This is a genomic window from Acinetobacter sp. YH16038 (assembly GCF_013417275.1).
In the GTDB taxonomy this organism is placed as follows: Bacteria; Pseudomonadota; Gammaproteobacteria; order Pseudomonadales; family Moraxellaceae; genus Acinetobacter.
In genome coordinates this window covers 1-56432 of the sequence record NZ_VPEG01000020.1, presented here as the reverse complement: position 1 = coordinate 56432, position 56432 = coordinate 1, and the positions used below count along the sequence as shown (strand labels likewise).

General features: G+C 43.5%; 64 protein-coding genes, 4 tRNA genes and 2 pseudogenes (1 of these 70 running past the window's edge). 21 read left to right on the top strand and 49 right to left on the bottom strand.

The window, feature by feature from the left end:
• Positions 1-645, top strand: partial view of a DUF3108 domain-containing protein gene (locus tag FTV34_RS10440; protein WP_104425708.1) — the 3' portion only. The gene continues 69 nt to the left of window position 1, outside the view; only the last 645 of its 714 coding nucleotides appear in the window; its start codon lies beyond the left edge, outside the window; it ends in the stop codon at positions 643-645.
• A 90-nt stretch (positions 646-735) separates the two neighbouring features.
• Positions 736-1311, top strand: coding sequence for a xanthine phosphoribosyltransferase (locus FTV34_RS10435; RefSeq protein ID WP_004786836.1), 576 nt, complete (start codon positions 736-738; stop codon positions 1309-1311).
• A gap of 282 nt (positions 1312-1593) precedes the next feature.
• On the opposite strand, the gene FTV34_RS10430 is transcribed toward FTV34_RS10435, so the two are convergent.
• Entirely contained in the window at positions 1594-2268 is a 675-nt protein-coding gene (locus FTV34_RS10430; RefSeq protein ID WP_180012349.1) for a hypothetical protein, read from the bottom strand.
• A gap of 86 nt (positions 2269-2354) precedes the next feature.
• Positions 2355-3458 (bottom strand): annotated as a pseudogene (locus FTV34_RS10425) (CsgG/HfaB family protein); the annotation flags it as partial.
• Positions 3459-3654: 196 nt separating this feature from the next.
• On the opposite strand from FTV34_RS10425, the gene FTV34_RS10420 reads away from it, so the two are divergent.
• Positions 3655-4107 (top strand): hypothetical protein, encoded by a 453-nt coding sequence (locus tag FTV34_RS10420; protein ID WP_180004387.1) that lies wholly within the window; start codon positions 3655-3657, stop codon positions 4105-4107.
• A 51-nt stretch (positions 4108-4158) separates the two neighbouring features.
• Here the strand turns inward: FTV34_RS10420 and wrbA are convergent, their stop codons facing one another.
• Positions 4159-4755 carry an NAD(P)H:quinone oxidoreductase gene (gene wrbA / locus FTV34_RS10415; protein ID WP_166135591.1) on the bottom strand — a complete coding sequence of 199 codons (597 nt, stop codon included), beginning with the start codon at positions 4753-4755 and terminating at the stop codon, positions 4159-4161.
• Between the two features lie 113 nt (positions 4756-4868).
• Here wrbA and FTV34_RS10410 point away from each other — a divergent pair, with 113 nt between their 5' ends.
• Positions 4869-6116, top strand: a complete 1248-nt coding sequence (locus FTV34_RS10410) for a YihY family inner membrane protein (RefSeq protein WP_180070096.1) — start codon at positions 4869-4871, stop codon at positions 6114-6116.
• 128 nt (positions 6117-6244) lie between these two features.
• Here FTV34_RS10410 and FTV34_RS10405 read toward each other — a convergent pair whose 3' ends face one another.
• The 3 genes from FTV34_RS10405 to FTV34_RS10395 all read right to left on the bottom strand — a co-directional run bounded on the left by FTV34_RS10405 (position 6245) and on the right by FTV34_RS10395 (position 8608).
• A complete protein-coding gene (locus FTV34_RS10405; RefSeq protein WP_179992781.1) occupies positions 6245-7183 on the bottom strand; it encodes a DMT family transporter in 939 nt (312 codons plus the stop codon).
• Between the two features lie 259 nt (positions 7184-7442).
• The gene (locus FTV34_RS10400) at positions 7443-8084 is read right to left on the bottom strand and encodes a fumarylacetoacetate hydrolase family protein (protein WP_179992780.1); all 642 of its coding nucleotides are present in this window, start codon (positions 8082-8084) and stop codon (positions 7443-7445) included.
• Between the two features lie 26 nt (positions 8085-8110).
• The gene (locus tag FTV34_RS10395; RefSeq protein WP_125279712.1) at positions 8111-8608 is read right to left on the bottom strand and encodes a YcxB family protein; all 498 of its coding nucleotides are present in this window, start codon (positions 8606-8608) and stop codon (positions 8111-8113) included.
• Between the two features lie 160 nt (positions 8609-8768).
• Between FTV34_RS10395 and FTV34_RS10390 the strand changes: the two genes are divergently transcribed.
• Positions 8769-10070 carry an SRPBCC family protein gene (locus FTV34_RS10390; RefSeq protein ID WP_180070095.1) on the top strand — a complete coding sequence of 434 codons (1302 nt, stop codon included), beginning with the start codon at positions 8769-8771 and terminating at the stop codon, positions 10068-10070.
• A 101-nt stretch (positions 10071-10171) separates the two neighbouring features.
• On the opposite strand, the gene FTV34_RS10385 is transcribed toward FTV34_RS10390, so the two are convergent.
• From FTV34_RS10385 to FTV34_RS10365, 5 genes are all read right to left on the bottom strand, one after another.
• Positions 10172-10248 (bottom strand) — tRNA-Arg (locus FTV34_RS10385).
• 232 nt (positions 10249-10480) lie between these two features.
• Positions 10481-11086, bottom strand: a complete 606-nt coding sequence (locus FTV34_RS10380; protein ID WP_180070093.1) for a dihydrofolate reductase family protein — start codon at positions 11084-11086, stop codon at positions 10481-10483.
• A gap of 117 nt (positions 11087-11203) precedes the next feature.
• Positions 11204-11280, bottom strand: a tRNA-Arg gene (locus tag FTV34_RS10375).
• Positions 11281-11329: 49 nt separating this feature from the next.
• Positions 11330-11406 (bottom strand) — tRNA-Arg (locus FTV34_RS10370).
• Positions 11407-11419: 13 nt separating this feature from the next.
• A tRNA-Ser gene (locus FTV34_RS10365) sits at positions 11420-11509 on the bottom strand.
• Positions 11510-11770: 261 nt separating this feature from the next.
• Here FTV34_RS10365 and rnr point away from each other — a divergent pair.
• From rnr to FTV34_RS10335, 6 genes are all read left to right on the top strand, one after another.
• Complete coding sequence (gene rnr, locus FTV34_RS10360) at positions 11771-14218, top strand: ribonuclease R (protein WP_180070091.1); 2448 nt, start codon at positions 11771-11773, stop codon at positions 14216-14218.
• Positions 14219-14296: 78 nt separating this feature from the next.
• Positions 14297-14878 (top strand): hypothetical protein, encoded by a 582-nt coding sequence (locus tag FTV34_RS10355; RefSeq protein ID WP_179992776.1) that lies wholly within the window; start codon positions 14297-14299, stop codon positions 14876-14878.
• An 83-nt stretch (positions 14879-14961) separates the two neighbouring features.
• Positions 14962-17001, top strand: a complete 2040-nt coding sequence (locus FTV34_RS10350; protein WP_180070089.1) for a M3 family metallopeptidase — start codon at positions 14962-14964, stop codon at positions 16999-17001.
• A 40-nt stretch (positions 17002-17041) separates the two neighbouring features.
• Entirely contained in the window at positions 17042-17254 is a 213-nt protein-coding gene (locus FTV34_RS10345) for a YheV family putative zinc ribbon protein (RefSeq protein ID WP_171064841.1), read from the top strand.
• Between the two features lie 14 nt (positions 17255-17268).
• Entirely contained in the window at positions 17269-17688 is a 420-nt protein-coding gene (locus FTV34_RS10340; protein ID WP_180070087.1) for a hypothetical protein, read from the top strand.
• A 60-nt stretch (positions 17689-17748) separates the two neighbouring features.
• On the top strand, positions 17749-18624 hold the full coding sequence (locus FTV34_RS10335; protein WP_104425693.1) for a DMT family transporter: 876 nt from the start codon (positions 17749-17751) through the stop codon (positions 18622-18624).
• A gap of 48 nt (positions 18625-18672) precedes the next feature.
• Here FTV34_RS10335 and FTV34_RS10330 read toward each other — a convergent pair whose 3' ends face one another.
• From FTV34_RS10330 to FTV34_RS10310, 5 genes are all read right to left on the bottom strand, one after another.
• Positions 18673-20955: a TRAP transporter large permease subunit gene (locus FTV34_RS10330; protein WP_180070085.1), complete on the bottom strand. Its 2283-nt coding sequence runs from the start codon at positions 20953-20955 to the stop codon at positions 18673-18675.
• Between the two features lie 177 nt (positions 20956-21132).
• Complete coding sequence (gene rrtA / locus FTV34_RS10325; RefSeq protein WP_180011205.1) at positions 21133-21705, bottom strand: rhombosortase; 573 nt, start codon at positions 21703-21705, stop codon at positions 21133-21135.
• Positions 21706-21777: 72 nt separating this feature from the next.
• Positions 21778-22818: a hypothetical protein gene (locus FTV34_RS10320; protein WP_004786877.1), complete on the bottom strand. Its 1041-nt coding sequence runs from the start codon at positions 22816-22818 to the stop codon at positions 21778-21780.
• 545 nt (positions 22819-23363) lie between these two features.
• Positions 23364-23750: a hypothetical protein gene (locus FTV34_RS10315; RefSeq protein ID WP_104425690.1), complete on the bottom strand. Its 387-nt coding sequence runs from the start codon at positions 23748-23750 to the stop codon at positions 23364-23366.
• Positions 23743-24000: a succinate dehydrogenase assembly factor 2 gene (locus FTV34_RS10310; protein ID WP_034590267.1), complete on the bottom strand. Its 258-nt coding sequence runs from the start codon at positions 23998-24000 to the stop codon at positions 23743-23745. The genes FTV34_RS10315 and FTV34_RS10310 overlap by 8 nt, the downstream gene beginning before the upstream one ends.
• Before the next feature lie 182 nt (positions 24001-24182).
• On the opposite strand from FTV34_RS10310, the gene FTV34_RS10305 reads away from it, so the two are divergent.
• The gene (locus FTV34_RS10305) at positions 24183-25355 is read left to right on the top strand and encodes an acyl-CoA dehydrogenase family protein (protein ID WP_180070083.1); all 1173 of its coding nucleotides are present in this window, start codon (positions 24183-24185) and stop codon (positions 25353-25355) included.
• Positions 25356-25408: 53 nt separating this feature from the next.
• Here the strand turns inward: FTV34_RS10305 and FTV34_RS10300 are convergent, their stop codons facing one another.
• From FTV34_RS10300 to FTV34_RS10155, 30 genes and pseudogenes are all read right to left on the bottom strand, one after another.
• Positions 25409-26899: an NAD(P)/FAD-dependent oxidoreductase gene (locus tag FTV34_RS10300; protein ID WP_180070081.1), complete on the bottom strand. Its 1491-nt coding sequence runs from the start codon at positions 26897-26899 to the stop codon at positions 25409-25411.
• Positions 26900-27106: 207 nt separating this feature from the next.
• Positions 27107-27472, bottom strand: coding sequence for a 50S ribosomal protein L17 (gene rplQ / locus FTV34_RS10295; protein ID WP_004786886.1), 366 nt, complete (start codon positions 27470-27472; stop codon positions 27107-27109).
• 18 nt (positions 27473-27490) lie between these two features.
• Positions 27491-28498, bottom strand: a complete 1008-nt coding sequence (gene rpoA / locus FTV34_RS10290; protein WP_004786889.1) for a DNA-directed RNA polymerase subunit alpha — start codon at positions 28496-28498, stop codon at positions 27491-27493.
• A gap of 16 nt (positions 28499-28514) precedes the next feature.
• Positions 28515-29141 (bottom strand): 30S ribosomal protein S4, encoded by a 627-nt coding sequence (gene rpsD / locus FTV34_RS10285; RefSeq protein ID WP_004786890.1) that lies wholly within the window; start codon positions 29139-29141, stop codon positions 28515-28517.
• A 12-nt stretch (positions 29142-29153) separates the two neighbouring features.
• Positions 29154-29540, bottom strand: coding sequence for a 30S ribosomal protein S11 (rpsK, locus tag FTV34_RS10280; protein ID WP_001040166.1), 387 nt, complete (start codon positions 29538-29540; stop codon positions 29154-29156).
• Positions 29541-29559: 19 nt separating this feature from the next.
• Positions 29560-29916, bottom strand: a complete 357-nt coding sequence (rpsM, locus tag FTV34_RS10275; protein WP_004786893.1) for a 30S ribosomal protein S13 — start codon at positions 29914-29916, stop codon at positions 29560-29562.
• 107 nt (positions 29917-30023) lie between these two features.
• Positions 30024-30140, bottom strand: a complete 117-nt coding sequence (rpmJ, locus tag FTV34_RS10270) for a 50S ribosomal protein L36 (RefSeq protein ID WP_000867907.1) — start codon at positions 30138-30140, stop codon at positions 30024-30026.
• Positions 30141-30160: 20 nt separating this feature from the next.
• Positions 30161-31480 carry a preprotein translocase subunit SecY gene (gene secY, locus FTV34_RS10265; RefSeq protein ID WP_171505548.1) on the bottom strand — a complete coding sequence of 440 codons (1320 nt, stop codon included), beginning with the start codon at positions 31478-31480 and terminating at the stop codon, positions 30161-30163.
• Positions 31481-31525: 45 nt separating this feature from the next.
• Positions 31526-31966, bottom strand: a complete 441-nt coding sequence (gene rplO, locus FTV34_RS10260) for a 50S ribosomal protein L15 (protein ID WP_004786897.1) — start codon at positions 31964-31966, stop codon at positions 31526-31528.
• A gap of 3 nt (positions 31967-31969) precedes the next feature.
• Positions 31970-32146: a 50S ribosomal protein L30 gene (gene rpmD / locus FTV34_RS10255; RefSeq protein ID WP_004786899.1), complete on the bottom strand. Its 177-nt coding sequence runs from the start codon at positions 32144-32146 to the stop codon at positions 31970-31972.
• 6 nt (positions 32147-32152) lie between these two features.
• Positions 32153-32650 (bottom strand): 30S ribosomal protein S5, encoded by a 498-nt coding sequence (gene rpsE, locus FTV34_RS10250; RefSeq protein WP_004786901.1) that lies wholly within the window; start codon positions 32648-32650, stop codon positions 32153-32155.
• A 2-nt stretch (positions 32651-32652) separates the two neighbouring features.
• On the bottom strand, positions 32653-33003 hold the full coding sequence (rplR, locus tag FTV34_RS10245; RefSeq protein ID WP_004281497.1) for a 50S ribosomal protein L18: 351 nt from the start codon (positions 33001-33003) through the stop codon (positions 32653-32655).
• 14 nt (positions 33004-33017) lie between these two features.
• Complete coding sequence (rplF, locus tag FTV34_RS10240; RefSeq protein WP_004786903.1) at positions 33018-33551, bottom strand: 50S ribosomal protein L6; 534 nt, start codon at positions 33549-33551, stop codon at positions 33018-33020.
• Positions 33552-33564: 13 nt separating this feature from the next.
• The gene (gene rpsH / locus FTV34_RS10235) at positions 33565-33960 is read right to left on the bottom strand and encodes a 30S ribosomal protein S8 (RefSeq protein ID WP_004786905.1); all 396 of its coding nucleotides are present in this window, start codon (positions 33958-33960) and stop codon (positions 33565-33567) included.
• Between the two features lie 12 nt (positions 33961-33972).
• Positions 33973-34278, bottom strand: a complete 306-nt coding sequence (rpsN, locus tag FTV34_RS10230) for a 30S ribosomal protein S14 (protein WP_004786907.1) — start codon at positions 34276-34278, stop codon at positions 33973-33975.
• A gap of 9 nt (positions 34279-34287) precedes the next feature.
• Entirely contained in the window at positions 34288-34824 is a 537-nt protein-coding gene (rplE, locus tag FTV34_RS10225) for a 50S ribosomal protein L5 (protein ID WP_004786908.1), read from the bottom strand.
• Between the two features lie 16 nt (positions 34825-34840).
• The gene (gene rplX / locus FTV34_RS10220) at positions 34841-35158 is read right to left on the bottom strand and encodes a 50S ribosomal protein L24 (protein WP_004786911.1); all 318 of its coding nucleotides are present in this window, start codon (positions 35156-35158) and stop codon (positions 34841-34843) included.
• Between the two features lie 9 nt (positions 35159-35167).
• Positions 35168-35536 (bottom strand): 50S ribosomal protein L14, encoded by a 369-nt coding sequence (gene rplN / locus FTV34_RS10215; RefSeq protein WP_001982634.1) that lies wholly within the window; start codon positions 35534-35536, stop codon positions 35168-35170.
• A gap of 91 nt (positions 35537-35627) precedes the next feature.
• A complete protein-coding gene (gene rpsQ / locus FTV34_RS10210) occupies positions 35628-35885 on the bottom strand; it encodes a 30S ribosomal protein S17 (protein WP_004786913.1) in 258 nt (85 codons plus the stop codon).
• Positions 35882-36079 (bottom strand): 50S ribosomal protein L29, encoded by a 198-nt coding sequence (gene rpmC, locus FTV34_RS10205; protein WP_004786915.1) that lies wholly within the window; start codon positions 36077-36079, stop codon positions 35882-35884. The genes rpsQ and rpmC overlap by 4 nt, the downstream gene beginning before the upstream one ends.
• Positions 36079-36492 (bottom strand): 50S ribosomal protein L16, encoded by a 414-nt coding sequence (gene rplP / locus FTV34_RS10200; RefSeq protein ID WP_004786917.1) that lies wholly within the window; start codon positions 36490-36492, stop codon positions 36079-36081. Before rplP ends, rpmC begins: the two co-directional genes overlap by 1 nt.
• Positions 36432-37248: pseudogene (gene rpsC / locus FTV34_RS10195) on the bottom strand (30S ribosomal protein S3). The gene rplP and the pseudogene rpsC overlap by 61 nt, the downstream one beginning before the upstream one ends.
• Position 37249: 1 nt before the next feature.
• Positions 37250-37579, bottom strand: a complete 330-nt coding sequence (gene rplV / locus FTV34_RS10190; RefSeq protein ID WP_001982638.1) for a 50S ribosomal protein L22 — start codon at positions 37577-37579, stop codon at positions 37250-37252.
• Between the two features lie 11 nt (positions 37580-37590).
• On the bottom strand, positions 37591-37866 hold the full coding sequence (gene rpsS / locus FTV34_RS10185; RefSeq protein WP_004673001.1) for a 30S ribosomal protein S19: 276 nt from the start codon (positions 37864-37866) through the stop codon (positions 37591-37593).
• Between the two features lie 19 nt (positions 37867-37885).
• Complete coding sequence (rplB, locus tag FTV34_RS10180) at positions 37886-38710, bottom strand: 50S ribosomal protein L2 (RefSeq protein ID WP_005233738.1); 825 nt, start codon at positions 38708-38710, stop codon at positions 37886-37888.
• 11 nt (positions 38711-38721) lie between these two features.
• Positions 38722-39042, bottom strand: coding sequence for a 50S ribosomal protein L23 (gene rplW, locus FTV34_RS10175; protein WP_004786923.1), 321 nt, complete (start codon positions 39040-39042; stop codon positions 38722-38724).
• Complete coding sequence (gene rplD, locus FTV34_RS10170; RefSeq protein ID WP_004786925.1) at positions 39039-39641, bottom strand: 50S ribosomal protein L4; 603 nt, start codon at positions 39639-39641, stop codon at positions 39039-39041. Before rplD ends, rplW begins: the two co-directional genes overlap by 4 nt.
• A gap of 11 nt (positions 39642-39652) precedes the next feature.
• Complete coding sequence (rplC, locus tag FTV34_RS10165) at positions 39653-40291, bottom strand: 50S ribosomal protein L3 (RefSeq protein ID WP_005233737.1); 639 nt, start codon at positions 40289-40291, stop codon at positions 39653-39655.
• Between the two features lie 60 nt (positions 40292-40351).
• Positions 40352-40663 (bottom strand): 30S ribosomal protein S10, encoded by a 312-nt coding sequence (gene rpsJ / locus FTV34_RS10160; protein ID WP_000070912.1) that lies wholly within the window; start codon positions 40661-40663, stop codon positions 40352-40354.
• 274 nt (positions 40664-40937) lie between these two features.
• On the bottom strand, positions 40938-41672 hold the full coding sequence (locus FTV34_RS10155; RefSeq protein WP_180070079.1) for a type 1 glutamine amidotransferase: 735 nt from the start codon (positions 41670-41672) through the stop codon (positions 40938-40940).
• A gap of 162 nt (positions 41673-41834) precedes the next feature.
• Between FTV34_RS10155 and FTV34_RS10150 the strand changes: the two genes are divergently transcribed.
• Complete coding sequence (locus FTV34_RS10150; protein WP_180070077.1) at positions 41835-43022, top strand: PLP-dependent transferase; 1188 nt, start codon at positions 41835-41837, stop codon at positions 43020-43022.
• Positions 43023-43078: 56 nt separating this feature from the next.
• Here the strand turns inward: FTV34_RS10150 and FTV34_RS17940 are convergent, their stop codons facing one another.
• Entirely contained in the window at positions 43079-44779 is a 1701-nt protein-coding gene (locus tag FTV34_RS17940; RefSeq protein WP_228154820.1) for a hypothetical protein, read from the bottom strand.
• A 249-nt stretch (positions 44780-45028) separates the two neighbouring features.
• Between FTV34_RS17940 and FTV34_RS10140 the strand changes: the two genes are divergently transcribed.
• The 6 genes from FTV34_RS10140 to FTV34_RS10115 all read left to right on the top strand — a co-directional run bounded on the left by FTV34_RS10140 (position 45029) and on the right by FTV34_RS10115 (position 51059).
• Positions 45029-46579 carry a helicase HerA-like domain-containing protein gene (locus tag FTV34_RS10140; RefSeq protein ID WP_180070075.1) on the top strand — a complete coding sequence of 517 codons (1551 nt, stop codon included), beginning with the start codon at positions 45029-45031 and terminating at the stop codon, positions 46577-46579.
• Positions 46580-46731: 152 nt separating this feature from the next.
• Entirely contained in the window at positions 46732-47940 is a 1209-nt protein-coding gene (gene hmpA, locus FTV34_RS10135) for an NO-inducible flavohemoprotein (protein WP_004786935.1), read from the top strand.
• A gap of 88 nt (positions 47941-48028) precedes the next feature.
• Positions 48029-48469 (top strand): Rrf2 family transcriptional regulator, encoded by a 441-nt coding sequence (locus FTV34_RS10130; RefSeq protein WP_180070073.1) that lies wholly within the window; start codon positions 48029-48031, stop codon positions 48467-48469.
• 93 nt (positions 48470-48562) lie between these two features.
• On the top strand, positions 48563-49480 hold the full coding sequence (gene yihA / locus FTV34_RS10125) for a ribosome biogenesis GTP-binding protein YihA/YsxC (RefSeq protein ID WP_125278969.1): 918 nt from the start codon (positions 48563-48565) through the stop codon (positions 49478-49480).
• Between the two features lie 102 nt (positions 49481-49582).
• Positions 49583-50527 (top strand): metal-dependent hydrolase, encoded by a 945-nt coding sequence (locus FTV34_RS10120; RefSeq protein ID WP_180070072.1) that lies wholly within the window; start codon positions 49583-49585, stop codon positions 50525-50527.
• A gap of 97 nt (positions 50528-50624) precedes the next feature.
• The gene (locus FTV34_RS10115) at positions 50625-51059 is read left to right on the top strand and encodes a VOC family protein (RefSeq protein ID WP_180070071.1); all 435 of its coding nucleotides are present in this window, start codon (positions 50625-50627) and stop codon (positions 51057-51059) included.
• On the opposite strand, the gene FTV34_RS10110 is transcribed toward FTV34_RS10115, so the two are convergent.
• Both FTV34_RS10110 and FTV34_RS10105 read right to left on the bottom strand, forming a co-directional pair.
• Positions 51056-52294: a dicarboxylate/amino acid:cation symporter gene (locus FTV34_RS10110; RefSeq protein WP_004786945.1), complete on the bottom strand. Its 1239-nt coding sequence runs from the start codon at positions 52292-52294 to the stop codon at positions 51056-51058. The two genes, FTV34_RS10115 and FTV34_RS10110, sit on opposite strands and share 4 nt — an antisense overlap.
• A 143-nt stretch (positions 52295-52437) precedes the next feature.
• Entirely contained in the window at positions 52438-53310 is an 873-nt protein-coding gene (locus tag FTV34_RS10105; RefSeq protein ID WP_166135531.1) for an acyl-CoA thioesterase II, read from the bottom strand.
• 282 nt (positions 53311-53592) lie between these two features.
• Between FTV34_RS10105 and plsB the strand changes: the two genes are divergently transcribed.
• Together plsB and FTV34_RS10095 are read left to right on the top strand one after the other, a co-directional pair.
• Positions 53593-56160 (top strand): glycerol-3-phosphate 1-O-acyltransferase PlsB, encoded by a 2568-nt coding sequence (gene plsB / locus FTV34_RS10100; RefSeq protein WP_166135528.1) that lies wholly within the window; start codon positions 53593-53595, stop codon positions 56158-56160.
• A 133-nt stretch (positions 56161-56293) separates the two neighbouring features.
• Positions 56294-56432, top strand: a 139-nt coding sequence (locus FTV34_RS10095; protein WP_180070070.1) for a transposase, incomplete at its 3' end; no start/stop codon positions are given.

Genomic DNA, 56432 nt, shown 5'->3' with positions numbered 1-56432 from the left:
TTATCCACCCAGACCTTCGCCATGGCGCCTTTCCAAGCCAATTATCAGTTTAGCTACAATGGAAAAAATATGGGTTCTGCTACCCGTACCTTAAGCAAATCTGGTAATAACTGGACCTATGTTTTTGCAGCCAAAGCAGGTGGCGTTGCTTCAGCGACTGAAACCAGCCGTTTTACTTTCAATAATGGCAAGATTGGTTCAAGCAGTTTCAGCCGTACCAGCAAGATTCTGGTGCATAGCAACACCATGAGTATTAACTTTAATCCTTCTAGCAAAACGATCAGTACCAAGAAAGATGATGAAAAACGTTCTTTTGCCTGGAGAGCAGATGTACTGGATGAGCTAAATGCTGAATTGCAGATTCGTGAAGACCTGAAAAATGGTGGTTTAAAATCGAATTACTACATTGCTGATGCCAAAGAAGTGGAAGGCCGTAAATTCGTCAAACAAGGTACAGAAACGGTGAGCACCAAATATGGTTCATTTAGTACCATTAAAGTAGTGATTAAACACAACAAACCAGGCCGTGAAACTACTTTCTGGTTAGCACCGAAACTGGACTACTTACCAGTCAAAGTATCGCATGTCGACAAGAAAACCTCTTACGGTTTATTGCTGACCAGCTATAACGGTAAAACGAACTAAGGTTTTTTGGTGAATTTCGCTTGATTTTTTTTGGGTGCTTTTTACAATACGCTTTTGCTTTAAAAAGCACCTGCTCTTGAGGATTCTCCCGTGCACGCACTAGAACAGAAAATCTTAGCCGAAGGTATCGTTCTATCTGAAGAAGTTTTGAAAGTTGATTCTTTCTTAAATCACCAAATTGATCCAATCATGATGCAGCAAATTGGTCAGGAATTTGCGCGTCTGTTTAAAGATGCTGGTATTACCAAAATTATTACCATTGAAGCGTCCGGTATTGCACCTGCAGTCATGGCAGGCTTAGAGCTTGGTGTTCCAGTAATCTTTGCACGTAAATACCAGTCTCTCACTTTAAAAGATGATTTATACCGTTCTAAAGTATTTTCATTTACCAAACAGACTGAAAGCACGATTGCCATTTCAAATAAACACATTAGTTCATCTGACAAGGTTTTAGTGATTGATGACTTCCTGGCAAATGGTCAGGCAGCACTGGGTCTTGCTGACTTGATTCATCAGGCGAATGCTGAAGTGGTAGGGATCGGGATTGTGATTGAAAAATCATTCCAGCCAGGCCGTGACTTGTTACTTGAAAAAGGTTACCGCGTTGAATCACTAGCACGTGTAAAATCTTTGGCAAATGGTACTGTCGAATTTGTTCGCGATTAAGTTTACAAATGAATATTTTAAAGGGTGCTTCGGCACTCTTTTTTATTGGATTTTTTTAATTTCTGTTAGCTAGGAATAACTAAAACATAGCTATAAAACTATCTATTTTCGACTGCACGTAAATAGTTGTACTCCGACTTTTTCTTATGAGATTTCAAGAAAACTAAAGCCTCAAGAATTTATTATCCGACAAATAACAACAATTTAAACTGATATTATTATAAAATAAGAGGCCTAACTATCTGCCAATAGTTAGACCCTTGGTTTATTTTCAACAATAAACTATTTGACAGTCACAGTAATACTACCGCTGTTGACAGCACCAATGGCGGTAGTTGTGATGCTGTTGTTAACAGCAGTTTGAGTTCCTTCTGCAATTGCACTTACAGATGCATCAATGGTACCTGCATTGTAAGCAATATTTGCTGCACTATAATTACTTAAAGTTTCATTGATTTGCTCACTGTAGTTGGTCGCCAGTGTAGTACTCACTACTTCTGAGATGTCTGAACTATCAGCAACCTCTGAGAGCTCTTCTACAGTTTCTGAGTTATTAGTTGCACTGGTAACTTCACTGAAGTCATAGTTATATGTCTCATCTGATACGTCTGATATCACGCTATTAAAGCTGCCTTGCTCTAGTGTAATACTACCTGTATTCGCGGCGCCAATTGCTGTAGTTTCAATCGTACCTTCAATTGAACTAATTGCATCCTGTGCTTCTCTTGATACCTCTCCTAATGCTTGTAAATCGACGCTGGCATCAACATCACCTGTATTTACTGCAAGATTCAAGGCAGAACCATTTTCCACCTGCTGAGAGATCAACTCCAGGGTCGCTTGTAAACCAGTATCTACGGTTACTTCAGTTGGTGTTTCATCATCTTGAGCATATGCCATACCTGCACCAGACAGGAAAGCGACGGATAAAGCGATTGTTTTGATCGTGTTTTTCATCGTTGTTTTTCCTTTTTTAGCTTTGAAATACTTCTCGCTCAGTATTTCTTTCTCATAATGGGAGCGAGCCCATTTTTACTGGTCAATTAATCACGCTGAGAACTTGACCAGTAATTTTCTATAACTTCAGGATTGGCATCCCACAACATGGATACTTTCTCCTCTTCTTTTTCTTTAGAATTCATTTCTTGCGAATCTTTTTTGTTCTTTATTACACCTGAAGAAGACGAAGCTTTTTTCTTACTGATATATTTAATTAAATCTTGTTTACTCATTTCAGGATCTGCTTCAGGATTCTGAATCACTTCGGATTCTTTGTTTTTAGGTGGCTTCGTATCCTTACTCGGTGAATTGGTCGATTTATTTTTTTCATTGGATGAAGAAGATTCTGTTGCAGCTGACTCCTGAACAGCAGTACTGGACGCTATACTATTTTGCTCCTGACTTTTTTTGTACTTATGCAAAGCCACAGAACTTCGTGTCAGATTGAGCTGACCATATTCAGGTGGTATTTGTGCACGACAACCTGCAAAGACTGGAGGTGGGACAACCTGACTGAGTAATTCAAAAGTGGCCAGATTCAACATTTGCCGTAAAGCAAAATTAGTCGCCTCACGTTCTCCTTTACCGATTTGAACATTTAACAAGGTACGTCCAGTAAACCGCCCGGCACTGACACCATAATCCTGTGCAGCAATCTGCTTTTGCAGCGATACATTCGCAACGACTTTACTCGTACGTGTATCGGTAAGAGATAAATCCAGACCAACCATAATACGGGTTTGACTGTAGTTCGGGCCAACACCCGCAATCTGCATATCAAATCCACCCCCCGGAATAAAATCCAGACTGTTAATACTGCCAGTCACATAATAATCAGAGGCCTGAATCTGTCTTGGATCCCGAATCCCCCACTTGGCTTCACTTTCAATAATTCGGGGATCACGTCGGTTCATTAAGTTGACTCCCGCCTGAAATAAAGCAGACTGCACCATATCTCCAGCGCCTTGAGTGACCATTTTCCCACTACCTCCATTGGTCACCACATCTTTACCGGTTTGATCCAGAATCGCACCCACAGAGAAGCTGACATCATTACGTAATTGCCCTTTTAAACAGGATAAAGCCATATCAAAAGGGGTAAAAATATCGGTAATAGGAGGTCCTTGTACCAGTTTCACCGGTTTCTTAGTGGAAAATGCATGTATTTACAACTCAGCTAAACTTCTCTGAATAAAATTCCACTAGAATCAAATTGGTATGAAATGTTCCTGACTTCAATATTCAGAACCTACATACTGTTGAGCCGGATGTGCTGAATAATTACTTGTCTAAGTAAGGTTCCATATCACACATTTGCTTAAAATGAATAAATACTAATCGCTGATGGAAAATCCTATGCAATGTCCTAAATGTGGTTCAACGGAAATTGAGCTACGCGATCACGAAAAGAATCTGAAAAAAATTGGTGGTATTTTAATGACCTCAGCCGGCGCCACGGCCGGTACAGTGGGTGGCGCAGCCTCTGGCGCTTCAATTGGCGCTGCCATTGGTACAGTCGCAGGTCCTTTAGGGGTAATTGTAGGCGGCACGGTGGGAACCTTCGTAGGCGCAATCAGCGTAGGCATTACTGGGGGCGTGGTCGGAAACTTCTTAGGTAAAAAAGCAGGTGTTTCTGTAGATCGCAATCTGTTTCTGGATTATCAGTGTCTGAATTGCAAACACAGATTCAGTCAAAAAGATCAAAAAGATCAAAAAGATCAAAAAGATCAAAAAGATCAAAAAGATCAAAAAGATCAAAAAGATCAAAAAGATCAAAAAGATCAAAAAGAAGATTAATAAAATCAAGGAAATGAAGCTGATTCTTCATTTCCTTTTTTAATTAATTTCTTAAGCCTGATAGAGTTTTAAAGCAACCTCGGCCAGACGTTTACCCTGTACTTCACACAAAATTTTCTCATCCTGGCTTAAGCCTTGGTCATGTCGTGGGCCACTCACATGACTTGCGCCATAAGGCGTACCACCACTTTTAGTATTAGACAAAGCTGGTGTCGCATTGCTTAATCCCATGATCATCATACCGTGATGAAACAATGGCGGTAGCATCGTCAGTAAAGTACTTTCCTGTCCGCCATGCATTGAGCCTGACGCGGTAAAAACACAGGCTGGCTTGCCATGCAAAGCACCATTCAGCCATAAACTGGTGGTCTGATCCCAAAAGTATTTCATTTCTGAAGCCATATTCCCAAAACGGGTGGGTGAACCTAATGCCAAAGCAGCACACTGGGCAAGATCATCTAAAGTACAGTAGATATCACCTTCTGCCGGAATACTCGGCTCTGCTTCTTTCACTACGGTCGCAATATTTGGAACAGTACGAATTTTTACAGCCATTCCTGCTGCTTCAACACCATTCGCAATCAGATGCGCCATTTCTTTGGTTGAGCCATATTTGCTGTAATATAAAACAAGGACATAAGGTTGCATAAAGTTCTTATTCATTACTTAAAAAAATAAAACTATACGGTATTTCGCAACTTTTTTGGGTAAGCTGAAGAATGAAAATTCATGATGAATAAAAAAATTGAGATTGAAAGCGCATGATCGTTGAATATTTAAAGAAGTTACCTTTTTATGAAAAACACTGGTTTCAATTTATTTTATTTGTACTACGGCGTTTCGAGGCTGACCGATGTCGTGAGCAGGCTGGTTCACTGACCTATACTACCCTGTTTGCTGTAGTTCCGATGCTGACCGTGTTTCTGGTCATTATCTCTTCAATCAGAGCATTGGAACCGGCACGACAACAGCTCCAACAGCTGATCTATAGTAACTTTTTACCTAAAACAACGATCGCTTTCGATAAAGCCCTCAATGCCTTCACGGAGAAGTCCAGCAATTTAACTATTATCGGTATTCTTTTCTTATTTATCACAACAGTACTGATGCTCAGTAGTATCGAAACGGTCTTTAACCGGATCTGGCGTGTGACTGAAACCCGCGGTGGCATTATCGGTTTTATGCGTTACTGGACCATAATTTCACTTGGTCCAATTTTGCTGGGCAGCGCCTTTGTGATTTCTTCTACTTTGGCCTCCATGAATATTCTCAGTAATAACTTTGCCGGTTATGAACTGGATGGTGCCTTTATTCTCTGGGTAATATCTTTTTCTCTGACCGTGCTTGGCTTTTTTATTCTGAACTGGACTATTCCCAATCGGAGTGTACCGCTCAAATCAGCTTTTATTGCCGGTCTGTTTAGTGCCATCGTCTTCGAACTTCTGAAAAACCTGTTCGGCTTTTTGATGTCAAACTTTACCAGTTATGAAATTGTTTACGGAGCTTTCGCAGCTGTCCCTATTTTCCTGCTCTGGATTTATCTGTCCTGGATTATTGTATTGCTGGGCGTGGAAATCAGCTATGCCCTGACTGCATTCGAATCTGGACAGGACAATAAGCGCCATCCAATCGTCATGTTGCTGGATCTATTAGAACTGTTTTATAAAAAGCAGAAAACTGGTGAAAGTGTCAGTGAAGCCCAGGCACTAGAAGTTTTGGGACGGGATGAAATTGGACGCTGGCCTAGCTATGTCAGCATGTTTGAAAAACAGAATCTGATTAAACGTACAGATGACAATGAATATGTGCTGGTACGCGATCTGGATCAGGTCAGCTTCTGGAATTTTTATCTACAGCTTCCTTATCCATTGCCGCGCAAACAGCATCTGACTGATGTGCATACTGATGATCTCTGGATGCAAAAGTTCTCACCTAAACTGAATGAAACTGATCAGTTTCTGGAAGAAAAGCTCAGTTTTCCATTATCAGAACTGTTCCACAGTAAATAAATTCAATCCTCTCTTTTGAGAGGATTTTTTTAAATGAATTGGATCAATTGTCAGCAGATAATCATCCTTGCTGTCATTAAAGCTATAATCCAAAAAACCAGGTGTCGTTATTTTTATTGACCGGATTTTTATATAGAGGTTTGAGTCTTGATCTGAGGCACAGGCTTGTTTAACCATCCCTGTAAACTCACCAGAATCACGCCCAGCATCACCATACAGGTCCCAACAATGAAATTGATCTCGATATGCTCATTTAGAATTAACACGCCAAACAGCATGCCAAATACTGGTGTTAAAAAGGAAAATACCCCTAATCGTGAAGCCAGATAATGTTTTAGCATCCAGAACCAGATCAGATAACTGGCGAAGGAAATCACCACCGTATGAAAAATCAGGCTAGAAATAGACAAAGTTGTCCATTGGATACTGGCTTGCCCAGTCAAAAAGGACAAAGGTAACAATACCATGCCAGCGATCAGCAATTGATAGAATAAGGTCTGGGTTGCAGGCGCTTCAGCCAGCGAGCTCAAACGTACACTCACGGTCGTGGCTGCCCAGAACACGCCCGCCAGTAGCGCCAGAAAATCTCCCCATAAGGCATGAGATTGTAAAGCAGATCCTGTCTGCGGGCGCAGCAGGAAACTCACCACAATACCACTAAAGGCAAGAAAAATTCCTCCCCATTGCACATGAGACAAATGTTCCGCCGGCAATTTCCAGTGCAAGCCCAAAGCCACAAAAATTGGTGCAGTATAGAGCAAGACAATGGTATGCGAAGCTGAGGTATAACGCAGCGCCTCACCCACCAGATAAAATTCAGCGGCAAACAGCACACCCACCAGTAAACCCGCAGACAAGTATCGTGCATTCCAAAGCTGACGGCGTACACTCTGCTGAATTAAAGGATAAACCATAAGTGCAGATAAGGCTGAACGTAATGCAATTTGCATCAGGGCAGAAATATCACTGGCCGCCCACTTCAGTACGACCTGCTGCAAACCCCACAACATACACAGTACAAACATGATGGCAGATGCTTTGACATCTAGTGCCTGACGATGATTCAAATATATTCCCGTTCTTGATTGGAGCCGCTACATACTAAAACTGTTAGAAGTAGAAGATATAACATCAAAATAGACATACGCTGGGGGGATTCAGGCAAAAAGAGTGATGCATAAAAAACGATTTAGACGCTATCCAATTTATATCTAGAAACTGAATGGCAACCGTGCCTGATCAGTCTGATAAATCATCCCTTGCTCATTACACTTTTCTAAACAAAATAAAGGAGCCCTTCGGCTCCTTGATCTCAAAAATCCGGTCTTACTTTACAAATGTCGTCCAGACATAATCCTGATTTTGGCCTTTTAGGGTCATTTTCAACTGATCACCCGATTGTAAGGCTGCCACTCCTGCTGGTGTACCGGTCATGACCACATCACCTGCTTCCAGTGTAAATACCTGACTAATGTCTGCCAATAAAGTTGCAATATCAAAAATCAATAAAGCTGTATCGCCTTTTTGACGCCGCTCATCATTGATCTCCAGCGTATAATGCACATCTTTCCAGTCAGTAATGACATCGGCTACCGGTATCCAGTCTGCAAGTACACAAGAACCGTCAAAAGCTTTGGCCCGTTCCCAAGGTTGACCTTTTTTCTTTAGGTCATCTTGTAGATCACGCAAGGTCAGATCCAGACCTAAAGTCACAGCACCAATTGCCTGCAAAACTTTGGCAGGATCATTTTCCTTGCTTAAGGTACGGTCAATACGCAAACTTAGTTCACACTCATAATGACAGTTACCCCAGTCCGGATTCCATTCAATACCAGCATCCAGTGCAGTCAAAGCACTCGGTGGCTTGATAAACAACACAGGACGATCAGGTACCGCATTTCCAAGCTCTTTGGCATGGTCAGCATAACTGCGACCGACACAAACAATTTTTGATGGGCGTGTACTCATGATCTCTTTCCTGTTCTTGATCTGTCTTATTTCTTGAAGGTATTTTCGAAAATGCTTTGCTCAGTACCATCTTTAAAGGCACGTTTTGGCACAATCACCACTGTACGGTTTTTCAGTTCCAGCATATAGGTCAGCTTGCCGATAGCAAAACTTTGTACTTCATTATAATGCACGACCTTGCTACGTCCGTTATTGAAAATTTCTGCATAGTCCTGAAACAGGTCAATGCCCTGTTCACTTTTTCCAAACTGATATTTTACAAACTGGCGCTTAAACATCATCGGCAGGAACCAGTAGCGCATGATGCCCTGTAAAATCAGGAAGAAGGCACCCAATGCCACATAATAACGGCCAACCCCATTCAGGCCCATTGAAAAGCCCCAGATAATAATTCCGATGCTAACCAAAGGCGTCAGAAACCGTGAAATCTGTTTTTTGCCAAAAGTGGCCAGGGCAAATCCATCCTGAGATTCTTCTAAAGTAAGATAATAACGGGTGGATAAAGTTGGTGCTGACTCAGTCATAGCATCACATCAAAAATATAAAATCCTGATCCATACTATATCAAAATATGCTTAAAACTCATGGCTTATGCTATCAATTACATAACTTTGCTTTGGAAATAACTGAATTTAGTTTTAAATAAATCATGATTAAAACAAAAAACACACAATAGGATATTGGATGAAAGGATTGATCCCCTATTTGCTGATGAGTAGTACCTTATTTGCAATCTCACCAGCTTTCGCAAAAATAACACCATGGACTCCTAATCTGCCAAGTAGTCTTGATGTATTTCAGGGCAATTCTCAGCAACTGGCTGAACTCACTGGCGAGCGTATCCTGATTTATGCGCATCCCGCCGGCAAAACCCATCTACCGACTTTTAAAACGGCTTCTAGCAGCAAATCCCAGTTTTATAGTGCGGCTGTAGTCTTGCCTGCATCCGAAGCACAAGTCGAAAAATTACTGCAACATTATCCGAATTATGTCGGCCTGTTTCCGACCCTAAAATCCGCCAAGGTGATTGAACAGCAAGGTAGCATTCAACAAGTCAAATATCAGGTGCATATTCCCACTCCAATCCCAGTCTTAAACTTTAAAGAAACTGTAGTGATGCAGCATCATCTGGAAAATAACAGTATCAGCACACTGATTTTAGATGCACCAATTCCCTATGGGGCCGGAAAGCTGGAATGGTTTGCACTAGGTCCCAATAAAACCTTAGTGACGGTGACGCAATGGGGCGATCTGAACCAGCCGCAAGGTTTTCTATTTAGCAAGATTCTAAATGCCCTGCCGGAAGCCAAACTCGGCATTCCTGCTGGCACCAATGCCTTTCTGCTTGAAGCTTTACAACAGCGTTTTAAATATCCTGCTGCTACAATTTTAAATACGGCAATACCCCAAGTTCAGCTCAGCAATCAGCAAACTCAGAAAATTGCCCAGCTTAGTCAAAAATCAGGACAACCTGTCAGCTTTATTTTGCCCAATTATCAGGTCAAGGCCGGTAAAGGTTCAGAAAATCTAAGATTCAGTACTACCTATCAATATTTCTCACATCCAACTGAGAAGCTGCAGCCTTGGTTATCGGCTCAGGCCAGCCAAAAACTCTTTCCGCGACAAATCAAAAAAGTGGAACTGAACCCAGTCAACCCGCAAAGTATTGATGCCAACTACAAGGTATCAGTCGGCTTAGGCGTCATTCAGATTCCCTTTAATTTTAAAATGCGTTTTGAACAGCCAAATACCTTACAAAACCAATTCTATGCTAATGGCGGAGATTTAAAATTTGTACGGGGTGGAATGAAGCTTTTGCCGCAATCTCAGGGAACGCTATTCCAAATCACCAGTTCCATGAAAATTCATGATCAGGCGCCTTTTTTACTGAAAGCCATGCGCAGCCTTCCCTATCATGACATGTTGCCGGCAGTTGGTGGCAATACCGTCTATGCCTTAAAAGTACAGCAAAAATTAAAATCTTAAGTTTATTTCTAATTATTGGTTTTTTATATGAAAAATTAAAAAACTGAAGACGTAAAAAAACCGCATCAATGTGCGGTTTTTTCAGAATTCTTTATCAAGATTGGTGCGCTCAGAGAGATTCGAACTCCCGACCCCTTAGTTCGTAGCCAAGTGCTCTATCCAGCTGAGCTATGAGCGCGACGTCTTGATGGGGTGCATTATATAGAGTTTTCAGCACTTGTTAAGTGTTTTTTAATAAAATCATAACCGAATGTACAGTAATTAAACGATACTGCAATATTTCAGTTTTTTTGATGAAAATTCCTGCGGATTTAGAGTTAAAAACAATAACCCAGACTTGGCGAGATTTCAGGATTAGCTAAATTAATCTTTCAGTTACCTCATATTCATTTGCTCACAGCCTAATAGAGCTATTCTCCAACCAGGCCAGTTTTAACCTTGCCTGCCCGCTGATAACAGCTCAATACCACGCCATTTGAAGTCACTTGATGATCTGTCAGTGCAAATGCTGCTGGCATAGAGTCTCCAGCAAATAGACGTTTTCCTCTGCCCAATATCACAGGAAAGGTCATTAAATAGAGTTCATCTACAAGATCATGCTTAAAAAGCGCCTGTGCCACTGCGGCACTGCCATACACCCGAATATCCCCCTCTCCTGAAGCCTTCAGGTTAATGATCTCATCGATACTTTTTAGAAAGATCGTATTTTGCCAGTCCGAGCGCTCTAGACTGGTAGATAGCACATATTTATTCACTTCATTAATTCCTGGCCAGTCTTCAGCATGCTTCGGCCAGTAAGGTTCAAAAATCTGAAAGGTATTCTTACCAATCAGAATATCGGTGGACTGCATCCACTTTTGCATGATGCGATCAAATACTGAATCGGGTTCAGTACTAAAATACGACGCCATCCAGCCACCATATTGAAAGCCACCAGATGTATCTTCTTCCGGGCCGCCGGGTGCCTGCATTACACCGTCTAGAGTCAGAAATTCCTGGACAATAATTTTTCTCATCACACTGCCCTTATTTTTATTGAGTCATCTAGGATTTATTTTTAGCATGTGATTCAGGCGGATTCTGTAAATTTTAGGCACAAAAAAACCGCAACATGTGCGGTTCATTGTTCAAGTTGGTGCGCTCAGAGAGATTCGAACTCCCGACCCCTTAGTTCGTAGCCAAGTGCTCTATCCAGCTGAGCTATGAGCGCGTAACTTGTGTCGTCTTTATTAGACTGCGTTATTTTCCGGTTTACTTATTGGTGCGCTCAGAGAGATTCGAACTCCCGACCCCTTAGTTCGTAGCCAAGTGCTCTATCCAGCTGAGCTATGAGCGCGACATAAGTAAAGTGGCGGTGAGAGAGGGATTCGAACCCTCGATACAGTTGCCCGTATGCGTCCTTAGCAGGGACGTGGTTTCAGCCACTCACCCATCTCACCGTAACGTGCCGCCATAATACAAATTTCGGCATAGCACTGCAAGCACAGCTTGAAAAAAAACTGCATATTTTTGCTCGTTTAAATACTTTTTAAACAATTTCCCTGTTTTTAGTCATTTAAGTCCTGAAAAAACCCGATAAATTTCCAGTTATCTAAAATTAGCCAAAAATCGAAAACTTAAACAGATTATTGCAATCATTTACGTGCAGTCTGCACTGACATGACTTATGCTAAACCTATCTCCAAGGACACTTTAAAGATATGATGAAAAATTGGGTCGATCCTGAAGCAAAAGCTGAAGCCGAACGTTATGACAACCCTATTCCAAGCCGTACTCTGATTCTCGAAACTATAGAAGAAAAAACTGCCCTGTCCCATGCTGACCTGGTGGAATATTTTGAAATTGCCGATCAAAAAAGTATTGATGCCCTGAGCCATCGTCTGATTGCGATGGTACGTGACGGGCAATTGATGAAAGACGGTTACAAGTTCCAGATCGCGGCGGAACAGCCTGAGCATGAAGCAACGGTGTATATCAACTCCAAGGGAAGCGGCACAGCCAATATTTCAGGTGAAGATGACCTGCTCTTACCTGAGCGTGAATTGCGTCAGGTCTTTAATGGTGACCGTGTTAAAGTCCGTCAGACCTCAGTAGATCGCAAAGGTAAGGCCTGGGGCTTTATTACCGAAGTCTTGCAGCATCGTGTCAAACAGATCATCGGGAAAGTGTCTGAATATGAAGGCGAATACTTTGTTCAGCCAGCCAATCCAAATGCACATCAGCCAATTACTCTAGAAAAAGAGCTGATCGAGCATGCCCAGGTCAAAGTCGGCGATTCAATCCGCGTGGCAATTGATACCTACCCAACCAAAGAAGAATTTGCGACTGGCCATATTGTGCAGTCGATGGCAGACAAAGCCGATACCGAAATCATCATTCCACAGACGATTCTGGAATATGGCCTGCCATATGAATTTCCTGAAGAAGTGTTGAAAGAAGCGGAAAGTTTTAAAGAACCTTCTGCCAAAGACCGTGACGGCCGTGTCGATCTACGTGATTTAGCGCTTGTCACCATTGACGGGGAAGATGCACGTGACTTTGATGATGCGGTCTATGCAGAAAAACGTCCGGGCGGTGGTTATCGTGTCGTCGTGGCGATTGCTGACGTGAGTCATTATGTACGTCCAGGCAAACCACTGGATGATGAAGCGCAAGAACGTGGAACCTCCGTGTATTTCCCGCACTTCGTTTTACCAATGTTGCCTGAAGCACTCTCTAATGGACTGTGTTCTTTAAATCCGAATGTCGACCGTCTGTGCATGGTTTGCGACCTGAAACTGTCACGTGCTGGCCGAGTGACCGGGTATGAATTCTATCCTTCAGTCATGCATTCCAAGGCACGTCTGACCTATGATCAGGTCGCGAAGTATTTTGAAGGTGACAGTACAGCAATCACTGAAGATCGTAGCGTACGTAAATCACTAAATACCCTGTTCCAGTTGTATCAAATTTTAAAAGGCTTACGTGCTGAACGTAATGCAATGGAATTCGAAACCATTGAAACCTATATGACTTTCGATGAGCTGGGCGGTATCAATGAGATTCTGCCACGTACCCGCAATGACGCGCATAAGCTGATTGAAGAATGTATGTTGCTAGCCAACGTTGCAGCAGCTGAATATGCATTGAAAAATGAAATACCGATGCTGTACCGGGTGCATCAACCACCGGAGTTCTCACGTATCCAGAAAGTTCGTGATTTCGTGAAACTGCTGGGTCTGCCATTCCCGGAACAGCCAACCCAGGCCGATTATCAGGCAGTCATTGAAGCGACCAAAGACCGGATTGATGCACCAAGTATTCATGCCGTGTTATTACGCTCTATGATGCAGGCCTATTACGGTGCCGACAATGCCGGTCACTTTGGTCTGGCCTATGAAGCATATACACACTTCACTTCTCCAATTCGCCGTTATCCGGATCTGTTATTACATCGTGCCATCAAAGCCCATCTGAATAAAAAGCCGTATCCAATTTCAGGTGCATCTTTAGATGATGCCGGTGAGCATTTCTCAGCAACAGAACGCCGTGCTGATGAAGCCTCCCGCTCTGTAACGACCTGGCTGAAATGTCACTATATGCAGCAGCATTTAGGTGAAGAGTTTGTCGGCATTATCAGTGCCACGGCTGAATTTGGTTTGTTTGTCACGCTGAAAGATCTCTATGTCGATGGTATGGTGCATGTTAGCCAGTTGGGCGATGACTTCTTTGTCTTTGATCAAAGCAGCCAGAGTCTGGTCGGTCAGAACCGTGGCCAGATCTTTGGTCTGGGTGATGAAGTCAAGATCAAGGTCGCTGGAGTCAATCTGGAAGAACGCAAAATTGACTTTGAATTGATCCAGCAACTGACTCATGCGGGTCGTCCAATTCGCGCCCGTGCTCCACGTGTCGCAGAAAAAAAACCTGCACCACGTCCGGAAGCAAAAGAGGAAGTCTTCAATAATCATGAGCGTGCGCAAAAAGCCCAGCCCAGTGATGATGGAGAACAGCCCATACGACGCAAAAAAGACAAATCCAAGCCCAGTTCCTACAGCAAAAAGCCTGCTAAAAAATCTGCAGGAAAGTCTGAAGCAAAGGCTAAAGATAAAGTAAAGAAAAAAGCCAAGATCAAAAAGAAAAAGTCGAATGCAAAAGCCAAGACTGAATAATTTCTGATGATCATAAAAAGAGCGCTACGGCGCTCTTTTTATTTTATAATTCAGTTAAATAACGACTAAAAAAATATCATGCTTATTGCATCAAATAATAAACAGCATTTACATATCTATGCGATTCTAATTTTTACGATTTTGATCCTCAGTGACTTTATTGCACTCAAGTATTTTAATTTTGTAGCAACGCCACTTACGAATTATTTTGCATTGATTATAAGCTGTGTCATATGTATTGGAATATTGCTGTATTTTATAAGACTCAAACAGCATGGTTTATGGTTTCCACCTTATCATTGGCGTAATTTCAGAAAGTGCCCCAAATTTTATAGTCTTTTTATCTTTCCTTCGGTCATGATCTCAGCACTTTGGATTAATCTGACCACCTATCCACCCTATCTTTATACGAAGCTGACAGGCGAAACTAACAGTATTTCGATTACTACTCAGGCTGGGAAATTCAAAGGTGTTCGAAATCATATCTCTTATGCCTTTGACACAGAATATAGACATTTACCGGTTATGGAGTTATCTGCTTCTGAGTTTCTGCTTTATCAAAATAAACCCGTTGAACTACAGCTTAAGCTTACAACAAGTAATTTAGGCAGCATTGTGCATGAGATTGAAGAGATCAGGATCCAGTCTGAAGTCGAATAAATAATACCGTCGTATGCTTGATTTCCCTGCCAATAAGCCCTACATCTAGATTTAACACAGGAAATGACTTCGGCAGAAACGACATGACATTAGAAAAAGCAACTTTACCCGTTCCACAATTCGATCAGATTACGCTGGCAGATCTTAAACAAAAAATTGAAAACTGCATTCAGCAAGGTTTGCAATTTCTAAATGAACTGAACCAGACACCTGATACTGTCCAGGAACAACTTGCTGTTCTGAAACAGGTCGACACGCTAGAAAATAATATGAGCGAGTCCTGGGGTGTTTTGTCGCATCTCAACGCAGTCATGAATAATAGTGAAACCCGTGATGTCTATCAGGCATTATTACCGGGTCTAAGTGATTACTATACCCAGTTGGGCCAGCATACGGCGCTATATCAAACCTATCAGCATGTACAGGATGCACCGGTCTTCAATGAACTGCCGGAAGCTCAGCAAAGTGCAATTAAACTGGCGCTACGTGACTTTAAATTGTCAGGTGTGGCTCTAGAGGGTGAAGCCAAAAAACGCTATGCAGAAATTTCTGCACGTTTGTCACAACTTTCCTCAGATTTCTCCAATCATGTACTGGATGCAACTCAAGCTTATTTCAGACCGCTTAAGGAAGAAGAATTAGCGGGCCTGTCTGAAAGCAATATTGAACTCTTAAAACAGTATGGCCAGCAACGTGAACTGGATCAGCCGGTTGCCACTTTAGATTTCCCGTCTTATCTGGCAATTATGACTCATGCCGAAGATCGTGGCCTGCGTGAAGAACTCTATAAAGCCTATACCACACGCGCGTCAGATCAGTCCGAACAGACTGAATTTGACAATACAGCCATCATGGAAGAAATCCTGAAATTACGTCAGGAAATGGCAGCACTATTAGGCTTTAATAACTATGCCGAATATTCACTGGCCAGCAAAATGGCGCCAAATGTCGAAGCTGTTGATGAATTCCTGCGTGATCTGGCGGAACATGCCCGTGCGCCTGCTAAACAGGAAGTGGCTGAACTGATAGCCATTGCTGCTGAAGATGGTATTACTGAATTAAAGCCCTGGGACAGCAGTTACTATTCTGAAAAGCTGAAAATGCAGCAGTTTAATCTGTCTCAGGAATCGCTAAAACCCTATTTCCCGGCTCCAAAAATTCTGCAAGGCCTGTTCAGTATCCTGAAACGTTTATATGACATTCAGGTGGTTGAACGTGAAGCGCCAGTTTGGCATCCAGATGCGCGTTATTTTGAACTGGAAGATCAGGGCGAAGTGATTGGCGGTTTCTATTTTGACCTCTATGCACGTCAGGGTAAACGTGGCGGTGCCTGGATGAGTGGATTCCGTTCACGCATGCAAATTGCTGAAGGACTGCAAAAACCGATCTGCTATATGGTGGCAAACTTTACTCCACCAGTCGGTAACCGTCCTGCACTACTGACTCATGATGAAGTGATTACTCTGTTCCATGAGTTTGGTCATGGTCTGCATCATATGCTGACAGAAGTGGACAATATTGCCGTGGCTGGTACACATGGCGTGGATTGGGATGCTGTCGAACTACCAAGCCAGTTTATGGAATTCTGGGCTTGGGATCAGGACAGTTTAAACCTGCTCAGCGAACATATCGAAACCAAAGAAGTCTTACCTGCTGACTTGTTAAAAGCCTTACTGGATGCCCGTTTCTTCCAGTCCGGTATGCAAACTTTGCGTCAGCTGGAATTTGCTTTATTTGACTTAACCATTCACCGTGCCAATCCGGCATTGAATGCTGAACAGATTCAGGCAACCTTGAACGAGATTCGTGAAAAATACGCTGTTTTACCTACTACAGCATATAACCGGTTCCAGCACAGCTTCAGTCATATCTTCGCGGGTGGATATGCAGCGGGCTATTATTCTTATAAATGGGCAGAAGTTTTGGCCAGTGATGCCTTCGATCGCTTCGAAGAAGAAGGAATTTTTAATACTGAAACTGGAAAGCAGTTTAGACAAAAAATTCTAGCAGTTGGCGGAAAAGATACAGCACTTGACGCATTTATCAATTTCCGCGGACGCGAGCCAAAAATAGATGCTTTGTTACGTCATCAAGGTTGGACGAACCGCTCTAAAAACGCTTAAACTACGTTTTTAAGTAAATCACAGGGTGAGTATGATGGCTATCAAACGTCGTTTCATTGCAGGCGCAAAATGTCCTAAATGTCAGGCGTTGGATCGGATCGTTATGCTGACCTCTGGTGAAGCTGAATGGATTGAATGTATCGAATGTGGGTATGAAGAAAACCGTCCTACCCATATCGAGGAACCTGAGTCACCAGCCGTTCCGGATGAAATTGGTGTGATTCAGTTTAAACCCCGTCAGCCAAAAGAATAATTTCGGGAACCTAAATGACTCTAGATCATCGACAAAATCCTAAACTTTTATGGGGAATAGTGAGTGGATTAATTGTTGTGATTATTGCTGTTTTAATAATTACACAGTTTTTTCTCACGCAAAATGAAACATTACCGGCACATCAGGGTGACTTGATGCATGCACCGGTGACACAAGCCGCACCTAAAGCAGAACCTGAACCGGAAGAAATTGTGCCTACTTCTGAAAATGTTCTGGTCGATGTCTCTATTATAAGAGAAGAAGTTACTGAGAATGCCACTTTGGCGAAAGAAGAAATTGCCAAACTGGAAGATATTCAGCAACAGCTCAATGAGCAGGAAAAAAGCCTGAAGCAACAGCATAGTGATGCAGATGAGCTGATTAAACTCAAAGAGGAACAAATCAAGTTACTCGAAGCACAACTGGCACAATAGTCAGAATGAGTTAGGGATTTTCAGCTAGAATATCCACAGATTTTCTAGCTAAGTTCCCTCATGAGTGTAGCCTCTCCCTCGCATCTGGTTAAGGCAATTGTCTTTCTGACCTGTTCCGCTTTTTTGTTTTCAGTCATGGGCGTCTGTATCCGCTTCGCCTCACACACCGTTGATAATGCCACTGTGGTATTTTTCCGGAATTTTGTCGGCCTGTTTATTTTTCTTCCTTTAATCTTCAATAAAGGCATTAACTTTTTTAAAACTGAAAAACTCTGGATGCACACCTGGCGTTCTGTCGCAGGTCTGACGGCGATGTATGGATTTTTCTATGCCATTGCACATTTAAAGCTCTCCAATGCCATGGTCTTTACCTATTCCTCACCAATTTTTATTCCGCTGATTGCTTGGCTGTTTCTAAAAGAAAAAGTCACTCAAAGCATGTTACTGGCTGCTGCGATCGGTTTTATTGGCGTGTTGTGCGTGGCTAAGCCTGATTCCGGTTTATTTAACCTGATGTCCGTGATTGGCTTGAGTGCCAGCTTCTTGGCTGCTATGGCTTTTGTCACGGTTCGCGCATTGACCCAAACTGAACCACCAGAACGAATTGTGTTTTATTTCTGTCTGATCGGCACCCTGATTTCCATGATTCCAATGTTCTGGCATTGGCGTCCTTATACCCTGACTGAACTCGGTTATTTAATTGCAGCCGGTTTATTGGCAAATACCAGCCAGTTATTTCTATCCAATGCTTATAAACTGGCACCTGCTGGTCAGATTGGACCAGTGAACTATATTGCGATTTTCTTCGCTGGCTTATGGGGCTATTTATTCTGGCAGGAAGTTCCGGATCTCTATAGCCTGCTCGGATTAGGGCTGATTTTTTGTGGGATTTTACTTTGCAGTCCTGTTTTACAAAATAAGCTTAGGCTGCGTTAAGGCCACAATAAAAAAAGCACCCGAAGGTGCTTTTTTTATTTGCTTAAATTACTGATACCAGCCGAAGAGTTTAAATACATAAGGTACATAGGCAATGATCAGCATCGCTGGCAGTAACACGATCATCGGTAAAATCCAGCGCTCATAACGGTAATAAAAGGACTTATGTCGAACTTCTGCATCCGCCTCGGCCACCTCAGCATCACCAATGGATTGCCTTGCCAACAGATGGTTCAGAGCAACTGGTGGTGTCACATAACCCAACTCGAAACCAATCAAGGTAATCATCCAGAAATGTACCGGATGAATTCCATACTGATAGGCGACTGGTGCAACCGTTGCTGAAATCAGGATCACTGCGCCGAATGGGTCCATAATCATGCCAACGAACACCATCAGGCCAACAATCATGGAAATCACCAGAATGGTACTGCTAATATCTGTCGGGAACGCTTCCATAATTTCCATACGTTCCAGCAGGCCGCCCACACTGACAGATAGTGCCATCAGAATCACCAGCGCACCAATGTGTCCAACCGTTTCACTGGTCGAAATGTGTAATGATTTCCAGAAGCCGACATGACGTAAACTTTCAACCGCAGTCGAACGTTTTACACCATGATCTACAGCCAGCTCACCGCCCTGCTGCTCAACATGGTCTGCTTCACGATATTCAGCATTAATGGCTGTACCCGCAGTCGCCATTGCAGGCGTATTTCCTGAACCTAAGGTTGTGGTTAAGGTTTCATCCCAATGCCCTACTGGTGGTAATGGTGCAGGCTCATGACGTAACTTATCAAATAGCACGATCATCAACAGAATGACTGGCATCATGACAGGTGCAGTAAATTCATTCAGATCTGTAGATAAAGCATATTTGTAGAACAGCCAGATCAGGATGAAAATCACAATATAAGGAATCACATTTACAAAGGCACGTGCAGACTGTGGTGAAGCCAGACCAGGTGCAGCAATACGGAACTTGCTTTCAGCAAAGAATAGCGAAATGATCAGGAACAATGTTGAACTGAGCAGGAAGACATAGACACCGTAGTGATACAGCATATCTGTCGTCACTTCCTTGTTCAGTGAAGCAACCACAACAATCAGTAGACATGGACGAAGCACCACACCGAGTGAACCGGACATCGCTGTTGCTGCCAAGGCAAACTGACGGCGACCACCGGCATTCCAGACTTCCTTATAAATGATCGCACCTGCAGCAATCACGAAAATCCCGGATGCACCGGTATAAGCGGTTGGTAGTGCAGCTGCCAGCAGGATTAACCAGGTCAAGGTTTCTGGTGCCAGATTCCATGGACGCAGGATATTCAGGAACATGTCTACGACACGGGTTTGTTTCAGCAACATACCGGCCCAGATAAATAAGGCCAGATTCAGGAAGATGCTCGAGAATTCAACCAGTTGCCCCAGATAGATACCCTGACCCATCGGGTAATCCATCAAGAAGACAAAGTTAAACCCAGTACTGATGGCCATATAGGCATACAGTGGCACGCTTAAGAAAGCCAGTCCAAAACTGCCTCCCTCTCGGGTCGCCTGAGGTGGCTTAATGACTTGGTACAGACTGATCAGGGTCAATGTCCCAAAGAGAATCATCCATAGCCAGTAGACATACTTCATGTCTCCCATTGGCACCCCGGAATTCAGCACCGACATATATTGGCTGTAGGAAGAATAGACCAGGAAACTGTTCGCGATCAGCATCGCCACAGAATAAACTTTGAAATCGATACGGGTGGCTGGGCTACGTAGACCGATATGATGGGTTTTTAATGTCGCACTGATTGCAGCAAATACCACCATGATAATCAACAGTAAGGCACGGTTTTCAGTCCCGAACTTGAAAATGCCAAAGAATGAAGTTTCAAAACTGCGATAGGCGCGAATACTTGGATGCGCTTCAATATGCGTTATCGCCTTGTCATAGAACTGGTAAGACTCTTCACAGACCTGTTGTGCCTGCATCACTGCAGCACGCACATCCGCTTCAGAACGTACACCGAAGAAATCGGCATATTCATCGGCAGCATCCGCTTTCATCTGCTCCTGAACTTTTTGATCGACATTAATATTACGATCACATTGAGGCGCTTTCGGTTCAGCACGCAAAAACGAATATTGCATGCCTGTCGCCGGATCACCATACAGACGCTCGCCCATACGCAGTAACTGACCATGAATCATTTCCCCGGTTCCAATCACTAAGGTCAGTAAGAGCAAGATGAGCACGATAAAGGTCGAGATCCACTCTGTCCAGATATAACGTAACAGACCTAATCCTGATCTGTTTTGATTATCGTTGTGCATGTATTTTCCTATTCTTGTTTTCGCGCCTTACATTCTTTTAAGCGCTGGTCTTCCTGTCTGCCCCGAAAATTCCTTTACAAGGGTCAGTATCATTATTTTCTGTTTTGACTCTGCATGAAAATCAGCAGAATAAAAATGACAATTTATCTTTTCTTTTTGTCTTTTCTGCCAACAGTTTCAGCTATCCTGGACATAATTGCCCAAGATATAGAGCAATGCGACTACCACTCCCCAGATCACCCCTAATAAATGCGCTTCGACCAGTACCGGACTGCCGATAAGTTGTGCAGTTTCCTGATTTCCAATGGTATTTTCCCAAATCAGTTTGGCAAAGATTAAAAATAATACCATTACGGCAAACCCACGTTCACGCTGATAAAGTAGATGCACGCAGGCGACTGCGACATAGGCCCCATGTAATACCCCGGATAGTCCTGCATATGCTTCAATATTTGGCAGGAAAAAATAAAAACTCAGGCTGATCAACGGCGGCAGAATCAAAAGAATCGAGACGAAATGCCACACAGATGCACGGGGAAAAATGAAAGGTAAACAGATAAAGGCAAGGATATTCAGAAAATAATGGGCCCAGCCGACATGCACCCAGTGCGCAGTCCAGAGCCGCCAGAATTCTCCGAGCAGGCTTTCCTGCCAGTAGATGAAAGCATCGTTAAAGATTTGCAAACTCGCTGAAAGAGAGACAAAAGCCGCCAGAAAAATAATTTTTCGTCGAAGATGTTGATCTTGCATCGGCTCCTTGAACTCCTTTCAGCATATTGAAAATGACCTCTATGAGCATCATTCACTTAATTTTTCATTAAATTATAGGTCAGCGCTAAACAGATCATCCAGTTCTGAAGAATTATCTGTTTCATCCCAGAAGGTCTGCATGCCATCATCTGCACTACGAATACCGGTATTTTCAGTCCAGTAACGGTCAGAAATACCATTCACCATAATGGCAGCCATACTGTCGATCAGCTTGAACTGAGGATTGACTGGCTTTTCATCACTACGTGCCTGATCAAAGGTTCTTAACGCATCACGAATTTTGGCATCATCCCCACTGGCCTGTGCCGCTACAGCATATAAGGCATGTGATAAACGTACACCTTTTTGCTCACCGATTTGTACTGACTGTTTCAGAGTTTGGTAAGGATCAGGTTTTCCATCACCTGCCCCTGGCAATAAAGTCCAGATCACAGCACGGGTTGCATTTGGCGCGCCCCAGAATTTGGTATTATCCAGACAGGTCATGCCACGCTCAACCACAGCCGCAATATCTTTAGGTACTTGTACAGCCCCACCCGAGTTAATGTCATTGGTCATGGCTTGCAAGCCACTCAGCATGCCCAGCAGATAAACTGTCTGTTCAATATCACTGTTCATGCGTGGACAGCCTTCACCCAGCGCTTTTTTATATTTTTTCTCATAACGGGTCTGGAATAACTGATAACCCGTGTACTGACGTTGTGCAGCCAGTGCAGCCCACCGTTTCTGCTCAATCCGCGCATCCTGAGCTTCAGTCACCTGATTGACTTTAGAAGCACGCAGATACCGTAGCTCTGCATCCAGCGCTTTCTGCTCGGCACAAATCCCCGCTGCGGAGTACATCAGTACCGCAACACGAGTCGGATCAGCCCCCATTTCCTTGGTCGACATGATGGCTGGTGTTAAAGAATTCCCGGAATTACACACCATCTCGGCATCATCCATCGCCAGGATTGGTGGAACAATATGCTTTTCAGTGAAGCCCAGCGCCACATTGGCACCGGTTTTAATGACCTGAGAACATCCTGTTAGAACTGTTGTTGTTATTGCAATGGTCGCCATACCTTGGCATATTTTTCGGACGCTCGACATTTTCCTGTCCTCTATAATTGTGATTATGTCCATTATTCTGCTAAACATATCAGAAGCATATAACGAATAAAAGAGTATTTACTCTAATTTAGACCAGACACTTTGCCATTAAATTGCCCAGCTGCAATTGACTGTAGTAGATAAAATCCCAAATTTTGGGCAAAAAAAAGTAGCATTGCGACGGTTCAGCACATGCTACTTATCAACTTGGCAAGCCGAGAAGAAAATAGGTTCTCGAGCTTAATTCTGTTATTTAGGTGAAAATCTGTCCTTCAGCACCGTTCCCAGCCGTCCTATGACCAGGGCCATCACAATCGCAACGATCAAAAACATCCACATTGGAAATTCCATCATGATCTCCTGGGTTCGCTGTTGGTGACTTAAATGTACCTGCTTATAAAAAAAGCAGCTGAAAAATTGTCAGACAATTTATTGTTTTTGCAGAGAAATATAATTTTTTGTCTGACAATTCAAGCGGGGTTAGCGGATAAATCTTTATTTTTAATGAATTTATTTAAAATTTTGGAATGTCATTTGTCGGACAATTAAAGTATTTTTGTCAAAACTTTCAAAGACTTCCATTGTTTAAAAGGCAACTGGTCACACCAGATGAGCAACGGACGTGCTTTTGCATGCTGGAAATACACCACGATATAAGCTTGGTGATCAATCACGTGACTGATCAACACTCGCCGTGTGCCTTGCGCAGCTGCTGTCAGCGACCATTCACGTCCATCCAGATATTCAAACTGCTCAATGTGCGGTGTCTTACGATAAAACAACTGATAGATGACCAATCCGATGACACCACAAACCAGCCAAATCGCCATAGGCAATAACTGATACAGCAGGAACATCAATACAGCAAAAATAAAAAGCTGAAACACCAGCGCACACTTGCTGCGTTTCAGCTTGAAACAACGATTATCCATGAACGTAAAATTTAAGCTTCTTGATAAAATCTTTTAATTCAGGGCGTGGGGGTTCAGACACTTCCATAAACCAGTCCAGCAGGTCTGGATCTTCCTGTGCAACCAGCTCAGCAAACATCTGTTTTTCGAAGGGATCAGCAGTGAGATAATAGTTTTTCACGTAGGGATCAAAATATACATCGATCTCTTTCAAGCCACGACGCGCGCGATAAATCACTTTGCGCTCTTCTAAGGTGATGTCATCAGTCATCGAATTTTCCCAACTCGTTACAAACCTGAGTAGTTTACCTTAAGCCATTGCTGAATTTCGAGGTATTTCATACAAATGACCAAAAGCATCAGTAGATTCCCCAGATTTGAACATTCAGCTCATTGTTCCCTCATCTGCTCTATCTTAAGTTAAATAAAACATCACAATAAGGGAATTATAAGATGCATTCGAGCGCGATCCGTCCATTGGCCAGCATGCTGCCACGTCAGCTTTTCAATGATGAACATGAAGCCTTTCGGGAGATGGTCCGTAAATTCTATGAAAAGGAAGTGATTCCTCATACAGAAAAATATGAACAGCAACAGCATGTCGATCGTGAGCTCTGGAATAAAGCCGGTGAACTTGGCCTTCTCTGTGCCACGATGCCTGAAGCTTATGGCGGTTCAGGGGTAGATCGTTTATACAGCATGATTCTGATCGAGGAACAGGCCTATGCCGGCGACTCTGCGACAGGATTTTCACTGCACTCCGATATCGTGGCCAATTATATTCTGAACTTTGGCAATGAAGCACAAAAGCAGCAATGGCTCCCGAAAATGGCAACAGGTGAAGTGGTCACAGCAATTGCGATGACTGAGCCCGGAACTGGCTCAGACCTTCAAGCAGTACGCACTAGTGCTGTATTAGAGGGTGATGAGTATGTGATTAATGGTTCCAAGATATTCATTACCAATGGCTATCTTTGTGATATGGCAATTGTGGTATGTAAGACGGGTCATAGCGAAAAAGGCTCTGCCAACCTTTCCTTAATTATGATCGAAGCAGATCGTGCAGGATTTAGTAAAGGTAAACCCTTAAATAAAATCGGCATGAAAGGTCAGGATACCTGTGAACTGTTCTTTGACAATGTCCGTGTGCCTAAAGAAAACTTACTAGGTCAGGAAGGCATGGGTTTTATGATGCTGATGAAAGAACTGGCTTGGGAGCGGTTAATTGTGGCCATCATATGTCAGGCAGGGGCAGAAGCGGCATTCGCACATACGGTAAAATACACCAAAGAACGTCAAGCCTTTGGCAAACCGATCAGCGCTTTTCAAAATACCCGTTTTAAACTGGTAGAACTGCGTACCGAAATTGAAATCTGCCGAGCTTATCTGGACCGTTGTATGCAACTACAGCTTATTCAAAAATTGGGAGTTGATGCCGCCGCAGCTGCTAAATACAAAATTTCTGAACTGTATAGCAAAGTGGTGGATGAATGCCTACAACTGCATGGCGGTTATGGCTATATGCTGGAATATCCGATTGCACGAGCGTACCTGGATAATCGCGCGAACCGCATTTATGCAGGAACCAATGAAATCATGAAGGAACTGATTTCCAGATCACTCTAATTTGAAATATGAAAAAGGAGTACATCAGGTACTCCTTTTATCTATGTCTATACTTAAGACACCAATCTTGGCTTGGCTGGCACAGCACTGGATTTCGATTTGAATTTCAATACTCCATCTTCAAAAGATGCAGTTTTCAGCTCTTTACGGTCTGCCAAGTAGTTATTAGATACTTTCCAAGGTGCATGCTTACCCTGTTTCGGCATCACATCTGCGGCACGGGCAATATAGCCTGAAGTTAAACTACCCATCACCGTATCTTCAAGTAATTCCGTAGCATCCCCTTCTGGAATCACTTCATCATAACCATGCTGATCCATATAATTGAGCAGACGGCAGATATATTCTGCGGCAATATCCACTTTCAAGGTCCAGGAAGCATTGATATAACCAATAATCAGCGCCATATTTGGCACATCACTGAGCATGACCCCTTGATACAGCATATGCTTCGACGTATCCAAAGGCTTGCCATCCATCGTGGCCTGAATACCACCCAGAATCTGAATATTTAAACCAGTAGCAGACACAATAATATCCGCATCCAGATATTTACCTGATTTCAGCTGAATCCCGGTTTCAGTAAATTTCTCGATATGATCTGTTTCTACAGATGCATGACCTTCACGCAGGATTTTGAATAAATCCCCATCTGGCACTACACATAGGCGCTGATCCCAAGGTTCATAATTCGGGGTAAAGTGTTTCATATCCACTTTCCCTTTCAACTGAAACTGTACAGATTTCAATAATAAGGTTTTCAGTAGTTTTGGCTGTTTTTGTGCGAGTGCATAGATACCACGCTGCATGCCAATATTACGCGCACGGGTCAGCTTATAAGCCACATCTTCTGGCAATAATTTACGCATTTTTGAGTAAATCATGTCGATCGAAGGAACTGAGGCGATATAGGTGGGAGAGCGTTGTAACATGGTCACATGCCCTGCACCGCCTTTCACCATGGCTGGAACTAATGTTATTGCTGTCGCACCACTGCCAATAATCACTACTTTTTTTCCGCTATAGTCCAGATTTTCAGGCCAATGCTGCGGGTGAATAAATGTACCTTTGAATGCTTCCTGATGCGGGAATTCCGGCTGGAAGCCTTGATCATAATTGTAGTAACCAGTACAGCCAAGAACAAAGTTAGCGATCCAGGTCTGCTTTTTGCCCTGAGCGTTTTCAGCTAAGACTGACCATTTACGTGTAGCTGAATCATAATTGGCACTAACGACGCGATGTTGAAAATGAATTTTTGAGCTCAAGTTAAATTCCTGAACCACTTCTGCAAGATAATTTTTAATTGCCGAGCCAGAAGCTAATACACTTTCTTTTTTCCAAGGCTTAAAGTTGAAGCCAAAAGTCGACATGTCCGAATCTGAACGGATACCAGGATATTTAAACAGGTCCCACGTACCGCCAAAGCTTTCGCGACGTTCAATAATTTCGAATGAGCGTTGAGGACTATGTTTAGAAAGATGGGCCGCCAGACCAATTCCCGAGATCCCCGCGCCTACAATTAAAATATCAACTTGCTTTTCCATATTCTTCTTTTACCTGAGCATTGTCATATATTTTATTAAATCACAAAATTGACAATACACAATGTCAAGTTTAAATAAAAGTGATTATTTTTTTATCTTTTAAGGACAAATTTCTAAACAGCCTGATAATGGGTAAATGCTAGGCATTAAAAAAGGCCGGTTTATTCAACCGACCTTTTCGAACAACGTTTGCTGCTCTACACGAAATTAGTTAACTTCGCGATCTACTAGCTCAACGTAAGCCATCGGTGCAGCATCACCTGCACGGAAGCCCGCTTTAAGAACACGTAGATAACCGCCGTTACGCTCTTTGTAACGAGGGCCAAGAACGGTAAATAATTTACCAACAGTTGCAGCTGAACGAGTACGAGCAAACGCCAAACGACGGTTTGCTACTGTATCGACTTTAGCTAAAGTGATTAAAGGCTCAGCAACACGACGTAATTCTTTTGCTTTAGGCACAGTTGTTTTGATCAACTCGTGCTCGAACAAAGAGTTAGCCATGTTTTGGAACATCGCTTTACGATGACTGCTTGTACGGCCTAATTTCACACCACTATTACGATGACGCATGGTGATAGTCCTACTTAATTAACGGCTACGATAGGCGAAACGATCGTCCATACGGAGACTAGCTGGTGGCCAGTTCTCTAAACGCATGCCGAGTTGTAAGCCTTTGGAAGCCAGAACATCTTTGATCTCAGTAAGCGATTTTTTACCAAGGTTAGGAGTTTTAAGTAACTCAACCTCAGTACGCTGTACAAGATCACCAATGTAGTAAATGTTTTCTGCTTTCAAACAGTTAGCAGAACGAACAGTTAGCTCTAGATCATCTACTGGACGAAGCAAAATTGGATCAACTTCTTCACGAGGTTCTTGAGCCACAGGAGCTTGATCTTTCTGAAGATCAACAAAGATTGCAATTTGTTGTTGCAAGATTGTTGCCGCTTTGCGGATTGCTTCTTCAGGATCAACTGTACCGTTGGTTTCAAGATCAATGACCAGTTTATCAAGGTCAGTACGTTGTTCTACACGAGCGTTTTCCACTGTGTAAGACACACGTTTGATCGGGCTGTAAGATGCATCTAACTGTAAACGACCCACTGGGCGAGTCTCGCCTTCTGGGAAACGTGAGTCAGAAGTCTCATAGCCACGGCCTTGAGCCACTTTCAGGCGCATCTTAAGATTGCCTGATGCACTTAATGTGCCGATCAAGTGTTCAGGGTTAACCACTTCAACATTATGAGGTAAACGAAGGTCAGCCGCAGTTACGTCGCCTGGACCTTGTTTCTCTAATGTTAAATAAGCTTCATTTTGATCGAACAGCTTAATAGACAATCCTTTTAGGTTCAGCAAGAGCTCGACGATGTCCTGCTGCAAGCCTTCCAAAGTACTGTACTCGTGCTCAACACCTTCAATCTCAACTTCTACCACAGCAGCGCCAGGTAAAGAAGAAAGAAGGATGCGACGTAAAGCATTGCCCAGAGTATGACCAAAGCCACGCTCTAAGGGTTCTAGAATAACTTTTGCCGAGGTCCCGCTTGCCGCTTCGACCTTGATCGCTTGCGGAGTTAGAAACTCATTTGCAGTACGCGTCATATTGCTACCTCAAGGATTATTTAGAATACAATTCTACAATCAAGCTTTCGTTGATTTCAGCAGGTAAATCAGAACGATCCGGTGCAGCTTTGAACGTACCTTCTAGTTTAGAATGATCTACTTCCATCCAAGAAGGAATGCCACGTTGAGCAGCTAATTCAATTGCGTTTTTGATACGTAATTGTTGTTTAGCGCCTTCGTGAACTGCAATCACGTCACCAGCTTTAACTTGGATAGACGCGATGTTAACGCGGCGGCCATTTAAAGTGATTGAACGGTGAGATACTAACTGACGAGCTTCTGCACGTGTAGAACCAAAACCCATGCGATAAACAACGTTATCAAGACGGCTTTCGAGCAATTTCAACAGGTTTTCACCAGTTGCGCCTTTAACACGAGCAGCTTCTTTGTAGTAGTTACTAAATTGACGCTCTAAAACACCGTACATACGACGTACTTTTTGTTTTTCACGTAATTGTAGTGAGTACTCAGATTGTTTACCGCCACGAGCTCCACCATGTTGACCAGGAGCTTTAGCGTGTTTTTTAGTTTTGACGTCAAATGGTTTAACGCCAGATTTTAATTGCAGGTCTGTCCCTTCGCGGCGAGAGAGTTTGCATTTTGGACCAATATAACGAGCCATGAATGTTTCTCCTTACACGCGACGTTTTTTAGGTGGACGGCAACCGTTGTGAGGGATTGGAGTCACATCGGTAATGCTGTTAATTTTATAACCCACTGCACCTAATGCACGAACCGCAGACTCACGACCTGGACCAGGACCTTTCACAAGGACGTCCAAGTTTTTCAAACCGTAATCTAAAGCAGCTTTACCAGCAACTTCAGCAGCTACCTGAGCAGCAAACGGAGTTGATTTACGTGATCCACGGAAGCCTTGTCCACCTGAAGTGGCCCAAGCCAGTGCATTACCTTGACGATCGGTAATAGTCACAATGGTGTTATTAAAAGAAGCGTGAATGTGTGCAACACCTTCAGAGACGGTACGAGTGACCTTCTTGCGTGTGCGAGTATCTTTAGCCATCTTTTAGCTTCCAGAAATCTTATTTCTTAATTGGTTTGCGCGGACCTTTACGGGTACGTGCGTTAGTTTTGGTGCGTTGACCACGGACAGGCAAGCTGCGACGATGACGAAGACCGCGGTAGCAGCCTAAATCCATTAAACGTTTAATGTTCATGGAAATTTCGCGACGTAAATCACCTTCGGTCGGAACCTTGGCAATTTCTGCACGAATCGCATCAAGCTGAGCGTCATCTAATTCACGGATCTTAGTAGTAGTTGGGATACCCGCAGCAGCTAAGATTGACTTAGCAGTGTGGCGACCAATACCAAAGATGTACGTTAGAGAGATAACAGCATGCTTGTTATCCGGAATGTTTACACCGGCAATACGAGCCATTCAATTTTCTCCAAAAAGGCAGTAGAGATAATCAACCGCCCCACAAAAATCTTGAGGGGCGGATAATAACCCAATTCGCCTACTGAAATCAACAGGTCTTGATCAGATTAACCTTGACGCTGCTTATGACGAGGTTCTGCGCTACAAATTACGCGGATAACCCCATTACGACGGATAACTTTACAGCTACCACAAATTTTCTTTACAGAAGCTTGTACTTTCATGATGAAACCTCTAAGTGCGCTTATCCCTTAGGATGAGCAGTCGTTTTTCTCATTAACGTTTGATTGTCATACTGGTGCGAGGTGAGATGTGCTTGAAGCTGAGCCATAAAGTCCATCACCACCACTACCACGATCAGCAACGATGTTCCACCCAAGCTAAATGGAATACCAAAAGAGCTTTGCAGAATCATCGGCATTAAACAGATGACAGTGATGTATATCGCGCCAATAAAGGTCAAACGATTGAGAATATGATCTAAGTAACGAGCAGTTTGCTCACCTGGACGAATACCAGGCACGTAAGCTCCGCTGCGTTTCAAGTTCTCTGACACTTCTTTAGGACTAAATACCAGTGCTGTATAGAAGTAACAGAAAAAGATAATTAACGCACCAAAGAGCACCAAATACAACGGCTGACCAGGCGATAACACCAATGCCAAGTCTTGTAGACTACGCTTGATAATTCCTGCACTTGGATCCGAACTACCAACCCATTGACCTAAGCTCGCTGGGAACAAAAGTAAAGAGCTGGCAAAAATTGCCGGAATTACACCCGCCATATTAATTTTTAATGGCAAATGTGTTTGCTGTGCAGTAAATACACGACGTCCCTGCTGCTTTTGAGCATAGTTCACCGGAATACGACGTTGCGCCTTCTCGATAAACACAATCGCTGCTAGTACAGCAATCGATAACAGACCAAAAATTGCTAGTCCAATTAGACTAGACTGGCCATTATCCACTGAAGTTAGAGACTGCATAACTAAAGTCGGCAATCCTGCAACGATACCTGCGAAGATGATCATGGAAATACCATTACCTACCCCACGCTCGGTAATTTGTTCACCCAGCCACATCAAGAACATGGTCCCCGCAACCAAAGAGGTTACTGCAGGAACATAAAAAGCCAGACCAGAGGTCAGGGTAATTCCCTGGCTGATCAGGCCAGCACACATACCAATTGCTTGCACAAGTGCAAGGAACAGCGTGCCTTGTCGTGTGTATTGGTTAATCTTACGTTTGCCCTGCTCGCCTTCTTTTTTCAAAGCTTCGAGCGATGGAACCACTGTAGACATTAACTGCACAATAATCGATGCAGAGATGTATGGCATAATCCCTAAAGCAAGAATCGACATTCGCTCTAATGCACCACCCGAAAACATGTTAAACAAACCAAGGATGGTACCTTGGTTTGCATTAAACAGATTTTCTAGCGCGGCATTATTAATCCCTGGTACTGGAATATGCGCTCCTAGTCGAAACACCAACAACGCACCAATGAGAAACATCATTCGACGAATAATTTCACGGTATTTCACATGAAATGGTTGGCCTTTCATCATGTTGACATGACCTGAAGAACTAGGAGTCATAGACACTGGGGATTACTCCTCGACTTTACCGCCAGCAGCTTCAACAGCAGCTTTAGCGCCTTTAGTCAATGCAACACCTTGTACAGTGAATGCACGAGTAATTTCACCAGAAAGTACGATACGAGCACGAGTCATGTCTTTACGTACAACGTTCGCAGCTTTTAAAGTTTCAAGAGACACGATGTCGCCTTCAACTTTAGCAAGCTCAGATAAACGTACTTCAGCAGTTTTCAAAGCCAATTGGCTAGTGAAACCGAATTTAGGCAAACGACGATAAAGTGCAGTTTGACCACCTTCGAAACCTGGACGAGTACCACCGCTCTTACGTGAGTTTTGACCTTTGATACCACGACCACCAGTCTTACCAACGCCAGAACCGATACCACGACCTAGACGAAGGTTGTCACGCTTAGCACCTTCTGCAGGTGCAATTGTATTTAAACGCAGAGTCATGGCTTATTCCTCTACACTAACCATATAGTAGACTTGGTTGATCATACCACGGTTAGAAGGCGTATCTTGCACTTCTACAGTATGACCAATACGACGCAGACCTAAACCTTTCAGGCTCAGCTTGTGATTTTTCAAGCGGTGCGATGCAGATTTAGTCTGGGTAACTTTAATCGTTTTCATGATTGATTACCCTTGAATTTGTTCTACTGTTAAACCACGTTTCGCAGCAACTTTCTCAGGAGAAGTCATATCACGCAAACCGTTAAAAGTCGCGTTTACTACGTTAGCAGCGTTTGTAGAGCCATAACATTTAGTTAATACGTTACGTACGCCAACAGCTTCTAAAACTGCACGCATCGCGCCACCAGCAATTACACCAGTACCTTCAGAAGCAGGTTGCATGTAAACGCGGCTTGCACCGTGACGAGCATTGATAGGGTGCTGAACAGTACCATCAACAAGGTCAACAGTAATCATGTTACGACGAGCAGCTTCAAGTGCTTTAGAAATAGCAGCTGGAACTTCACGCGCTTTACCACGACCAAAACCTACGCGACCATTACCATCACCCACAACAGTTAATGCTGTGAAAGAGAAGATACGACCACCCTTAACAACTTTGGCTACACGATCAACGGCAACCAGCTTTTCAACAAGACCTTCGTTTTGTTCAACTTTAGCCATGATTAGAACTCCAAGCCGTTTTCACGGGCAGCATCAGCCAAGGCTTTGATACGACCATGATATTTGAAACCAGAACGGTCAAATGCAACTTTAGTAACACCAGCTGCTTTAGCGCGTTCTGCGATTAAAGCACCTACTTTTTGAGCTGCTTCAACGTTACCAGTAGTACCCGCACGTAAAGTAGCGTCTAGAGTAGAAGCTTGCGCTAATACTTTGCCACCATCTGCTGAGATAACTTGAGCATAGATGTGACGCGGAGTGCGGTTTACACACAAACGAGTCGCACCCAATGCACGGATGTGCAAGCGTGTGCTTTTCGCACGACGCAAACGGGATTGTTTCTTTTCGTTCATAAGAACCTCGCGCCTTATTTCTTCTTAGCTTCTTTACGAAGTACAACTTCGTCAGAATAACGAACACCTTTACCTTTATAAGGCTCTGGTGGACGGTAACCACGGATATCTGCAGCGACTTGACCTAGAACTGCTTTATCAGCAGATTTAAGTACGATTTCAGTTGCAGTTGGAGTTTCAGCAGTTACACCTTCAGGAAGCGTATAGTCGATCGGGTGAGAGAAACCAAGGTTAAGGTTAACAACGTTACCTTTAACCGCAGCTTTATAACCAACACCGATAAGTTGTAACTTACGTTCGAAACCTTCGCTTACACCTTTTACAAGGTTGTTAAGCACAGCGCGAGCAGTACCAGCTTGCATCCAAGCATCTTTAGATTCAGCTTTAGGAGCAATAACTAGAGTACCGTCTTCCTGTTTTAGCTCGACCAGCGCATGCAGGTTGAAAGACAATGTACCTTTGCTGCCTTTCACTTCGACCTGCCGGCCGTTCTGAGTAACTGTTACACCGTTAGGTACAGTTACTGGGGCTTTAGCCACACGAGACATGAGGAATCACCTATTAAGAAACAAAAGCAATAACTTCACCACCAACGCCTGCAGCACGTGCAGCGCGATCAGTCATGATGCCTTTGCTTGTAGAAACAATTGCAATACCTAAACCTTGCTTAACGCTTGGAAGTGCATCTTTACCGCGATACTGACGTAGACCTGGACGGCTTACGCGTTTCACAGTTTCGATAACTGGCTTGCCTTCAAAATATTTTAAAGTCAAAGTAAGAGTTGCTTTGCCTTCAACTTCAGCAACTTCTACGTTTGAAATATAACCTTCTTGTTGAAGTACGTTAGCAATCGCAACTTTCAACTTAGAATTAGGCATAGAAACAGTTTGTTTCTTTGCCATTTGTGCGTTACGAACACGTGTTAGCATGTCGGCAACGGTATCTTGCATACTCATTTATAGTGCTCCTTACCAGCTTGCCTTAACAACGCCAGGTACATCACCTTGCATTACTTTATCGCGTACCATGTTACGGCTTAAGCCGAACTTACGGAAGTAACCATGAGGACGACCAGTTAAACCACAACGGTTACGTAGACGTACTGGAGATGCATTACGTGGTAATGCCTGTAATTTCATCATCGCATCGAAACGTTCTTCATCTGAAGCATTTACGTTTGCAATAATTGCTTTTAATTCAGCACGTTTTGCAGCGTATTTAGCAACAGTAGCTTCGCGTTTCAATTCGCGATTAATCATACTTTTCTTAGCCATTTCGACCTCTTATTTGAACGGGAAGCCGAATGCACGCATTAGCGCACGGCCTTCGTCATCGGTGCGAGCAGTCGTAGTGATGGTAATGTCCATACCACGAATACGGTCAATCTTGTCAAAATCGATCTCAGGGAACATGATCTGTTCTTTAAGACCCATTGAGTAGTTACCACGACCATCAAATGATTTCGCAGAGAAACCACGGAAGTCACGGATACGAGGAATCGCAATCGAGATCAGACGGTCTAAGAATTCGTACATACGTTCGCCGCGTAAAGTAACTTTACAACCAATCGGCCAACCATCACGGATTTTGAAACCAGCGATAGATTTACGAGCTAACGTAAGAACTGGTTTTTGACCAGCGATAGCTTGCATATCAGAAAGAGCACCATCAAGGAGTTTCTTGTCAGCAGAAGCTGCACCAACACCCATGTTGATAGTGATTTTAGTGATGCGAGGGATCTCCATCACATTCTTAATTCCCAATTGTTCTTTTAATTGAGCTTTAAGTTCGTCGTTGTAACGTGCTTTAAGTCTGGCCATTGCCTTTTTCAACCTATTACTTCGCTACCGCCACTGATTCACCATTAGATTTGAATACGCGAGTTTTCACGCCGTCAATCGTTTGGTAACCAACACGGTCAGCCTTTTGGGTTGTAGCATTAAAAATTGCCACGTTTGAAATGTGAAGCGAAGCTTCTTGAGTTACGATGCCGCCTTCAGCGCCAGTAACACGGTTCGGCTTTTGATGCTTCTTCACCAAGTTAAGGCCTTCAACCTTAACGCGGTCATTAGAAACAGACAGAACAGTACCCTGTTTGCCTTTTTCTTTACCTGCGATCACAATTACTTGATCGCCTTTTTTAATCTTAGCCATGATCGCCTCTTATAGAACTTCAGGAGCCAATGAAATAATTTTCATGAACTGTTCAGTACGAAGTTCACGAGTCACTGGTCCGAAAATACGAGTTGCAATCGGCGCTTTGTTGTTGTTCAAAATAACAGCAGCGTTATCGTCGAAACGAATCACTGAACCGTCTGGACGACGGATACCGAATTTTGTACGTACAACTACTGCATTCATCACGTCACCTTTTTTAACACGTGCGCGTGGAATTGCTTCTTTTACAGTAACTTTAATAATGTCGCCAACAGAAGCATAACGACGATGTGAACCACCAAGTACTTTAATACATTGTACGCGGCGAGCACCACTGTTGTCTGCTACGTCGAGCATAGTTTCGGTCTGAATCATTGCCCTACTCCAAAACCGAGCATCACCGGTCACAATTTCGAAAGGCTCAAAGAGTACTCGAAATTGACCGATGATGCAACAAGAACGTTAATTACTCAGCAGCTGCTTCAACAACTTCAACTAAAGTCCATGACTTAGTTTTAGACATTGGGCGGCTTTCTTTAATGGTTACAACGTCGCCAACTTTAGCTGTGTTGTTCTCATCATGAGCATGTAATTTTGTTGAACGGCGGATTGATTTGCCATACAACGGGTGTTGAACACGGCGTTCGATAAGAACAACGATAGATTTTTCCATCTTGTCGCTTACTACTTTGCCTGTTAACGTGCGGACTGTATTTTCACTCATTGTCCGTTCCCCTGTTTTTCGGTAAGGAGGGTCTTGATACGAGCAATAGTCTTGCGAGTCAATTGCACTTCGTGCGATTTACCCAATTGACCAGTTGCTTTCGCCATACGAAGACGGAATTGGTTTAGCTGTTGCTCATCAAGCAAAGCTGTCAACTCTTCTACCGACTTTTCACGTAGATCTTTAGTTTTCATTACATTACCGTCCGAGTCACGATAGTGGTTTTAAACGGAAGTTTAGCAGCAGCAAGCGTGAACGCTTCGCGAGCTAGGTCTTCGTTAACACCATCAATTTCGTACAAGACTTTACCTGGTTTGATTTGGCAAACCCAGTATTCCACAGAACCTTTACCTTTACCCATACGCACTTCAAGTGGTTTAGAAGTAATTGGCTTGTCCGGGAATACACGGATAAAGATTTTACCACCACGTTTAATACGACGGCTAATTGTACGACGCGCTGCTTCAATTTGACGTGCAGTCATTTGACCACGTTCGATTGATTTAAGTGCGATAGTACCAAAAGATACTGAGCTACCGCGGTGAGCTAGACCAGTGTTACGGCCTTTTTGCACCTTACGGAATTTAGTACGTTTAGGTTGCAACATGGATTATTCTCCTTTTTCAGCAGAACGATCATTGCGACGACCACGACGCTCTTGACCTTCACCACGACCGCGACCGCGTTTAGCTGGACGTTCTTCAGCTGGAGCTGGGTTCATGACTTGTTTCATGCCACCCAAGATCTCGCCACGGAAGATCCAAACTTTAACACCAATCGTACCGTAAGTAGTCTCAGCACGCATAGTCGCGTAGTCGATATCTGCACGAAGAGTATGTAGAGGTACACGACCTTCACGATACCATTCAGTACGAGCAATCTCAGCACCACCTAAACGGCCTGAAACTTCTACTTTGATACCTTTCGCACCAGCACGCATAGTGTTTTGAACCGCACGCTTCATAGCACGACGGAACATTACACGTTTTTCCAATTGAGAAGCGATAGCTTCAGCAACTAGACGCGCGTCTAAGTCTGGACGATCAATTTCGTTGATACTTACTTGCGCAGGAACACCCATAATAGATGTTAATTCGCGTTGTAATTTCTCAATGTCTTCGCCTTTTTTACCGATTACGATACCAGGACGAGCAGTGCTAATAGTTACTTTAGCAGCGCCTGTTGGACGTTCGATAAGAATATTGCTGATCATTGCATTCTTAAGTTTTTTAGTTAAAAACTCACGAACTTGCAAATCTTTAAGCAAGTATTCAGCGTATTGTTTCGGACTCGCATACCAGTTAGCGTTATGACGTTTCACAACACCTAGGCGGATACCGATTGGATGAACCTTCTGACCCATATCAAACCCCTACCTTAACGGTGATGTGACAAGTACGCTTAGTAATACGATCTGCACGGCCTTTAGCACGTGGCATAATACGTTTCAGGCTCATGCCTTCATCAACGTAGATCGTAGAAACTTTAAGGTCGTCTACATCTAAACTGTTATTATGTTCAGCGTTTGCAATTGCAGATTCCAACGCTTTCTTAACCAATACTGCAGCTTTTTTGTTGCTGAAGTTTAAGATGTTAAGAGCGTGCGCAACAGATTTGCCGCGGATAAGATCTGCAACCAAACGAGCTTTTTGTGCCGAGATAGCGGCACCGCGTAATTTAGCAGTTACTTCCATCATAGCACCTATTAACGTTTAGATTTCTTGTCAACACCGTGACCACGGTAGGTACGAGTCGGTGCAAATTCACCAAGCTTGTGTCCAACCATATGTTCAGAGATGATCACTGGAACATGGTTACGGCCATTGTGTACAGAAATTGTTAAACCAACAAAATCCGGGAGGATCATCGAACGACGCGACCAAGTTTTGATCGGCTTACGGTTATTAGCCGCGATAGCCGCTTCAACCTTAGCGAACAAGTGCGCATCGACGAATGGGCCTTTTTTCAGAGAACGAGGCATTGTCAGATTCCTTTACTTGTTACTTAACGCGACGGTCGCGAATAATCATCTTAGTCGTACGCTTGTTGGTACGTGTTTTGTACCCTTTAGCTTTTTGACCCCATGGGCTTACAGGTTGAATACCTTTGTTACGCCCTTCACCACCACCGTGTGGGTGATCAACTGGGTTCATCGCCATACCACGAACGGTAGGACGAACACCACGCCAGCGTGATGCACCAGCTTTACCTAGTGAGCGAAGGTTGCTTTCTGAGTTAGATACTTCACCTAACACAGCGCGGCATTCAACATGAATTTTACGCATCTCGCCTGAACGAAGACGAACGATAGCGTAAGAACCGTCACGACCCAACAACTGAACAGAAGTACCAGCTGAACGAGCTAACTGCGCGCCTTTACCGATTTTAAGTTCGATGTTGTGAAGAGTAGAACCGATAGGCATGTTGCGAAGTGGCAAGCAGTTACCTGGACGGATTGGAGCATCGTTACCAGATTGAACTGAATCACCAGCGCGTAAACCTTTAGGCGCGATGATGTAGCGACGTTCACCGTCAGCATACTTCAACAACGCAATGTGCGCAGTACGGTTTGGATCGTATTCAATACGCTCAACTACAGCTGGGATGCCGTCTTTGTTACGTTTGAAGTCGATTAAACGGTAGTGTTGTTTGTGACCGCCACCAACGTGACGAGTCGTAATGTGACCGTTGTTATTACGGCCGCCAGTACGTTTTTTAGCTTCAACTAGTGGAGCATAAGGCGCGCCTTTGTGAAGGTGATCATGAACCACTTTCTCTACAAAGCGACGTCCCGGAGACGTTGGCTTACATTTTTGAATAGGCATAGTTTTCGTCCTTATTCCGCTGCGCTTTCAGCGGCATCGCCCAAGTCAGCCATTTCAACATCTTGGCCAGCTTTCAGGGTGACGTATGCTTTTTTAACATCAGAACGACGTCCTAATGTTTTACCAAAGCGTTTAGTTTTACCTTTAGTGATCGTAGTGTTAACTTTAACAACTTCTACACCAAACAATTGTTCAACTGCTTTTTTGATTTCAAGTTTGTTTGCATCAAGTGCAACTTTGAATACTTGAACACCAGCAGTTTCACCTAAAACTTGTGCTTTTTCTGAGAAAACAGGTCCTTGCAGGACTTGATATAAACGTTCGTTGTTCATCCGAGTTCTACCTCAATTTTCTTAGCAGCAGCTACAGACATAACAACTTTATCGAACGCGATCAAGCTAACAGGATCGATTGCAGTCGCATCAACCACATCAACGTGTGGAAGGTTACGAGCAGCTAGATACAAGTTCTCATCAACAGCATCAGTAACGATCAATGCACGAGTAGCATTCAAGTCGTTAAGTTTTGCAAGCAATTCTTTAGTTTTTGGAGCTGCAACAGCAAACTCTTCAACTAGAACTAAGCGATCTTGACGAACAAGTTCAGCCAGGATGCATTGCATAGCACCGCGGTACATTTTACGGTTTACTTTTTGAGACCAGTCTTGTGGACGAGCAGCAAAAGTTTTACCACCGCCAACCCAGATTGGGCTACGAATAGAACCAGCACGAGCGCGGCCAGTACCTTTTTGACGGAATGGTTTTTTACCACCGCCAGAAACGTCTGCACGTGATTTCTGAGCTTTAGAACCTTGACGACCACCAGCTAAGTAAGCTGTAACAACTTGGTGTACAAGAGCTTCATTAAATTCACGACCGAACGCAACTTCTGATAATTCAACAGCAGAGCCGGAAACAGTATTTAAATTCACGTTATTTCCCCTCAGGCCTTGATCGTAGGACGAACAGTTACGTCGCCACCAGTAGCGCCAGGAATCGCACCTTTAACTACTAGAACTGAACGTTCTGCGTCGATAGATACAATTTCAAGACCCTGTACAGTTACGCGTTCAGCACCTAAATGGCCAGCCATTTTTTTGCCTTTGAACACGCGACCAGGAGTCTGGTTTTGACCTGTAGAACCTAGAACACGGTGAGAAACAGAGTTACCGTGAGTAGCGTCTTGAGTACGGAAGTTCCAACGCTTAACACCACCTTGGAAACCTTTACCTTTAGACTGACCAGTTACGTCAACAATTTGACCCACTGTGAACAGATCTACACCGATAGTAGCGCCAACTTCACGACCTTCAAGCTCAGCTTCTGAAACGCGGAATTCTTGAACCAGACGACCAGCAGCAACACCAGCTTTCGCGAAGTGACCTTTCTGAGCGTTAGTTACGCGAGATTCGCGACGTTCACCAGTAGTGATTTGAATCGCTTGATAACCATCAGTTTCAAGCGTTTTGATTTGAGTGATGCGGTTAGGATCAACCTCAATCACTGTAACAGGCACAGAAACACCAGCATCTGTAAAGATACGTGTCATACCGCACTTGCGACCGACTAAACCAATAGCCATGTGCATAAACCTCTAAAAAAGCGGCCTAATTAACTTAGAGCGTTAATTAACCCGAAAGCCTTAACCCAATGCGATCTGAACATCAACACCAGCTGCAAGATCTAACTTCATCAATGCATCTACAGTTTTGTCTGTAGGTTGAACGATGTCGATCAAACGTTTGTAAGTGCGGATCTCGTATTGGTCACGCGCATCTTTGTTAACGTGTGGTGATGTTAAAACGTTAAAACGTTCAATGCGTGTAGGCATTGGAATTGGACCACAAACTTGTGCGCCAGTACGTTTTGCTGTTTCTACGATTTCTTGAGCTGATTGATCAATAAGACGGTGATCAAAAGACTTAAGACGGATACGAATTCTCTGGTTAGACATACCAGTTAACTCCAAGCCAAATATATAAAGAATCACTCTTGACGCATCTCACCCCACTATTTTAAGGCAAGTGTCAAGAGCAGTGAAATATCACTAAGGTCGTGATCGATGCCACGACTGTAACGATAGTTAACTACTTTCTTCGCAGTTAACCCCCTTCCTCTCGAAGGGTCGCTTATTATAGCCATTGTTTATTGCATAAGCAAATCCCTTTTACGGTTTTTCTTGCTGTATTTCAATTTATTCGGGAAATCAATTGTTTATTTTTTACTCACTAGGCTGTTTTTTCCAAAACATACTGAATAGCTTGATTTAGTATTTGATTTCCTTGGATAAAATTATTTTTGGTTGTTCTTTTCAGTTGTTGTATGTCCTGTACATATTTTCCAGAAAATTGTGAAATTTCTTCTTCATTTTCCAAAAACAGCTTTAAAGTTTCCGGGGTGATTTCCGGATGAAACTGGAACCCCAAGACATTCTTGCCGAGTTGATACATCTGATTACGACAGGCTTCATTTTCTGCCAGATGAATTGCTCCTTTAGGTAGTTCAAAGGTTTCACTATGCCACTGCATAATTTCAAACTGTTCAGGTAAAATAAAACAATCCTCGGGTACATACGCGACTTTCCGTACCGTGGTCCAGCCTAACTCCTGTTCCTGGTTTCGGCTGACGGCCGCACCCAAGGCATTGGCAATCAGCTGCCCGCCTAAACATAGGCCAATCGCCGGTTTGCCTTGAGAAAGATAACGGCGTAACCAGCGTTTTTCGATCTTGAGCCATGGATAATTTGCTTCATCATTGACGCTCATAGTGCCTCCCATGATGATCAGTAAATCAACTTCTTCAACTGCTGGTAAAGCTTCTATATCGAGTGGACGATCGACGGGTAAAGCAAAGAATTCAGTCGCAGTAATTTGCGCCTGATGCTGCTTTAAAAAATCAATACAACTACCAAAACCCTCGCCAGCAATATGCTGAAAATAATGTACTTTTAACTGCGACTTCATGCGCCCAAACCTTTTGTTGTAGCTCTCTGATTTTAGGTTTTGCAAAAATGAAGCCAACTTTTTAGCAATGTCAATTTTTTCAACATTTCACAACATAACTGGCAGCAATAATGAGATTCTCTTAAGCTAAAGCAATATTTGATTACATTTAAGAGCATTCACGTGAAAAAAAATCCTCAAACAGCGCTGATTCATGCACCACGAAAGGCCCCGCAATATATTTCCAGTATTCAACCTCCCCTGTTTCGTGCATCCACCATCATCTTTAACAATACTGATGCCCTATTTAATCGCCACTGGACTGATGACTATGACTATAGCTATGGCACGCATGGTACACCGACGACATTTACCTTAGGCGATAGCATTGCCCAGATCGAAGGCGGTCAATATTGCTTGCTGGCACCGAGTGGTTTATCCGCGATTAATCTCGTGAATTCTTGTTTTTTAAGCCAAGGCGATGAAGTGTGGGTTGCAGATAATATCTATGGTCCAAACATGGAACATTTACGTAATCTGGAAAACCGCTATGGTATTCAGGTCAAAGTCTATAATGCGATAGATGCGGATACTTTTCAGCCCTCGGAAAAAGCCAAACTACTTTGGCTTGAAGCGGCGGGTTCCGTGACTTTAGAATTTCCCGATTTAAGTCGCTTGGTCAAGAAAGCTCAAGCTAACAACATTCTCACTGCGCTGGATAATACCTGGGGTGCAGGTCTTGCCTTTAATGCTTTTGATTTCGGCAATGAACACTTAAGTGTCGATATGACCGTGCATGCCCTGACTAAATATCCAAGTGGTGGCGGTGATATCCTGATGGGTTCAGTGGTTACCCGCGATAAAGAATTACATCACAAATTGTTCCGTGCCCATGCCATTCAGGGTATTTCAGTATCAGGTGATGATGTCGCTCAGGTACAACGAAGTCTGGCATCGATGCAACTCCGATATGAACATCAATCACAAAGCTGCTTAACTTTATTAGACTGGCTCAAACAGCAACCAGAATTTGTTCAGGTCTTACATTCGGCTGATACTGACAACGCAGGTCATGAATACTGGAAAGAAATTTGCAAGCAAGGACACAGTGCCGGACTGGTCAGCGTGATTTTTGACAATAACTACAAGTTGCAAGATATTCGCAATTTCTGTGACAGCTTAAAACTGTTTAAGCTTGGCTTTAGCTGGGGTGGTCCTGTCAGTCTGGTCATGCTATATAACTTAAAAGAAATGCGTGTGCTTGAACATTCACATTTGAAAGAGGGTTTTCTGGTCCGTTTCTGTATTGGGCTAGAACATCCGGAAGATCTGATTCAGGATATTAAACAGGCTTTAAAAGTCTTAGCTTAAATATAGACATAAAAAAATTGGGCAAATTGCCCAATTTTTTACATTATCGTTTCGCTTTACTTAAAGTAATCATAGCTTACAGAAACAGTCTCTCCTGCTTTTGGTAAAGCCGTTCCATAAAATACTAAGCTTACTCCAGAATTACTATAAACTAGATCAAAGCCTTGTCGATGTGTTGTATCACGCCCAACATTCTGACCATTTACTGTCACCTTAACAGTTGAAGGTACTGGTACCTGTTTTAAACTAAACTGACTTGCAAGACCAGTTGCTACACGGATAATGTCATCAAATACCACATTCCAGCTTGTAGCATCAGCACAAATTGAAGCAGAAGCCCCACCAGTCAAACGTGCAATCTCTTTAAAGTGCCCTCCTCCTTCAGCAGATCCTCCTTGACCATTACATTCAAATCCTAATGTACTCCAAGAAGTTGTAGGATCTGCAAAAGTTGGACGGATATGATCAGATGTACCCACAATCGAAAAGTAGGTAGTGTTTGTAGACAAGAAATAATTTTTATAATCATTAAAATCTCGTCGTGTATAGTTACTATATACAGGACTGTACTGCCAATATGTTTCATTTTCAGGCTCATCTGAAACAAACACTACTAAATTTTTCACATTTGGACGATCAAAACCAGTCAAATCTGCTTCACGAACGCAGTAAAAACCTGTTTCAGTAGCTGAATCATAAGTTCCAGGTTGAGCCAAGGTAGCCCACTCTTGCTCTGCATCTGGTGTATTTCTATCAATAAAATTAGTCGTTTTATCTTTTAAAGTTCTAAGCGACTTACATGCATACGCATCCTGCGTATTCACTGCTAAACGATAATCTACACCTGCTTGATTCAATGATTTAAAGAACTGTGCAGCACCATTAGCCAAGTTACGCTGTTCTTCAGACATTGAACCTGAAGAATCAATATTCCATAAAATGTCAACCGCATTTGCAGATTGTGTTGTTTGAGTAAAAGTTTCTTTTGCTGTAGCCACTTCAATAACCGCATTGCTACTTAAAGCACTAGCAATATTCAAATCACCATATACTTGGTTAACTTGATCACTATTACTCGCTACGTAAGTATTTCCCCAAATATAACCTGATTGGTTTGCAAGCCAAAAAGATAAATTGAGACGTAATTTTTTATCACTTGCTTGTACGGCTACAGGAGTAGTAACAGATGAATTTGAATTTAATACAGATAACAACAGGTCACGAACTTTAGTCAGTTCATTGGCATTAGAAAAATCAATATCCAAGATTACATTAACCACTTCACCTTGAGCATTCGTAGATACACGATTAGTTAAAATATTGACTTTTGCATTTTGCTGGATAAGAGCATTAGTAAATGCAGCTAAATAGAATTTACTAAATTCATCTAAATTTTGATTTAATACAACTGATCTCACTTTCGCTTGATTCTGTGCCGATGAAGCAGTTAAATCAACCTGTGAAGCAAATCCAGCTGCTTTTGTCACATTATCATCTAACAATAAAACAGTCCGACCTGATGTTAATGCTGTCTCTGTAAAATATTTAGGATTCACTTCACCAAAAACTGCAATATTTGCCTTTTCACTTACTACAGTTGCAACATCTTGAATAGTAGTAAGCGTTTCGCCTGGCTGTTCTGGTGGAACTGGATCAGTAGGCTTTGTAGATATTGAGCTATCTGAATCACCACCACATGCCGTTAAAAATACAGATGTTCCCACTAACATTGCTAATAATTGTTTGTTAAGTTTCATTTACACCCTCTAACCGTTTTCAAACTATTTAATAAAAGCTATTAAATTAAAATTTTATTTTTCATAATGTTATTAAAAATAAAATGAATGGTGAATATTACAAAAAATGAATACAATTTCAACAATAAAGTCAAAATACCTTAACATGTAACACAATAAACCAAAAAAGAGACTTAAATCACAAATCCCTGCATAAGGGAAATTTAAGTATTCCAAAAGACAAAAATTTATATAGAGGTTTTCAAGTTAATGAATACACCGATCATTATTGCTAAAAAAACCAGTGATACCACGCAAGATATTGTGCTGCATTCACAGCTTGCCAACCGTCACGGACTGATTGCCGGCGCGACCGGAACCGGCAAAACGGTAACCTTGAAAGTTTTGGCAGAAAGCTTTTCTCGCATTGGTGTACCCGTGTTCCTTGCCGATGCCAAGGGAGATGTTTCCAGCCTGGCCAAGCCAGGCGAAAGTAATCCTAAGTTTGATGAACGTATTAAAAGCCTGAATATTGACTCAATTCCTTTTGAAGCTTCGCCGGTCGTATTCTGGGATCTGTTTGGTGAACAAGGCCATCCGATCCGTACTACGATTTCCGAAATTGGACCACTCCTCCTTGCCCGTATCCTAAACCTGAATGACACACAAGAAGGAGTACTGTCCGCCGTCTTTCGGATTGCTGATGATCAGGGCCTGCTACTGATCGACTTTAAAGACCTGAATGCCATGCTGAGTTATGTCAGCGAACATACTGCAGACTTTAAAGCGGAATATGGCAATCTATCGCCTGCCAGCCTCGGTGCGATTCAACGCAATTTATTGGCACTTGCGGATCAAGGCGGGGATAAATTCTTTGGCGAGCCAGCACTAGACCTGATGGATTTCCTGCAAACGGATAGCCAAGGCCGCGGCAATATCAATCTGCTGGCTGCCGACAAGCTGATGAACACACCGAAGTTGTACGCCACTTTCCTGTTATGGATGCTGTCAGAGTTATTTGAACAGTTACCAGAGGTGGGTGATCTGGACAAACCGAAACTGGTGTTCTTCTTTGATGAAGCCCACCTACTCTTTGATAATGCCAGCCCCGCCCTGCAGGAAAAGATTGAACAGGTGGTGCGTCTGATCCGCTCCAAAGGTGTGGGGATTTATTTTGTCACCCAGAATCCACTGGATTTACCTGAAAGCGTATTAGGACAACTCGGCAACCGTATTCAGCATGCTTTACGCGCTTTCACACCTAAAGACCAGAAGGCAGTCAAAACGGCGGCGGATACCTTCCGTGCCAATCCAGAATTTAAAGTACAGGAAGCGATTACTGAACTTGCTGTAGGTGAAGCGCTGATTAGCTGTCTGGATGAAAAAGGCATTCCGCAAATAGTAGAGCGTGGCTGGGTCATGCCGCCGCATTCATCCTTTACACCGATCTCGCTTGAAGAACGCAAGGCTCTCATGCAGCAAAGTATTGTCGCCGGTATTTATGAGCAGCCAGTCGATCGGGATAGCGCCCATGAAATGCTGCAAAACAAGGTCGCAGAACGCCAGCAACAGGCTCAGGCCGCCGAACTTGCCAAACAGCAAAGCAAGGAACAGGAAGCTCTTGCCAAGCAGCAAATTAAAGAACAGGAACGTCTGGCACGAGAACAGCAAAAAGAAGCTGAACGCGCAGCCAAGCAACGAGAAAAACTGACTCAGGATATTGTCGGCACCTTTGCCAAAAGTGCAGCACGTAGTCTAGGTGGTAGTACCGGACAGAAAATTGTGCGTGGTCTATTAGGTTCCCTCTTCGGGCGCAAATAACCTTCCTTTCTCCGATCGAAAACATCATTTTTATGGGATATTTTTATATCCCATAATTTTTTTATGGTTTTATGCTTTTACTATATTGTAAAAGCACTTTATAAGATGTATTTTAAATACATCTTATAAATAACAGCCATGAGAGATCAGCTATGACTCCACAGCAAATTGACCTTGTAAAAGCCACTGTTCCTGTACTTCGTGAAAATGGGGTTGCCCTGACCGGTTATTTCTATAACCGCATGCTAGGCAATAATCCTGATTTGAAAGAAACCTTTAACATGGGACATCAACGCAGTGGAGCTCAAGCACAAGCCTTGGCAGGTGCGGTTCTGGCTTATGCTGAAAATATCGAAGATCCATCTGTGCTGTTACCCGTGGTTGAGCTGATCGCACACAAGCACGTGAGCTTAAACATTAAGGCACCGGACTACGGTATTGTTGGGGAAAACCTTTTACATTCGATCAGTGAAGTGCTGAACATTTCGATGGATGATCCACTGATTGATGCTTGGGCTGCAGCGTACGGTCAACTGGCGGATCTGTTCATTGCCACTGAAAAAGCGATCTATGATCAGCATGAACAGACTAAAGGCAGCTGGTTAGGCTGGCGCAACTTCAAGATTGCCAAGAAAGTCGTGGAAAGTGACGAAATCACTTCTTTCTACCTGGCTCCAGTCGACGGCGGTCCATTACCAAAATATGAAGCCGGCCAATACATTTCAGTACGTGTATTTGTACCTGAGCTGAACCTGAGACAGCCACGCCAATACACCCTGTCAACTTGCCCACAAGCAGACTACCTGCGTATCTCGGTGAAACGTGAAGACCAGAAAGGCGACATGGTTCCAGGTTGGGTATCGAATACTTTACATAGCCTGCCAGAAGGTTCAGAAATTGAAGTCTCTGCACCAACAGGTAACTTCTACCTGATTGATCCGAATAAACGTAATGTGTTCATCAGTGGCGGTGTAGGTCTAACTCCAATGGTAGCCATGCTGAACCAGCTGGTGACTCTGGATATGCCGCAGCCTGTGACTTTCATCCATGCCTGCCGTAGCAAACAGGTTCATGCGATGAAACAGCATATTCATGACTTGAAAGCCAAATATCCACGTTTAAGCACAATGACTGCTTATGAATTCCCGCACCCAAGCGATAAACTGGGCGAGGATTATGATGTTGCCGGTCGACTGGACTTAAGCACTGTAGATAGCGCATTATTACCAGCCAATGCAGACTACTATCTCTGTGGCCCAATGCCATTTATGGCTGAACAGCAAAAAGCGCTCGTCGCTCGCGGAATCCCTGCTGAGAACATTCATAGCGAAGCCTTTGGCACAGGTGGTGTACGCCACTAACTGCTTCTTCAGCTTAAAATAAAAACAGAGGGTTAGTCTGGTATGCTAGACTAACCCTAATTTTTTCATCAAAAACATCAGTATTATCATGCAACTGAATAAATTTACTGACTATGCGCTGCGCATACTGATGTATGTTGCGCAACCCCGCGATCTGCCTTACACGATTGCCGAGTTGGCGGAGCACTTACAGATTTCACAGAACCATGCCATGAAAATTGTCTACTTTATGGCGAAACAGGACTGGCTCATTACCTCTCGCGGTAAAGGCGGTGGAATCCGTCTTAATCCGGCTGCCCTGAAAGTTCAGCTCGGACAGATTGTGCGTATTCTGCAACGTGACAACCAGATTGTGGAATGTAATGATCCACCCTGTGTATTACGTACCAATTGCGGATTAAAAGGCATTCTGGATCAGGCTGTGGAGCAGTTCTACACCAATCTGGATCAATATATTCTGGGTGATGTCGTTGAACCGACCAAGGAACATTTTAGTATCCAGTCACCAATTAGCCTGATCAATCTCTAATACCCTTATTCTATTGGGCAATTCTAAAGTTCGCTTGCCCGCCCGACTTCCTTTATAATAGCTTCTTGTATAATTAGTCATTGAAGTTGAGCCATGCATCACAGCAGAGGAAAGTCGAAAAACAGTAAGGCATCAAATGCCCCAAAGCAAAAGATCAGCTATGAAAAAAAGGTCGATCCAGCCATTACTGAATATTCGGTACAAGCCCTCAACTGGTTACGCAAAGCTGAGTTCCTGATGAGTGCACCCAAGCTCAGCTTGTGTGTAGAAGATACCGGTTATGAGGTGGCTTTTGCTGGCCGTTCCAATGCGGGTAAATCGAGTGCCATCAATGCCCTGACCAATCAGAAACAGTTGGCCCGTGCGTCCAAAAAACCAGGCCGTACCCAGATGATCAACTTCTTTAGCCTTGGCAATCCGGATCAGCGTCTGGTCGATTTACCGGGTTATGGCTATGCAGCGGTCCCAGAAGCCATGAAAATTGTCTGGCAGAAAGAACTGGAAAACTATCTGATTCACCGCAAGAGCCTGCAAGGTCTGGTGTTGCTGATGGATATCCGTCATCCGCTACAACACTTTGATGTGATGATGCTGGAATGGGCGTATTCACGTAAATTATTCGTACATGTGCTGCTGACCAAAGCCGACAAGCTGAACCGTGGCCCTGCTTCGAAAGCGCTACAAGAAGTGAAAGCCAAACTGAAAAAGATGAAGCTGGATTTCTCGATTCAACTGTTTTCTTCTCTAAACAAGCAAGGTCTGGAAGAACTGGCCAGTGTGATGGGCGGGCGTTTGAACTTCACTTTGAATCAAGCACCTGAATTTGATCTGGACAGCATTCCTGAAGCTTCAATGCATGATTTAAACGAAGCTGATGAACCAATTGAATTATTAGAAGATGAAGATGAGACCAACAGCGCTCATGAAGTCAGTGCCAGTGAACTGAATGATCTGGACGCGCCTGTGGAAGTCGATCCAACAAAGATTGTCGAACAGGATCCACAAAAATAAGTCGAATGTGTTTCATCGGATAAAAGAATGTCCCGTATTGCCTGCTGCAATTCGGGATATTTTTTTCATACTGTCTTGATCAAGCAGTGATGGATTCACACCATGTCTTTACTTTCGCGCTTCAAAACAACAAGAATTGGCTCTTCCATTTCCTATTTTATCCAGCCTCGCAAAGTCAGCTTTGAATGGCAAGACACTCCAGTCGACTGGATTCCTGATCAGCCCTTTGCCAGTTACTTCGTCAATGAAATTAACAATATTCTGCCCGCGGGTGAACTCTGGTTCTGCCGTTTATATAACAAAGTCCTCCCCCAGATCACTGACGAAAAATTAAAGCATGATGTGCAGGCATTTATCCGTCAGGAAGCCATGCATGCCCAAGCGCATAATTCGGCCAATAAAGAATATTTATCTGAACGTCAGATTGATATCCAGCGCAATCTGCACATCATGCATTTCCTATTTAACAAGCTCCTAGCCGATCATCCATTCGGTCTCAAAATTCCTAAAATCTTAGAACACCAATGGGATCTGTTTCGTCTCGGTATCATTGCGACGATAGAACACATGACCTGTGTCCTGGGTAAATACGCACTCTACAATACTGAATGGGAACGTCTGGGTGCTGATCCGAATATGCTGGATCTGGTGAAATGGCATGGTGCTGAAGAAATTGAACATCGTAGTGTGGCTTTTGATTTATATCGTCACCTAGGTGGCGGCTATATTGCCCGTTATTATCTAAGTGTGGTGGTCATTATTGGTGTAATTGGCCTTTGGGTGGATGGTGCTGCACATTTAATGGCACAGGATCCACGCTTTAAGCCACTTAAACCTGCCGTATATAAACCTTGGATTTGGAAAGAATGGTTGCGTATTTCCCAGTTAGATAACCGCCTTCTGCCTAACCCGCTGTGGTTAGTATCCCAACAGCTCGGTTATTTAATGCCTTGGTATGATCCGGTGCATGAAGGCAGTACCGATGATGCGCTGCATTATCTCAACCATTCACAGGCAGCCAAACGCGCTACTCTCAAAGTCGCTTAAGCTTGCCTGTTATTACAATTTCTAACAGCAGGGATCGCTTCCCTGCTTTTTATTTGTCCTAAGATAGAAATATAACAATCATAATCAGGAGGGACTTATGCAAGCACGGATTTCTGTGATTACCCTCGGTGTGCTCGATCTGGAAGCTTCACTACGCTTTTACCGTGATGGACTGGGTTTTCCCAGTGAAGGAATTATGGGTGAAGAGTTTGAATATGGCGCGGTGGCATTTATTCAATTACAACCTAGTCTTAAGCTTGCCTTATGGCCACAGCGTAGTATCCAGCAAGATACCGGTCTGGAGCCAAGCCCAATCTGTCCGACGCAAATGACTCTGGGGCATAATGTCTATAGTCCCTTAGAAGTCGACCAGGCAATGGCACAGGCTGAACATGCCGGCGCTAAAATTATTAAACCTGCACACACGACTTTTTATGGCGGATATGCAGGTTATTTTCAGGATCCCAATGGTCATCTCTGGGAAATTATCTGGAATCCGGACTTAGATAAAGCTGAATTAGACAAAGATTAAACCGGCACTTCAGGCTCGCGGGTATGTCGATCTACCACCACACTAATCATCATATCGCCCTGCACGTTTACTACTGTACGTACGGTATCCAGCAGACGGTCAATCGGAAGTAGAATCGCAATCGCTTCAGCAGGTAAACCCACTGATTGCAGTACCATGATCATGGTGACCATGCCGGCGCTTGGAATGCCCGGTGCACCTAATGACGCAATCATTGCCGTGGCACAAACCACCAGCTGCTGACCTAAGGTTAAATCCAGCCCCATCAGATTGGCAATAAACAAAGCTGCTGCAGCTTCATAAAGTGCCGTTCCATCCATATTCAGCTGCGTGCCAAGAGGAATCACAAAACCGGCTGTTTGCGGACGTACGCCCAGGTTCTCCTGCGCGCATTTTAAAGAAATCGGCATGGTTGCCGAACTGGAGCTGGTGGCAAAGGCAGTAATTAATGCACTACGGGTGCCTTTAAAAAAAGTCAGCGGATTCATTTTTCCGAAGATCCAAAGCAATAACGGCAACACCACTATTCCGTGGAAAATTGTAGTGCCTGTCACCACTGCCGCAAACTCGGCCAGACGGCTCAGCACTGAAATATCTTCAGTGGCAATTAACTTGGCGAGTAATGCAAAAATCCCAATCGGTGCCAGTTTCATGATCCAGCCAATCATCAACATCATGATGTCAAAAAACTGGTGACTCAGCTTACGCACAGTACGGAAGCTGTCTCCACCTGCGACCAGCGCCACACCGATAAACAGAGCAAAAATCACAACGGCCAAAACATTGCCATCAGCAAAGGCCTTAAAGGGATTGATCAGGGTATTCTGAATAAAATTAGTAAAGAAAGACGACGGCGTTAAAGTATCAGGAGTCTGATGCTGAGCCATAGCATCCTGAAACATCACCACATCCACACCTCTCCCCACATTAAACAGATGCGCACAGGTTAGCCCTAAAATCAGTGCCAATGAGGTGGTGGTCACACAGCACAGCAAAGTAATTTTCCAGGTTCGACTCAGCTGCCCCCCCGCCTGCAGATTAGAGACCCCAACCACAATTGAGGTAAAAATCAGGGGAATCAAAATCATTTTCAGCAGGCCAATAAAAAGGCTGCTGGCAATTCCAATCCCGTACAGGCCGACATCAAAAAATGTGCTTTGCGGAAATAAAGTCAGTAAAAATCCAAACAGTACCCCCAATACGGCGGCAATTAAAATCTGCGTATTTAAGCTCATTTCACATGCATTTTTAATATTGATCTTAAGGGCACTATGCCATGCAAGTGCTGGAGAATCGAGTAATTTTTTATAAAGAGCCGTGCTTAAAAATGTATAAAGCCGGATCTGGGATCCGGCTTTATTTAAATTAAAAGTATGCTTTACTGGGTTTCAATTTCACGTAAACGGATCAGGCCTTCTTGTGTGGTACTGCAGACCAGCTCACCATTTTGCCACATGCGGCCAAAGTTCAGACCACGTGAACTGGCACTTTGAGTAGCATCCATGTCGTATAACATCCATTCATCTACCCGGAATGGTTTATGGAAATACATGGCATGATCAATACTGGCACATTGCAAGCTTGGAGACAGATAACTTAAACCATGCGGACGCAGCGCTGTGGTCATTAGGGTAAAGTCCGAATAGAAAGCAGCAATCGCCTGATGCAAGGAAATTTCATCCACTTCTGTAGCGATCTTTCCATGAGTACGGATATAGTGCGCATAATTTGGCGCTTCCGGTTGCGGCTGGAATGGATTCACTGGCATTACAGGGCGAATTTCGACATGACGGTCACGCATGAAAGACGCACGCACATTTTCCGGAATAAATTCAATAATCTGCCGGGTGAGCTCTGCTTCATTTTTCAGGCTTTCTGCTGGTGGATACTCAGGTTCTGAAATCTGATAGTTCAGACCTTCTTCCTGATGCGCAAAGGAAACCATACACATGAAAATGGTACGGCCATGCTGAATGGCGCGAACCTGACGGCTGACGAAACTTTTACCATCACGGATACGGTCCACTTCATAAATGATTGGTGCATTGACATCGCCACCAAACAGGAAATAGGCATGCAGTGAATGCGCAGGACGATCTGTGGTATAAGAGGCAGCACGTAGGGCCTGTCCCAGAACCTGCCCACCAAATACGCGCTTGCCTACCAGATTACGGCTAATTCCCCGGAAAATATTTTCTTCTAACTTTTCTAAACTGAGCAGCTCGACCAGTTCCTGTGTTAAGGCATTCATAAGCAACCTGTGTGATATTGGCAAGATCCAGAAGTGTAGAAATAAATCTATACAATTTATTCTGAATATTCTGCCATAAAATCCAAGCAATCTTCTAAAGATTGATTGACTGTTCTGTCAACTGCTCTTGCAACTTACTAGGAAAAACATCTGCTTTCGCGCTAAAATTGAACCACTTCGATTGAATTTGTCAGAAAATGACATATTGTTTGTTTTTATAATCAATCAAAATAAATTCCCTCAGAAATTCTGTAGTTTTGGTCAGTAAAATTAGGAGTAACTATGTCCAAGAGTGGCTTTGGTCAAATGTATCGCAAGCTTTCAAGTAAGCTACTTGATCTTGTGGTCACCCCGCATGTTCTTGGGGAAGTACCAAGTGAAGTGACAACTCCTACTGCTGACCAGACTCCGGCAGCACAGCAGAAAATCGTCTGCTATATTTTGCAGAATCATTCACGCAGTAATGCATTGGTGGTCGATGCGGAAACTCGCCGTTTAAACATGCCGCCCGCGCTTGACCCTCTACAGATTGGTGACAGCAAGGAAAAGGCTTCGGTGCTGTTCCTGCAGCATCATGATGAGAATAATCTGCTTAGCTCACCACCACATGCTTTTCCTCCACGCCTGTTACGCCTGATTGAAGTCCTAGAAAAAAATCCCGAACTGGATGTGGAACTGGTACCGGTGACTGTACTTTGGGGTCGTGATCCTGAAAAAGAAGATTCTTGGTTCAAGCTTTTATTTACCGATACCTGGTCTACGCCAAGCCGGGTCAAACAGCTGGTCAATATCGGTCTGCATGGTCGCCAGTCTTATCTGGAGTTTCATGAGCCACAATCTTTGCGCGCCCTCATGGAATTTGCCAAAGAAACTTATCCAAATTCAGCGCCAGCGACCTATATTGTCAGCCGTCTGAATGACTATTTGGATGCACAGCGTGAAGTGATCCTCGGCCCTGACCTGTCAGACCGCCGTAATGTGATGCATGGCCTGATTAAATCTCCGGATGTACAGGCGGCTATTCGTAACGAAAGTATCCGTAGCAAAATCAGTATGCTGGAAGCAGAACGTCGTGCCATTGGCTATCTGAATGAAATTGTATCGGACTATTCTCATTCTACCGTGCGTTTCGCCGATAAAGCCCTGACCCGTTTATGGACCCAGCTCTATGACGGCGTGGAAGTACATAATTTCAGTACCGTGCGTGAACTGGCCAAAGATTATGAAATTGTCTATACGCCATGTCACCGCAGTCATATCGACTATTTATTATTGTCTTATGTGATTTATCGTCGTGGTCTGATGGTGCCTTATATTGCGGCAGGCGATAACCTGAACATGCCATTTGTGGGTCAGATCTTACGGGGTGGTGGTGCTTTCTTTATCCGTCGTACCTTCCGCGGTAATGCACTCTATACCACCGTATTTAAAGAATATCTGTATAGCGTGCTGTCGCGTAATACCCCACTGGAATACTTTATCGAAGGTGGCCGTTCACGTACTGGTCGTCTGCTGCCACCAAAAACCGGCATGCTAGCCATGACCGTACATGGTCATTTACGTGGCAAAGCTAAGCCAATTGTCTTTGTTCCGACTTATATCGGCTATGAACGCCTGATGGAAGGTGGTACTTATGTCGGTGAGATGAATGGCAAGCCGAAAGAAGCAGAATCTATTTTTGGCATCCTGAAAACCTTGCGCAAAATTGAACGTATTTTTGGCAAGGTCCATCTGAACTTCGGTGAACCGGTATTTCTGGATGACATCCTGAAACAGCATGGTGCAGAACATATCAAAATTGAAAAGAATGATGATCCGATTCCGCAGCCAGTATCCGACGCAGTCAACAGTTCTGCCCAAGCCATTCTGGAAAATATCAACCGTGCAGTCGTGGTGAATCCGGTTTCACTGCTGTCACTTATTTTATTGGCAACACCGAAACATACGCTGGACGAAGAAATCTGTATCAAGCAGCTGGATACCTACCGTAATCTGCTGGTGGCTTTACCTTATGATGAGCGTATGCAAATTACCTCACTTTCAGGTAAAGAGATTATTGCCTATGCAATGAAGCTCAAGCTGATTAAACGGGTGAAACACGTTCTGGGCGATATCATTGCCATTGAAGATAATCAGGCCGTATTGCTGACTTATTTCCGTAATAACATCGTGCATAGCTTTGTATTGCCGTCCCTGATTGCGGCACTGGTAGAACACAATGGCATGATTCGCCGTGAAGATGCGATCAACGCTAGCAGTACACTCTATCCATTCCTGAAAGCTGAGCTATTCCTGAAATGGAAAGAAGACGAAATTCAGCAACATGTTGATGCTTATATCGATGCTTTACTTGCAACCAATCTGATCAGTGCAGATGGTGAAAATCTGGTAGCGCCAGCACCGAATACTGAAGCGCATCACCAGCTTGAAGTTCTGGCTGCTCCAGTAACCCAAAGTCTGGAACGCTATTACATGACACTGGCTTTGATCACCCAGCGTGGCCCAGGCAATATTTCAACCCGTCAGGTGGAAGAGCTGAGTCATCTGGTGGGGCAACGTCTTTCTGTACTGTATGAATTCAACTCGCCAGAATTCTTTGACAAGGCCTTGTTCCAAAGCTTTATCAAAGTTCTGACGCAAAAAGGCTATATTTGTACCAACGAAGACAATGCCATTGTCTATGATGAGCAGCTGACCAATGTTGCGCAGTATGCAGATCTGGTACTGGATGAAGTGAAGCTGCAAATGCTGCATCACATCACCTCCTTTACCGATGAAGAGTTGAAAGAAGCACTAGATGCGGTTGCGGCTGAACAAGCCAAGAAACGTGCGAAACGCAAGAAAAAGTAAAGTTTACTTAAAGAAAAAGAGAGGTTTTGGCCTCTCTTTTTTTGCTTGAGAATTAGGGTGTGTTGACACTTTTAGCTTAAAAAAATAGCGAAGTAGTAAAATCAAATCACCAAACCCAATTTTACTATTCGCTATGCCTCGTACCATGCTGACAGATCAACACTGGCAAAAGTTGAAAGTTATTCTGCGTAATTTATCCATTCACCAGAACTCAAATTTACGCAATTTTATTGAAGCTATTCTCTATAGAATTAGAACAGGTTGTCCGTGGC

Coding starts and splice junctions, on each gene's coding strand:
- rpsE (WP_004786901.1), bottom strand. CDS start 32,650: ATGGCTAAAGTTGAACAAAACGAAGGTCTTGTTGAAAAGCTGGTTGCC.
- FTV34_RS10335 (WP_104425693.1), top strand. CDS start 17,749: ATGAGTGTAGCCTCTCCCTCGCATCTGGTTAAGGCAATTGTCTTTCTG.
- FTV34_RS10390 (WP_180070095.1), top strand. CDS start 8,769: ATGAAAGGATTGATCCCCTATTTGCTGATGAGTAGTACCTTATTTGCA.
- FTV34_RS10350 (WP_180070089.1), top strand. CDS start 14,962: ATGACATTAGAAAAAGCAACTTTACCCGTTCCACAATTCGATCAGATT.
- FTV34_RS17940 (WP_228154820.1), bottom strand. CDS start 44,779: ATGAAACTTAACAAACAATTATTAGCAATGTTAGTGGGAACATCTGTA.
- rplF (WP_004786903.1), bottom strand. CDS start 33,551: ATGTCTCGTGTGGCTAAAGCCCCAGTAACTGTACCTAACGGTGTAACA.
- FTV34_RS10140 (WP_180070075.1), top strand. CDS start 45,029: ATGAATACACCGATCATTATTGCTAAAAAAACCAGTGATACCACGCAA.
- FTV34_RS10430 (WP_180012349.1), bottom strand. CDS start 2,268: ATGAAAAACACGATCAAAACAATCGCTTTATCCGTCGCTTTCCTGTCT.
- rplE (WP_004786908.1), bottom strand. CDS start 34,824: ATGGCCAGACTTAAAGCACGTTACAACGACGAACTTAAAGCTCAATTA.
- FTV34_RS10105 (WP_166135531.1), bottom strand. CDS start 53,310: ATGAATGCCTTAACACAGGAACTGGTCGAGCTGCTCAGTTTAGAAAAG.
- FTV34_RS10330 (WP_180070085.1), bottom strand. CDS start 20,955: ATGCACAACGATAATCAAAACAGATCAGGATTAGGTCTGTTACGTTAT.
- rplP (WP_004786917.1), bottom strand. CDS start 36,492: ATGTTGCAACCTAAACGTACTAAATTCCGTAAGGTGCAAAAAGGCCGT.
- rplX (WP_004786911.1), bottom strand. CDS start 35,158: ATGGCTAAGATTAAAAAAGGCGATCAAGTAATTGTGATCGCAGGTAAA.
- FTV34_RS10305 (WP_180070083.1), top strand. CDS start 24,183: ATGCATTCGAGCGCGATCCGTCCATTGGCCAGCATGCTGCCACGTCAG.
- rpsK (WP_001040166.1), bottom strand. CDS start 29,540: ATGGCTAAAGATACTCGCACACGCAAGAAGGTCACTCGTACCGTCTCT.
- FTV34_RS10120 (WP_180070072.1), top strand. CDS start 49,583: ATGTCTTTACTTTCGCGCTTCAAAACAACAAGAATTGGCTCTTCCATT.
- FTV34_RS10115 (WP_180070071.1), top strand. CDS start 50,625: ATGCAAGCACGGATTTCTGTGATTACCCTCGGTGTGCTCGATCTGGAA.
- rnr (WP_180070091.1), top strand. CDS start 11,771: ATGATGAAAAATTGGGTCGATCCTGAAGCAAAAGCTGAAGCCGAACGT.
- rpsD (WP_004786890.1), bottom strand. CDS start 29,141: ATGGCTCGTTATATTGGTCCAAAATGCAAACTCTCTCGCCGCGAAGGG.
- rpsS (WP_004673001.1), bottom strand. CDS start 37,866: ATGCCTCGTTCTCTGAAAAAAGGCCCATTCGTCGATGCGCACTTGTTC.
- FTV34_RS10155 (WP_180070079.1), bottom strand. CDS start 41,672: ATGAAGTCGCAGTTAAAAGTACATTATTTTCAGCATATTGCTGGCGAG.
- FTV34_RS10110 (WP_004786945.1), bottom strand. CDS start 52,294: ATGAGCTTAAATACGCAGATTTTAATTGCCGCCGTATTGGGGGTACTG.
- FTV34_RS10420 (WP_180004387.1), top strand. CDS start 3,655: ATGGAAAATCCTATGCAATGTCCTAAATGTGGTTCAACGGAAATTGAG.
- rpmJ (WP_000867907.1), bottom strand. CDS start 30,140: ATGAAAGTACAAGCTTCTGTAAAGAAAATTTGTGGTAGCTGTAAAGTT.
- FTV34_RS10130 (WP_180070073.1), top strand. CDS start 48,029: ATGCAACTGAATAAATTTACTGACTATGCGCTGCGCATACTGATGTAT.
- FTV34_RS10395 (WP_125279712.1), bottom strand. CDS start 8,608: ATGACTGAGTCAGCACCAACTTTATCCACCCGTTATTATCTTACTTTA.
- rplW (WP_004786923.1), bottom strand. CDS start 39,042: ATGAACAACGAACGTTTATATCAAGTCCTGCAAGGACCTGTTTTCTCA.
- rpmD (WP_004786899.1), bottom strand. CDS start 32,146: ATGAAAACGATTAAAGTTACCCAGACTAAATCTGCATCGCACCGCTTG.
- rplN (WP_001982634.1), bottom strand. CDS start 35,536: ATGATTCAGACCGAAACTATGCTCGACGTAGCAGACAACAGTGGTGCT.
- rplV (WP_001982638.1), bottom strand. CDS start 37,579: ATGGAAGTAACTGCTAAATTACGCGGTGCCGCTATCTCGGCACAAAAA.
- rpsM (WP_004786893.1), bottom strand. CDS start 29,916: ATGGCTCGTATTGCCGGTGTAAACATTCCGGATAACAAGCATGCTGTT.
- rplR (WP_004281497.1), bottom strand. CDS start 33,003: ATGAACGAAAAGAAACAATCCCGTTTGCGTCGTGCGAAAAGCACACGC.
- rpsQ (WP_004786913.1), bottom strand. CDS start 35,885: ATGAGTGAAAATACAGTCCGCACGTTAACAGGCAAAGTAGTAAGCGAC.
- rpsN (WP_004786907.1), bottom strand. CDS start 34,278: ATGGCTAAGAAAAGTATGATTAATCGCGAATTGAAACGCGAAGCTACT.
- rpsJ (WP_000070912.1), bottom strand. CDS start 40,663: ATGTCTAACCAGAGAATTCGTATCCGTCTTAAGTCTTTTGATCACCGT.
- rpsH (WP_004786905.1), bottom strand. CDS start 33,960: ATGAGTATGCAAGATACCGTTGCCGACATGCTAACACGTGTTCGTAAC.
- rpmC (WP_004786915.1), bottom strand. CDS start 36,079: ATGAAAACTAAAGATCTACGTGAAAAGTCGGTAGAAGAGTTGACAGCT.
- rpoA (WP_004786889.1), bottom strand. CDS start 28,498: ATGACGCGTACTGCAAATGAGTTTCTAACTCCGCAAGCGATCAAGGTC.
- FTV34_RS10355 (WP_179992776.1), top strand. CDS start 14,297: ATGCTTATTGCATCAAATAATAAACAGCATTTACATATCTATGCGATT.
- FTV34_RS10340 (WP_180070087.1), top strand. CDS start 17,269: ATGACTCTAGATCATCGACAAAATCCTAAACTTTTATGGGGAATAGTG.
- hmpA (WP_004786935.1), top strand. CDS start 46,732: ATGACTCCACAGCAAATTGACCTTGTAAAAGCCACTGTTCCTGTACTT.
- rrtA (WP_180011205.1), bottom strand. CDS start 21,705: ATGCAAGATCAACATCTTCGACGAAAAATTATTTTTCTGGCGGCTTTT.
- FTV34_RS10320 (WP_004786877.1), bottom strand. CDS start 22,818: ATGTCGAGCGTCCGAAAAATATGCCAAGGTATGGCGACCATTGCAATA.
- yihA (WP_125278969.1), top strand. CDS start 48,563: ATGCATCACAGCAGAGGAAAGTCGAAAAACAGTAAGGCATCAAATGCC.
- FTV34_RS10380 (WP_180070093.1), bottom strand. CDS start 11,086: ATGAGAAAAATTATTGTCCAGGAATTTCTGACTCTAGACGGTGTAATG.
- FTV34_RS10410 (WP_180070096.1), top strand. CDS start 4,869: ATGATCGTTGAATATTTAAAGAAGTTACCTTTTTATGAAAAACACTGG.
- plsB (WP_166135528.1), top strand. CDS start 53,593: ATGTCCAAGAGTGGCTTTGGTCAAATGTATCGCAAGCTTTCAAGTAAG.
- FTV34_RS10310 (WP_034590267.1), bottom strand. CDS start 24,000: ATGACTGATGACATCACCTTAGAAGAGCGCAAAGTGATTTATCGCGCG.
- wrbA (WP_166135591.1), bottom strand. CDS start 4,755: ATGCAACCTTATGTCCTTGTTTTATATTACAGCAAATATGGCTCAACC.
- rplQ (WP_004786886.1), bottom strand. CDS start 27,472: ATGCGTCATCGTAATAGTGGTGTGAAATTAGGCCGTACAAGCAGTCAT.
- FTV34_RS10400 (WP_179992780.1), bottom strand. CDS start 8,084: ATGAGTACACGCCCATCAAAAATTGTTTGTGTCGGTCGCAGTTATGCT.
- FTV34_RS10315 (WP_104425690.1), bottom strand. CDS start 23,750: ATGGATAATCGTTGTTTCAAGCTGAAACGCAGCAAGTGTGCGCTGGTG.
- secY (WP_171505548.1), bottom strand. CDS start 31,480: ATGAAAGGCCAACCATTTCATGTGAAATACCGTGAAATTATTCGTCGA.
- rplB (WP_005233738.1), bottom strand. CDS start 38,710: ATGCCTATTCAAAAATGTAAGCCAACGTCTCCGGGACGTCGCTTTGTA.
- rplO (WP_004786897.1), bottom strand. CDS start 31,966: ATGACTCTGCGTTTAAATACAATTGCACCTGCAGAAGGTGCTAAGCGT.
- FTV34_RS10300 (WP_180070081.1), bottom strand. CDS start 26,899: ATGGAAAAGCAAGTTGATATTTTAATTGTAGGCGCGGGGATCTCGGGA.
- rplC (WP_005233737.1), bottom strand. CDS start 40,291: ATGGCTATTGGTTTAGTCGGTCGCAAGTGCGGTATGACACGTATCTTT.